A 54,743-nucleotide genomic window follows, 5' to 3' on the forward strand; every position below is an offset into this window, starting at 1 on the left:
AAGGCGAAGTTTTGAGCTTTATATCATCCTGGTAGTTGACGAGCAGCCCAACATCAAGATCCAGCGGACGAGATCAGTAGAGTGTCCAAGTCGTCCATCTCGTGCTCGCCGCTGATCTTGAGCGTTAGCCAACCTGGGAGATTCTCGTGGACGTCGTAGAAGGCAGAAAGCGCCAGGCTTCAGCAGCGATCAAGGCGGCCTTTGGCACGGAAGCGGGTGAGGACAGTGTTGACCTATTCGTCTCCCATCATCTAACGGAACTCCCTGCGAGCTACTGGTCGGAACGTTGTGGCTCAGGCTCTCCCGAGCCAGAGGTTGTTCTAGGTCTGCTTGAACTTCACGACTCATGGGGTGAAGGTGAAGTCGAGTACTTTGACTTCACCCTTCCGGGTGACGTAACGGACTATCAGATCAGCGTTCACTTTGATGACACTGGGACAATTGACAGCATCTCAATGGAAAGCTAACGCGGCTTGGTTACCTAACAACTCGCTGGAGCGCTCGCGTGATGCATAACGTGCCAACTTTGAACGCCTATGTGCGCGGCGCTAAGCGAAGCCGTTGGACGGCTTAGGTTGTCAGTGAGGGCTGCTGCCAAAAGATTACTGGTCAGCGCTCAAAGTCAAGTAGGTGCACTCAACCTTTTAACTTTGCGATCATTTCAGCACGAGCAGAAACGTCTAGCTTCTGAAACATCCGCTTGAGTGCTTGCTTCACTGCGTCTTGGCTGATAATCAGCTTCAAGCCAATTTCTCGATTGCCGAAGCCTTGAGCAACTAATTCCGCATTGTCAATTTCTCGTGGAGTTAGACAACCATTGAAAGATGGTGTGATCGCAAAGCGCAGAGTTGCCATACGAACGGATAAGTGTTGACATAGAGAACTCAGCTGAATCAGGTCAGTATCGTTAAAGCTAGGAAGCTCTTTTCCACGCAGAAAATAGATTCCGCCGATTATCCGACCAGAACCTATTAAGGGTGCAACCATTGCATGTTCAAGGCCATAAACGCAAAACACGTATTGGTAAAGCTTGCTCTGGTGCCAATCCTTTAGCGACTGAACTGATAGGTGATGAACCGGAGTTTGTTCCCGTACCATGCGTTGGCTGATCGGATCTGCACTTTGCCCAACTTCTCGATAGCGATCGCGAAACGAATCTGGCAAGCCCCAAAGGTCTGACTCAACCACTCGAAAACGGCTATCTAGCAAATCTAGCCCCCAGGCAGTCGCTCCGACCAGTTCACCTGCTTTATCGATGAAGCAAGCACGCAACTGCGCTTCATTTGAAACGCTAGTCAGCTTTTTTATCAGAGGATCAAATCGCATAAACTTGTACCCAGTTGGGGACTTGGCGAGATCGTGATGCAATTCTATTTTACAGAAGTGATCCGCAATCCAGATTTCTTATGTCTATCCCCGTTTCATCCTTGTTTGTTGGACTCAATGGATTGACTGCGTTTGCTTTGTCTTGCATTGTTGTGATGGAGCGCGCCAAAACTCGGATTTGGCATGGAGAAGCTAAGTCGGAGGTGCGCTGCCAGCCCAGCTATCTTGACCATCCCAATGCATGGGCAGCTTTTGTTGAAAGCTACACTCAGAAATCTTTGATCACAAAAATATCTGAAGATGGTATTCTGCAGCGCAAAGTGCGTGCCCATGGCAATTTTACGGAATATGTACCCTTGGGAATATTGTTGATCGCCATGTTGGAACTGATGCACTCACCGGCTTGGATGCTCTGGTTGCTTGGAAGTGCGCTAACGATAGGACGGGTCGCTCACGCATGGGGCTTGATCACCACTTATGGTCCCTCACCAGGTCGTGCAGTTGGATTCTTCCTGACTTGGCTGGTTTACATTGTTGGCGCGATTACCTGCATTTACTACGGTGTCGTTGGAGTTCTCTCGTGATTGCCAGCCCCCAAAACGTCATGGCAGCGGACGGACGAAAGCCGCTTGTAGGGTTGCCAAGTCTGTTTGCTGCTGCTGCATTCTGCCGTTCTGTCGCATTGATGCCACTTCGCGAGCCGATGGCTGAACCACGATGACAACCATCACTTCTACCACATTCATCCTTACAGTTCGTGACTTTGATGTTGCACGTGAGTTCTATATTGAAAAGCTCGGATTCGTCGAGGATATGGCTGTGGATGGCTGGTAATACCTCAGGCGCGGGGCTTATGAGGTTCGTCTCGGTCATTGCCCAGATGTTGTTCCGATTGCGGCGTGCGGAGAACATTCATCGTTCGCATATCTCCATGTCTTGGATGCGGAGGCGCTGTATGCCGAGTACGCCTCGGCAGGCGTACCTATTTGGCACGAGCTTGAGGACAAACCTTGGGGCCTTCGGGAGTTCGGGATTTCTACTCCAGACGGCCACAAGATCCTTCTCGGGCAGGACTTGGAGCCGTGATCTACGAATGCAACCTATCTGTTCGCTCAGGCTTTAGCTGTTCAGAATGCCCGTCTTGGCTAAGCTATGGCATTCAGTCTGGGGTTCATGGCGAGCGAGTTGCGTGAGGGTGAGCGGGGCTTGTCAGCTCGAACAGAGCTATCCTGTTGAAAGCATGGGACGACTTTCATGGCGAATCCGGGTGAGCGCGTCACGAACGTAACCTCAACGGAAGACAATCTGATCGTCGACCTCGCAGACGGAAGATCAATCTCGGTGCCTCTGGCTTGGTATCCCCGTCTTCTCCATGCATCACAAGATGATCGAGATCATTGGGAAGTGGCTGGAGCTGGTTTTGGGATTCACTGGCCAGCAATCGATGAGGATTTAAGTGTGGAAGGACTTCTTCGTGGAGCACCAGCGCCTCGCGTGAGAGTGGTGAGCAGCTAACAAGCCCCTGGAGTGGACAGGCCACCACAGGCTTTAGCGTTGCCACCGCAAACTCCTTGCCTGCCACTCAGGGGCGGCGTTAGGCAAGCCAATCAGATCAGCTCAACGGAAGTGATGAGGTAATCCACAGTTGTCTTTATCCACAGACCCAAGAGTCGAACCGAAAGCCAAGCACTGAGCGGCAGAGGGGAGGCAAGGAGCAAGAGCTGCATCCTGGGGCTGATAGACCGCTCGTGCCTCAGCTGCGATCTCTATGTGGGCCAGGTCGAGGATGCGATCGGTGCCGGTCTGCTGCTCCATCAGACAAGACTGGATCAGGCGGATGGTGGTAGCCCGTTGGCGTTGACCAAATGGCCCGTTCCAGCGCGCAGGTGGTCCCATTCCTGCCGCACCTTGGTCTCCGCCGACCGCTGCGCCTGCCTGCAGGGTCCGTGCGCCAGCCACCTACGTGCGGCCAGGTGTTCGACGGGCGTCGCTACCTGGAGCAGGGAACCGACGCTGCGGGATGGGGCCCCACTGGATCCGCGACGGTGATGGCCTGGATGCCTGCTGCGGATGCTGTCCGGCGGATCTCAGCGTTCAGTCACAAGGCTCAATCGAGGCGGCAGACAGCCCATACGCTCAGGAGGTTCCAGTGGAACCGCACTGGGACATCCCTACATCTACCAGCTCGATGAAGACTCGCCTCCAACGCGCCGGTGCCCTGCTGGGTCCTGGCCTCCTGCTGCTCACGGCGTCCGCTCCGTTCCATCAGCTCGCGTCCGCCGAGACGCTGGTGCGAGCCGCGGGTCGCTGCAAGCTGGAGAGAGCGGGCAATGAGCTCTTCAACGGTCACTGCAGCTTCAAGCACAAGGCGGCCGGCGGCACCGATGCCTTTGTGGTGAAGCTCGATGACGGCACCGACTTCAACTTCTCTGGCCCCAACCCTGAGGCTCTGCAACTGCAGACCTACGCCGGGATCGTGAACGTGCGCCACAACGCCAAGCCCGACCACGATGTGTTCCTGTGGAACGCAGACGGGGGAGATCATCGCCTCTCGGTGAAGCTCGACAACGTGCAGAACCCTGACGTGGATTTCGAGGACAGGCCCCAGAAGGCCACCAGCGCAACTCTGGTCGGTGTCGCGCTGGGAGGGCTGATCGGCGCTCTGATTGCCGGATCGAACAAGGGCGGCAGCAGCTAACCCGCCCGCGTGGGAGCCCCGGTGAGCGCACTGCAGCCGCTGGTGGGGGTGAAGGGCGCCAGTGCTGAGAGCGAGATGACCAGCAAGGGGTACACCTACCGCGGTGGCGACCAGATCGGCGACAGTGCCTTCACCTACTGGGAGCAGCCCCGCACCAACAACTGCGTGGCTGTGCGTACCACCAACGGACGGTATCAGTCGATCACCTATACCGAACCCAGCAAGTGCAGGTGATCGCCTGAACGCTCAGGCCATTGATTGCTCTGGCCGCCGGCCCTCCGGACGGCGGCCTTGGCCTTGACCTGTGACATCCAGAATGACATAGACCGCCTTCAATTCAGCCACGGAATCAATGGGAGACTCTGGAAAGGCCAGTACGACCGCGAGGTGATTCCCCTGCCAGTGCAGTGCTAGGCGCGCTTATCCGATTCGCTGTCTTCAGCCTGCTGAGCATGACACGTCGAGCCGCAAGCCAACCGTATGGATCGGAGTCCACTTATACCTGGGCTATCTGGCAATCCTCTTTGCCACATGGATCATCAATGGGGTCGACTACAATCGGATTGGCGAGAATGCGCTAACTACGAAGCTGTGGTATGCGTTTCCAACTCTTTTCGGATCCGCATTCCTTGTGGTTGCCATCACTGCCCTGGGATGGTGGCGCATGGTTCTGTTCGATAAAACGAAATCCGGCCCTCAGTGGGTTTGGATCCTTCCTGTTGCGATGGCGGGGGTCATTGCGCTCAACTTCCTGGGTGTGGTACCGAAACAGCCCACCTCTGAGCTTCTTGGTTGGTCACTACTCGGAGACGTGGGAGTTGGATTCGGCGAGGAAATGATCACTCGGGGAAGCCTGATCGTGGGCCTTCGAAGTCGCGTTAGTGAGGGCAAGGTATGGCTGATCAGTTCCCTCTTGTTTTCCGCACTTCATCTTCCTAACGTCCTCTTCGGATTTCCGCTATGGGCCATGCCTGTGCAAGTGCTGTTGACATTCGTCATGGGCAGTGGCTTCTACGCCATTCGCCGCATGTCCGGCACTCTGATTCTATCGATGATTCTGCATGGGCTTTGGGACAGTGCCTTGTTCCTTAACGTCGCTGTCGGCGGAGTACCCTCCTCTATTCAATACTCCGTGTACCCCATCGCGATCATCTGCGTCATCGCAGTCCTTCGTTGGGGGCGGAATGCGCAAGCCCAGTAAATCAGGCCATCGGCGATCAGCAACATTCCGGAGTAAAAGCGAAGTAGGTTATTTAATTCTCCCCCCGAAGCGTCCGATGCGTTCTCCACTCGCCTCACTGGGCGCTGGCCTCCTGGCCATCAGCCTCCCCGATGGGGGCGCCCTGGCCCAGGTGGCGATCGAGAGTCAACGGGTCACGTTTCGAGCCGGCGCCGATTCCGCCTTGCTCAAGGGCCAGCTCAAGGGCGACCAGACCGTCGACTACAAACTGCGGGCCGGCGCCGGTCAGACCCTGACGGTGGAGCTCAAGGGGTCCAATCCGCAGAACTACGTCAACGTGATGGCGGCCGGGACCGACACCGCCTTGTTTATCGGCAGCAGCTCCGGCAACCGCTTCCGTGGCCTCCTGCCCAGCGATGGCGACGTGAGGGTGAGGGTGTACCTGATGCGGCCGGCGGCGCGCCGCGACGAAACGAGCACCTACAGCCTGAAGGTGGGGATCGGCGGTGCCCCCCTCGCCCCTGTGCCCGCTTCCCGCGATGCCCTGATCCCCGGCACTCCCTATCACGCTTCGGCGGAGGTTCCTTGTGTGTCCGGGAGCAGCGGCAAGGCCACCAGATGTAAGGCCTTCGTGATCCGCAGGGCCAACAACAGTGCCACGGTGGTGGTGACGAACCCCGAGCGGCAGAAGCGTCAGTTCCTGTTCGTGAAGGGAAAGGCGGTTGCTTCGGATCAACCTGAGCGGCTCTCGGTGCAGCGTCGCGGGGATAGCTCGGTGCTCAGTCTTGGCGAGAACTTTGAACGCTATGAGATTGTCGATGCCCTGGTGGTGGGGGGCTGAGCCCTCTGCCGGCTCGATCCCATCGGTGACCGGGGCGACGGGTCGAGCCATTCCCCGCATCTTCATCAGGGGGCAGCTGGTCTGGCTGCCTTGGTGGCCCTGAAGAGCCTGCTCCAACCCGGTACCTGCGTGACGCTATCGACACGCCGCAACGGAGCCGATCACCCTTGAGGGAATGCTGCCGGCACCAAACAGATCCGGCGCTGAACTGTTGAATCTGGGCATAGGAATGAAGCATGCCGCTCATGACGACGTGAGCAATCTCGAAGCCAGGTGATGGTGAGCGTTGGTTTGAGGTGTTAACTCCCACTAAACTGGAGAGGGTCAATAGAGGAAGAGACGTTGGCACGTGAAGGAGTTGCCCGAGTGGGGAGCCGAACGCTGGCTTATCTTGAAACGGGTGACGATGGCGGACCACTTGTCATCCATAATCACGGAGGGCCATCCAGCCGCTTGGAGGCCTTGCTCTTCGATTCCTGTGCAAGTGCCCATGGGCTGAGGTTTGTCTGTGTTGACCGGCCTGGTATCGGTGGGTCCGATCTTCAGCCGGGCCGCACCTTCGCGTCATGGGCAAACGACCTCCAGACGTTGGCTGATTCCTTGGGTGCACAGCAGTTCGCGGTGACCGGCTGGTCTGAAGGGGGTCCGTGGGCTCTTGCCGCCGCAGCCTATCTAGACCCTGGTCGCCTTGCCCATGTCACATGCATTGCTGGTGCCAGCTACGGAACGTTTGGAGATAACTGGGCCGTCAAGTACCAAAGTAGCGTGGATGCGCTTGGTGGGCGCCTCGCGTTGCACTTCCAGCCTGGCTTCAGGCTCATGTATGAACTGCTTGGATTGAGTGCTACCCACTTTGAAGCCAACTATCTGCAGGCTCTGAGGAAGTCGATGGGTGTCTCTGATCAGGAGGTCCTGGCAGATGAGCAGGTCTGTCAATCCTTTCTGGAGGCATCACGGGAATGCTTTCGGCAGGGCGTTGAGGGGCTTGTCGCTGACGCCACGATGCTCTACGAGGCTTGGCCGTTTGACATGACCAAAGTGACGCGTCCGGTCCACTTCTGGCAGGGAACTGATGACAAACTGGTGCCTGAACCCATCAATCGGATGGTGGCGGACAAGACCCCTGGTGCCATCTGGCGTTCCATCAGCGGAGGAGGCCACTTCATTGCTATCAGCCATGCGAACGAGATTCTTGCTCAGGTGGCCAGCGATCTTGCCAAGGCGCCAACCTGACACCACACAGCCGATGGCCCATCTCGATGGGCCTTGGCATTGATCGGGCCTTGATGACGCCTCGCGTACCCACGATCCCTGCAGCGCCCCGATCCATTCAGAAGGGCACGCCTCTCAAGCACCTGCTGGGCCAGGAGGCCATTGAGTGCCTGGCGACCAACCTGCAGATTGTTGATGCAGACTTTCCGGTTCGCCGATTCTGCGAATCCGCCCTGGCAGGCATTGAGCCGTTGGCCATCATGCAGCGTGGAGTGCATATCGCCAGGGCGCTTCGTGACGTCCTGCCTGGGAACTACGAGGAGGCTGTTCAGGTCCTCATGGCGTCGTTGACGCCGGAGAAGTCAGCAGCAGAAGAGATGGGGCTGGCAGGCTTCTTCTATCTTCCACACAGCTTCTTTATTTCTGAGTACGGGCAGGATGTCCAACACAGCAGTGGCAACGACCCTTTTGACACGTCGATGCTGGCTTTGCATGCCCTCACCATGCGGTTCACCTCGGAATTCGCCATCCGCACGTTTCTGATCCAGCAGCAGACGCGCACTCTGGAGAAGGTTGATCAGTGGATCACCGACCCTAATCCGCATGTAAGGCGCCTCTGCAGCGAGGGGACGCGGCCAAGGCTCCCTTGGGGGAAACGCATTCCTTCGTTTGTGGCCGATCCGAGGCCAACGCTTCCCATCCTTGAATCTCTGAAGAACGATTCATCGCTGTACGTCCGCCGCAGCGTTGCCAACCACCTGGGGGACATCGCCAAAGACCATCCGGAACTCGTCTTTACCACCTGTGAGCGTTGGTTGCGGGATGGTGCCTCCGCTGACCTGCAGTGGCTGATTCGGCATGCGGTTCGTTATCCCGCCAAGCAGGGAGATGCACGTGCGCTGAAGATACGTGCAGCAGCCAAGGGCGGCGCGTTGTAAGGCGCTCCACCATGGCCTGAGCCATCATCCCAGCCATGCCATCCGAGCGATGACGTTCTTCTCCTTCCTTGTTCCTCTGGTGGTTCACTACGTGCTGGTCGCGTTGCCCCTGGGCCTGGGGCTGCTGGCCTTGGCACGGACACGCCCCGGCCGTAGGCGCCTGGCTTGGGTCATGGTGGCTGGCCTGTTGGCGGTGTTGGGTGGCGCTCTGGTGCTGCTCCAGGGCAAGGCGGTTCTGATGGGTGCGCCAGACGACGGCACCTGGTTCGTGGTGGTGACGGGACTGCTGCCGATCGCCTTAGGGGGCATCAGCCTGCTGCGCTGGTCGCGGCTCTGAGCCTCCGAAGCAGCCAGGCTGGTGACATCAGGGCCAGGTGATGCCGCAGACGCTCCTTTCCACCCTCTCCCGCAGTGAACGGCTGTCGATCGCCGGCACCTACACCCTGACGCTGCTGGAGAACCTCTGCATGCTCGCCTATCCGGCCATCACCGGCTGGGCGGTGGACGGGCTGCTGAAAGGCAGCTACCGGGGCCTTTCGGCGCTGATCGCCGTGTGGCTCGTGCACCTGGTCACGGCCTTCGTGCGGCAGCGCTTCGATACCCGGGTCTTCATGGGCCTCTACGCCCGCCTCGCCGTGCTCACCGTCGCTGAGCAGAAGCACCTCGGTCACGGCACGAGCATCGTGTCGGCGCGGGTCGAGATGATGCGCGACATGGTCGGCTTCTTCGAGGCTGATGTGCCGGCGATGTTCTCCCAGGTGGTGACCGTGGTGGGCTCGCTGGTGATGCTGTTCACCTACGACCTCCAGGCGGGATTCATCGCCATGGCGGTGCTGCTGCCGATGGGGCTCGTCAACGCCTGGTACTGGCGGCGCGCCCTGCGCTTGCATCGCGGCCTCAACGACCAGATCGAACGCGAGATCGCCGACATCGAGGCGGCGCGCCCGCTGCGTCTGCGTCGCCACTTCGGCCGGGTGCGTCGCTGGCATGTGCAGCTCTCCGACAGCGAGTCGTGGACCTGGACCGTGACGGAGCTCGCCACGATTGTGGCGCTGGTGGTGCTGCTGATCGACTTCACCCGATCGCCGGTGTTCAGCGCCGGCGCCATCTATGCCGTGCTCGCCTATGTGTTCGATTACCTCGAGGGCCTCGACAGCGCTCCGTTGATCGTGAACAACATCGCCCGGCTCCAGGACATACGGGCGCGACTGGCACGCTGAGCATCAATGGATCCCGGCATGGGCTGAAGTGATGAGGATGGGATCGCACCCCCTTTCGAGCGCTGCTGACATGACGTGGAGCGTGTCTGTTCAGCAAGCTGTTCGGTTGCCCGCGATCATCGGTGTCGATGTTGCGTCATTCCATCTTTGCGGCTCAGGCTGCGGGTATGTGTGATGGTTGCGTGGTATTCATGCCATGCCGGCACCGGCTTTTGCAAGAATCAGTCATGAGTATCGTGGAGCAGGTTGCATGGCGAAAACTCTCAAAGCGTTGGGCTGGTTCTTTCTTGCGATCGATACGGTTGGATTGGCCTTCATGGTGCAATGGGCGCTAATGGCAAGTTCTCGAGATGGCGAGATAGCCTATGCCGTTGTCTTTCTGCTCTTCGCATTGGCGTTGGTTGGCGTGGGGGGTACGGCGTTGGCGTGCAGTGCAAAACGTGGGTCAGTGCTGGGGCTGTGGTGTTCGACACTGTTTTTGGGAATTCCTCCCGTCATCGTTGCTGCTATACGCATCAGCAATTCCATCTAGTGCCTCATGGATAAGAGAGGCGTTTTTCATTCGGATCCGCTAAAAGCGTGTGACCTCTCGTGCTTGAACTGATCGGTTGATTCTCCTTGCACCTACCCCTGGTCACTCACCCTCCAGTCTTGAGGGGATCCAATCCTTTCGGTAAACGTTTCAACGGCCTGCGTTCTTCCTGCGGCTTAAGCTCAGCGGACCATCTCGACATTGGCCGCAATGACAGTCCTCGCTCGCTTCATTTACGAAGTGAAGCCGGGCCGCACCGGCGACTTTCTCGAGAAGCTGGCGCAGGCCGGTTCGCCCCGGTTCACCAGTCCTGTGATGCCACGGGCGTTCAAGCTGTTCCGCTGCTCCGTGCCAGGGCCTGACACGGAGCGCCTGATCCTTCACATCGAATACGACGACATGGCCGCCTACGGCGCCCGAACGGCCTACGAAGCCAGCAACCCGGAATGGCGGGCGCTGTTCGAGGCCACGCCCGATTCCCCCGAGCGCCTGCTTTCGGTGGAGCTGCTCACAGAGTTCCTGCCGCTCTGAGAGCAGGCCCCGAGCCTGCCAGCGCTCAGACCCCCGCCAGCACCTTCTCCTCCTCCTCCACACTCACCACGCGGCCGGCGTCACTGAAGCCGTCGATCTGGTCGAAGTTGAGGTAGCGGTAGAGCTGGTCGGAGAGGGGATCGATCTTGGCCGCCGCGACCTCCAGGTATTCGGCTGGCGTGGGAATGCGGCCCAGCAGCGCGCACACGGCCGCCAGTTCGGCGCTGCCCAGATACACCTGGGCGCCGTTGCCGAGGCGGTTGTTGAAGTTGCGCGTGCTGGTGGAGAACACCGTGGTGTTGTCCTCCACCCGCGCCTGGTTGCCCATGCACAGCGAGCAGCCCGGCAGCTCCATGCGGGCGCCGGCGGTTTCGAACTTGGCGGTGTAACCCTCGGCGCGCAGCACCTCATCGTCCATGCGGGTGGGGGGGCACACCCACAGGCGGGCGGCGCTGGTGCCGGCCCCATCCAGCACCGTGGCGGCGGCGCGGTAGTGGCCGATGTTGGTCATGCAGGAGCCGATGAACACCTCATCGATCCGATCGCCCGCCACCTCGCTCAGCAGCTTGACGTTGTCGGGATCGTTCGGGCAGGCCAGCACCGGTTCGGTGAGTTCATCGAGGTTGATCTCGATCACTTCGGTGTATTCGGCGTCGGCATCGGCGCTCAGCAGCTGCGGATCCGCCAGCCACGCCTCCATCGCCTGGATGCGGCGGGCCATGGTGCGGGCATCGCTGTAGCCCCTGGCGATCATGTTCTTGAGCAGCGCCACATTGCTGCGCAGGTATTCCGCCACCGTCTCTTCCGAGAGCTTGATCGTGCAGCCGGCACAGGAGCGTTCGGCGGAGGCGTCCGTCAACTCAAACGCCTGCTCGAGCTTGAGATCCGGCAGCCCTTCGATTTCAAGGATGCGGCCGGAGAACACGTTCTTCTTGCCCGCTTTCGCCACCGTGAGCAGACCCTTCTGGATCGCCACCCACGGGATCACGTTCACCACATCGCGCAGGGTCACGCCCGGCTGCAGCGAACCGCTGAAGCGCACCAGCACCGATTCGGGCATGTCGAGCGGCATGGCGCCGATCGCGGCGGCGAAGGCCACCAGGCCCGAACCGGCCGGGAAGGAGATGCCCAGCGGGAAGCGGGTGTGGCTGTCACCGCCGGTGCCCACCGTGTCTGGAAGCAGCATGCGGTTGAGCCAGCTGTGGATGATGCCGTCGCCGGGGCGCAGCGCCACGCCGCCGCGGGAGCTGATGAAATCGGGCAGTTCGGCGTGGGTCTTGAGATCCACCGGCTTCGGGTAGGCGGCGGTGTGGCAGAAGCTCTGCAGCACCAGGTCGGAGGAGAAGCCCAGGCAGGCCAGTTCCTTCATTTCGTCGCGGGTCATCGGCCCGGTGGTGTCCTGCGAGCCCACGGTGGTCATCAGCGGTTCGCAGCTGGTGCCGGGCCGCACCCCGGCCAGGCCGCAGGCTTTGCCCACCATCTTCTGGGCCAGGGTGAAGCCCTTGCCGGTGTCGGTGGGGGCCACCGGACGGATGAACAGGTCGGAGGCTGGCAGGCCCAGGCGGGCGCGCACTTTGTCGGTCAGGGAGCGGCCGATCAGCAGCGGGATGCGGCCGCCGGCGCGCACCTCATCGGTGATCGTGCTGGGCTTGAGCTCGAAGCGGGCCACGATCTCGCCGGCGCCGGCTTCACCCGCCGCGCGCTCGATCGTGCCGTCGTAGGGGCGGATCGTGATCACATCGCCGGTGTTCAGCGCCGCCACATCGCATTCGATCGGCAGGGCGCCGGAATCCTCGGCCGTGTTGAAGAAGATCGGCGCGATCTTGCCGCCCAGGATCACCCCGCCGGAGCGCTTGTTGGGCACATGGGGAATGTCGGTGCCGGTGTGCCACAGCACCGAGTTGATCGCCGATTTGCGCGAGCTGCCGGTGCCCACCACATCGCCCACATAGGCCACCGGATGGCCTTTCGCCTTGAGAGCAGTGATCTGCTCGAGGCCGCCGGGTTGGCGCGTCTCCAGCATCGCCTGGGCGTGCAGGGGAATGTCGGGGCGGGTGGTGGCGTGGGTGGCCGGCGAGAGGTCGTCGGTGTTGGTTTCCCCCTCCACCTTGAACACCGTCACGGTGATCGCCTCCGCCAGCGGCGCCTTCTTGGTGAACCAGGCGGCCTCGGCCCAGCTCTCCACCACCTGCTTGGCCCACGGGTTGGTCTCCGCCAGCTCCAGCACGTCGTTGAAGGCGTCGTAGACGAGCAGGGTGCCGCTCAGCCCCGTGGCGGCCTCGGCGGCGATCGCCGCATCGGCGTGGCTCAGCAGCGTGATCAGCGCCCCCACGTTGTAGCCGCCGATCATCGTGGCCAGCAGCCGGGTGGCCGCGATCGGATCCACCAGCGGACTGGTGGCCAGCCCCTGGGCCACGGCACTCAGCCAGCCCGCCTTGACGTAGGCCGCCTCATCCACCCCCGGTGGGATCCGTTCGCTCAGCAGATCCAGCAGGAACGCCTCCTCGCCGGCGGGCGGCTGCTCCAGCAACTCGGTGAGGGCCTGGGCCTGGGGGGCCGAGAGCGGCAGCGGCGGCACGCCGAGGGCCTCACGCTCCGCAGCGGCAGTGCGGTAGGTGGCCAGCAGATCGGCGGCGGCGATGGGGGACGAAGCCATAGGAGAAGGGGTCATCCCTTGAACGTACGGGAGGCTTCCATTCTTTGCGGCCGCCGGACCGCCAACGGTGGCATCGGCTGCAGAACGGTGGCGGTAAGGGGGCGTGACAGCCGGCTTCTAGGGTGGGTCTTCGAGCGCCCCTCCGCCTGCCGCCATGATCCCCACCTCCGACCTCCATGTGGTGGAGACCCGGCCGCTGGTGGCGCCGGCGGTGCTGCACCGGGAGCTGCCCCTCGGCGAAGCGGCGGCGGCGGTGGTGGCCGGCGCCCGCGAGCGCATCAAGGCAATCCTGCACGGCCGTGATTCGCGCCTGCTGGTGATCGTGGGGCCCTGCTCCGTCCACGACGTGACAGCCGCCCAGGAGTACGCCGCTGCCATCGCCCGGGTGCGGGCCGAGCACCTCGATCAGCTGGAGATCGTGATGCGGGTGTACTTCGAGAAGCCGCGCACCACCGTGGGCTGGAAGGGGCTGATCAACGATCCCCACCTCGACAGCAGCTACGACATCAACACAGGCCTGCGCCTGGCGCGCGGTCTGTTGCTCCATCTCGCCGAGCTCGGCCTTCCCGCTGCCACCGAGCTGCTCGATCCGGTGGTGCCCCAGTACATCGCCGATCTGATCAGCTGGACGGCGATCGGCGCCCGCACCACCGAAAGCCAGACGCACCGCGAGATGGCTTCGGGCCTGTCGATGCCGATCGGCTTCAAGAACGGCACCGACGGCAGCGTCATGACGGCGATCAACGCCATGGAGGCGGCCGCCCGTCCGCACCATTTCCTCGGCATCAGCCGCCAGGGCCATGCGGCGATCGTGTCCACCACCGGCAACCCCGATGGCCACCTGGTGCTGCGCGGCGGCAAGGGCGGCACCAACTACCACCCGGAAGCGGTGGCAGCGGCGGCGGCCTCGCTGGCCAAGGCCGGCTTGCCGGCGCGGCTGATGGTGGACTGCAGCCACGGCAACTCCAACAAGGACTACCGCCTGCAGGGCCAGGTGCTGACTCAGGTGGGTGAGCAGCTGCGCCAGGCCGCCTGCCCGGTGATGGGCGTGATGATCGAAAGCCACCTGGTGGCGGGCAATCAGAAGATCCCGGCGGATCTCTCCCAGCTCACCTATGGCCAGAGCATCACCGATGCCTGCATCGACCTGGACACCACCCGCGAGGTGCTCGCCGGCCTGGCCGAAGCGGTGAAGGAGGCTCAGCGCCAGGCGCCCACCGGCGAGGTGCTGGCAGCGGTCTGACCACCTGATTGTGTAGCTGGCACTCTCTAATCGTGAGTGCCAGATTGATGCTCTGCAACGAACTGTTCAGCTGGAACAGTCGCTGGAGTGAATCTCCCTAATTTGCCTTCACCACGTTGCAGGGAAGGCGGTATGTCTTATCTATTGCAATTCTGCGGATTGTCAGAGCCGCTGCAGATGTTCTATCTGGAGCAGACATCTTCTGCCGCCGGCCACAGCGGCCCCGTCTTCGCCGGCTTCCGCCCCTTTCAGCTCGACGACTTGCTCGGTTGGGCCCTGGCCTCCTCGCAGCAGCGGGGCTGGGACCCTGAAGGCATTCAGCGCACCGTGCTGAACGTGTGGATGGAGCGCGCCGAGGTGATCCGTCAGTGGCAGCTGCGGCTGCGGGAGGAGCCCAGCGACCGGCTGATCGTGGCGGGCCTGGGCACCCGCGACGACTGGCGCCACCGCTGCGAGCGCATGCTTCAGGCCTGAGCGCCGAGCAACCTCCAGAGCAGGCCCACCGCCACCGGCACGGCCAGGTTGTCGATGCCCAGCAAGGCGAACTGCTCCAGCAGCATCGCCGCCGCCGCGATCGCCACCAGCGCCGGCAGCGACGGGCCCAGCCCGCCGCCCGCCTGCAGGGCCAGCCGCAGGGCCGCCAGCACCGCCAGGCTCACCAGCCCCATCGCGCTAGTGCCCAGCAGTGATTTGCGCTGGCCGGCGATCGTCCAGCTCGGCGACGCGATCGACGCCCCCAGCAGGCCCGCCAACCCATCGCCGCAGGCCATCACCAGCACCCCGGCCGCCACCGCATCACTACGCTGCGGCCAGAACAGGGCCAGCAAGGTGGTGATGGCGGCGCCGTAGGCCACGGTGCCGTAGCTGGCGCGGCCCACGTCCTCCACCGCCGGCAGCAGGCGGAAGCGGTGGTTCAGCGCCGCCGCCACGGTGACCGCCGCCGCCGCCGGCAGGGCGATCCAGCGCTGGATTCCCAGCCCCCAGGCGATCAGCACCACAGGTCCGGTGCCGATGTGCAGCACCTTGCGGCTCCACTCCGCCCGCTGCGGCCAGCGCGCCCGGGTCTGCAACGCCAGCAGCACCACCAGCGCCAGCCACAACAGAATGGCGGCAACCCCGAGGGCCTGCCGCCATTCCTCGTCCAGCCCCTCCCACCAGAGCGGCAGCGCCAAGGGCCTCAGGCGGCCTGCTGGAAGTTGCTCATCAGCCGCAGCTTCATGATCGCCTTGGCCTCCAGCTGGCGCACCCGTTCGCGCGACACATTGATCGCGCGGCCGATCTCGGCGAGCGTGAGCGGCTCGGAGCCCTCCAGGCCGAAACGCAGCTTGAGGATCTTCTGCTCCCGCTCATTGAGCTGGGAGAGCCAGGCGCCCAGGTGCTCCTTCTGCAGGCTGCGGTCCATGTGGTCCATGGGCTCGTGGCTGGCCGGATCGGCGATCAGCTCACCCAGGGTGCTGCGGTCTTCCTCGCCGCGGGCGTGGGCGTCGAGGGAGGCACAGGGAGCGCTCTGGGCGATCAGCTCCTCCAGCTCACGGGGCTCCATGCCCATGGCATGGGCCAGCTCCAGCCGGTTGGGCTGGCGGCCGAAGCGGTGCGACAGCTCGCGGGTGATGCGCCGCATCTTCGAGAGCTTCTCGGAGATGTGGATCGGCAGCCGGATCGTGCGGGCGCTGTTGTCGATCGCCCGGGTCATGCCCTGGCGGATCCACCAATAGGCATAGGTGGAGAACTTGTAGCCCATGGCCGGATCGAACTTATCGACGGCGCGCTCCAGCCCGATCGCCCCTTCCTGCACCAGATCGAGCAGCTCGAGGCCCTGGTTCTGGTACTTCTTGGCGACGCTCACCACCAGCCGCAGGTTGGCGGCCATCATGCGGTCGCGGGCACGGGTGCCCATGCGGATCTGGTGCCGCTGCCGCACGGTGAGACTCTCGGGAGGCAATTCGAGCAGGCGTTTCATCCCCTGCACGTGATGCGCCAGTTCAATCTCTTCAGCCGCCGTAAGAAGTGGTACACGGCCGATGTTGCTGAGATACCAGCCGATCGAATCGACGCTCAAGCGCCCACTGGACCGCTGTTGACCCACCCGCGGCGGTGGCTTGATGCCGCCGCCCGCAGCCGAAGCTGCAGATGTGGATCGCGGAGGTGTCCCCATCACCCCGGCCTCCTGCTAGTTGTGGCCGGAACATAGCAGAGGCATACCGATAAAAGGGTAATGAATCGGTTACTTTCGCCACAAATAAGTCGTCACATCTTTGTTTCTCAATTATTCGCGTGCGGCGTGGCTGTTGTGGTGGCCTGCGTTTCGCCACGTTGAGTGTCGGCCGCCCGCCAGGGGCAGCGGCCACCGCTGTGCGCAGACCCTGATCCGGGCTCAGGCGTTGGCCGCGGGTTGCAGCGAAGTGCGCCAGCCGTTGATCAGATCCAGCTGGGCGCAATGCTCCTCCCCTTCCGCCTGCCGTTGGATGAAGGTGCCGTCCGGTTGCATGTCCCAGGCGGCGACATTGTCATTGAGATACGTATCGAGCAGCCGATCCAGCACCAGGAGCTGCACCGGATCCTTGATCGGCGCCACCGCTTCCACCCGCCGATCCAGGTTGCGGGGCATCCAGTCGGCGCTGCCGAAATACATTTCCGGCTCGCCGCCATTGCCGAAGCGGAAGAGGCGGGAGTGCTCAAGAAATCGCCCGATCACGCTCACCACCTTGATGTTGTCGCTCACGCCGGGCACGCCCGGACGCAGGCTGCACATGCCCCGGATCACCAGCTCAACAGTGACCCCGGCCTGGGAGGCCGCATAGAGCAGGGCGATGATCGGCGGATCCACCAGCGAATTCATTTTTGCCCGGATCGAGCCGCCGAGGCCGGCGCGGGCATGGTCGATCTCGCGCTGAATCAGCCCCTCCATGCCCTTGCGTAGCGTGACCGGCGCCACCAGCAGGCGGCGGAAGCTCTGCTGCTTGGAGAAGCCGGTGAGGTAATTGAACAACTCCACCAGATCCTTGCCCAGGTCCTCGTTCGCCGAGAGCAGGCCGATGTCGGTGTAGAGGCTGGACGTTTTGGAGTTGTAGTTACCGGTGCCGATGTGCACGTAGCTGCGCAACCGCTCCTTCTCTTTGCGCACCACCAGCATGATCTTGGTGTGGGTCTTGAGGCCGAGCACCCCGTACACCACATGCACGCCGGAGCGCTCCAGCTGACGGGCCCACTGGATGTTGTTGTCCTCGTCGAAGCGAGCCTTCAGCTCCACCAGCGCCATCACCTGCTTGCCGTTCTCGGCCGCCCGGATCAGCGCCGAAATGATCGGCGAATTCTTGGAGGTGCGGTAGAGGGTCATCTTGATCGCCATGACCGAGGGGTCATCGGCGGCCTGGTTGATGAATTCCTCCACCGAGGTGGCGAACAGGTCGTAGGGGTGGTGCAGCAGCACGTCGTTGCGGCGCAGCACCGCGAAGATGCTCTGGAAGTCTTCGGCCTTGAGCGAGCCATCCTCCAGGCGGCTCTTCTGGGTGCGTGCCAGGGCCACGTTGGTGCGGCCGATGTGCGGTTTGTCCTTGAGCTGGGGCAGGGGAATGGCCAGCAGGCTCATCAGGTCGTCGAGGCCCAGGGGGCCATTGATCCGGTAGAGGTCTTCCGGTTCCACATCGGTGGCTTCCACCAGCTGCTCCACCACTTCCTCGGGCATCTCATCGGCCACCTCCAGGCGCACCACCTCGCCACCCCGCCGCCGCTTGCGCAGGCCTTCCTGCAGCGCCTCCATCAGATCGTCCGCCTCCAGATCCCGCAGTTCCAGGTCGGCGTCGCGGGTGATGCGGAAGAAGTAGTGCCCCTCGATCGTCATGCCGGGGAACAGCAGTTGCAGGTTGAAGGCCACCACCTGCTCGAGCGGCACGGCGCAATACACCACGTCCTTGGCGTTGCGGCCGCTGAGCTCGGTGGGAATCTCCACGAAGCGCGGCAGGTTCTTCTGCGGCACCTTCACCCGGGCGAACTGCTGCTGGCCGGTGTCCGGATCGCGGATCAACGCCGCCACGTTCAGGCTGAGGTTGCTCATGAACGGAAACGGGTGCGCCGGATCCACAGCCAGCGGGGTGAGCACCGGAAAGATCGCCGTCTTGAAGTAGTCGTCGGCCCACTGTTTCTGGGCCTTGTTGAGCCGCTGGTAGTCGAGCAGGTGCACGCCGTGCTCCGCCAGGCTGCGCTTCATGTGGCCGCGATAGTGCGCCTGCTGCTGTTCCAGCAGCGGCCGCAGCCGCTCATGAATCGCCTGCAGCTGCTGCTTCGGGGTGAGACCGTCGTCGCTGAGGGTGTCCACACCCGCCTCCAGCTGCGACTTCAGCGAGGCCACCCTCACCATGAAGAATTCATCGAGGTTGTTGCTGAAAATGGCGCTGAATTTCGCCTGTTCGAGCAACGGCGTGCGGGGGTCGAGCGCCTGGGCCAGCACCCGGCTGTTGAAGGCGATCCAGCTCAGCTCCCGGTTGATGTAGAGCTCCGGGGCCACCACTGGTTCACGCATCACCCACTGCCCTCAGGATCTTTGCCGGCACCAACGTAGCCAGCAACCTGGATCACTTCTGTACAGCGGTTGCTTGCCTTTGCGCCCCGGCCTGGGGTAGCCCGAAGGCAATCAGCACCGCCACACCCGCCAGCAGCACGATGCTCAACCAGAACGGGCTCTTTTCGCCGATCAGTTCATAGGCCACCCCCGCCAGCGGCGGGCCGATGAAGCTGCCCAGGCTCTGCAAACCCTGCAGGCTGCCGAGGGCAGCGCCCTGGCCGCCGCTGTCGAGCCGCCGCGACACCAGGCTGCGCAGGCTGGGGGTGACCAGACCGGTGCCCGCCGCCAGCACCGCCACCGCGATGAACACCAGCGGCTGGGCGGTGGCGGGAGTGGCCAACGGCACCAGCAGCGTGCCGGCGATCACCATGCCCAGCCCCGCCATCGTGAGCCGCCATTCGCCGAACCGCTTCACCAGCGGCCCGATCAGGCCCCCCTGCACCAGCGTGGCCACCACGCCCACCACCAGGAAGGCCGCGGCCGACAGGCCCGGCCCCCAGCCGAACATCTCCTTGAAATAGAGCACCAGCACGGCGGTGAAGCCGTTGAAGGCCAGGAAGAACAGGAAGAAGGCCAGGCACAGGCGCCGCACCTGCGGGTTGCTGAACACCTTGCTCAGCTGGCTGAGCGGGTTGAGCTCGCGCTTGCGCGGCAGCGCCTGGCGCGCTTCCGGCGGATGGGTTTCTGGCAGGGCGGTGAGCACCAGTACCAGGTTCACCGCCGCCACGGCCACGGCCACCAGCAACGGCAGGGTGAGGCTGATCTCCGCCAGCAGCCCCCCCAGGGCAGGGCCGAGCATGAAGCCCACGCCGAAGGCCACGCCGATCAGGCCGAAGGCCTTGGCCCGCTTCTCCGGTGGGCTGATATCGGCCAGCACGGCACCGGCGGTGGCGGCCGTGCCGCCGCTCACGCCATCGATCAGCCGCGCCACGAACAGCAGCGGCAGCGGCCAGGCACTGCCCGCCGGCCAGGGCACCGCCAGGGTGAGCGCAAAACCGCCCAGGCCGAGCACCGAGCCGGCCACACAGCCGGCGATCACGGGCCGCCGCCCGAAGCGGTCGCTGAGGGCGCCGATCAGCGGCGTGAACAGGAACTGGGCCAGGGCGTAACTGCCCGCCAGCAGCCCCAGCGTGCGGCCATCGCTGGTGAAGCTGGCCAGCAGAAAGGGCAGCAGCGGAAACACGATGCTCTCGCCCAGCCTGTCGTTCAGCAGGGTGAGAAAGACGCAGAAGCGGGTGGAAGGGCGCGGCCAACCCATGGCATCAACGCGCGGCAGTGCCCATACCTTCCCATGGGAGCCCTTAGCCGCGGCGCCAGCTGTGGAAGCGTTGCAGCAGCGCCAGGGTGCGCTGGGGGGCGTGGGCCCGTTTCCAGGCTCCGGCGGCGTACTTGCTGGCTTCCGAGAAGGTGGGGTAGGCGTGGATGGTGGAGAGGATGCGGCCGAGCCCGAGCCGCCAGCGCATCGCCAGCACGAATTCCGCCAGCAGTTCGCCGGCCTGCTCCGCCACGATCGTCACCCCCAGGATCCTGTCGCTGCCGGGCGGGGTGAGCACCTTCACGAAGCCGGTTTCGGCGCTTTCCACGATCGCCCGATCCAGCTCCTGCAGCGGAAAGCGGGTGATCTCCACCGCCACTCCCTGCCGGGCGGCCTCTGCTTCATTCAGTCCCACCCCGGCCACTTCCGGATCGGTGAAGGTGGTACGCGGAATCACCCGCCCATCGACCTGAAAGCGGCGGAACGGGGCGAACAGGGCGTTGACACTGGCGTACCAGGCCTGGTGGGCGGCGGTGTGGGTGAACTGCCAGGGGCCGGCCACATCGCCGGCGGCGTAGATGTTCGGGAAGAGGGTCTGCAGCGCGCCGTTGGTGTCGATCGTGCGGCCGGTGGGAATGCCCAGCTCCTCCAGGCCATAGCCGCTCAGCCGCGCCTGCCGGCCGATGGCGCAGAGCACCTCATCGCACAGCCGTTCGCTGTGCACGGGCGCCTCGGCAGGGCCGGTGCTGATCAGCACCACCTTCTCTCCGCCGTCAGCCTGCCCGCCGTCAGCGTCTTGTGGCCGCCGCTCGAAGCCACGCACTGTGCAGCCGGTGATCACCTCCACGCCATCGGCTTCCAGGGCCTGGAGCACCAGCGCGGCGGCGTCGGGGTCTTCGCGGCTGAGCAGCTGCGGGCCCCGCTGCAGCAGGGTGACCCGGGCGCCCAGGCGGGCCAGAGCCTGGGCCAGTTCACAACCCACCGGTCCGCCCCCCATCACCACGAGGCGCGGCGACGTCAGTGGACAGTGGCGCAGGGCCTGCCAGAGGGTTTCGCTGGTGAGCAGGCCCACCCCATCGGCGCCCGGCAGATCCGGCAGCACCGGGCTGGCGCCGGTGGCCAGCACGATCGCCGGCGCCGTGAGCCGCTGCTCCTCGCTGCCGTCACCCCTGCGGATCGCCACGGTCCAGGGGTCGATCAGGCGGCCATGGCCGCGCAGCACCTCCACCCCCAGCCCTTCGTAGCGCTCGGCGCTGTCGTGGGGGGCTACCGCCGCCACCTTGGCGAACACCCGCTCCAGCACCAGCGGCAGCGACACGCTGGGGTTGTGGGGGGTGAGGCCGTAACGATCCGCCCGGCGCATGCGCGCCGCCTGGCGGGCCGTGGCGATCAGGGCCTTGCTGGGCACGCAGCCGGTGTTGAGGCAGTCGCCGCCCATGCGATCGGCTTCGATCAGGGTCACCTTCGCCTTCACGGCGGCGGCGATGTAAGCCGTGACCAACCCCGCCACGCCGGCGCCGATCACGATCAGGTTGCGATCGAAACGGGCCGGCCGCCTCCAGGGGCGGTAGAGCCTCCAGCGCTTCCAGCCCGCCAGCCCCAGCCGCGCCAGCCAGGGGAAGGCCCCCAGCAGCACCAGCGACAGCAGCAGCGGCGGCGTGAGGATCCCCTCGAGGCCGCGCAGCTGCGCCAGCTGGGTGCCGGCATTCACGTAGACGAGGGTGCCGGGCAGCATGCCGATCTGGCTGGCGAGATAAAAGGAGCGGACGGGCAGCGGCGTGAGCCCCATCACCAGGTTCACCAGAACGAAGGGAACCACGGGCACCAGCCGCAGGCTGAGCAGGTAGAGCACCCCGTCGCGGCGCAGGCCCGCCTCGATCGGCGCCAGCCGCGCGCCGAAACGCTGCTGCACCGGCTGGCGCAGCAGGGTGCGGGCCAGCAGGAAGGCGATGGTGGCGCCGGCGCTGGAGGCGAACGACACCAGCAGGGTGCCGAGCCCCAGCCCGAACACCGCCCCTCCGGCCAGGGTCAGCACGGCGGCGCCCGGCAGGGAGAGCCCGGTGATCAGCACATAGGCGAGGGCGTAGGCGGCGGCGGCGCTGAGCGGGGCCTGCTGGCGCCAGGCCAGCAGGCCGGTGCGGGCGTCACGCAGGCCTTCGACGCTGAGCACCTGGGGCAGGTCCAGCAGGAAGAACAGCGCCACCAGCACAGCCAGCGCCAGCAGCAGCAGCCAGCGCCAGGCGCCGCCCGCAGCGGCGGTGCGCGTCAAGCCGCCAGCGCCCCGCCGCAGCTGGAGCCGCTGCCGGCGGTGCAGCCGAAGCAGTGGTCGGCCACCTGGATCGGGTCGCCGCTGGGGTCACGCCGCAGCAGGTCACGCAGGTGGGGGCGACCGGCGGGATCCGCCGCGGCGGCCGGATCGCCCGCGAGCCTCAGGCCCAGCTGCTGGTTGAAATCACAGTCGTAGAGATGGCCCTGCCAGTCAACGCTGATCAACCGGCGGCACATCACCTGCTCCAGGTTGGCGTCGCGGTGGCTGCGGCGCAGCAGCTCCAGGTAGCCCTCCAGCTGCCCCTGGGCGCTCAGCACCGCCGCGAACCGTTGCACCGGCATGTTCGCCAGGGCATAGAGGCGGTTGAACACCACGCCGTGGTCGGCCGCCAGCACGCGCCGGTAGTCGGCCTCCAGCGGCTCCTGCTCCGGCGGCAGCACCGGCCCCTGGGGGTTGAACACCAGGTTCAGCTCCAGGCCCGTGCCCGGCTGGCCGTAGCCGAGGGCATTGAGCTGGCGCAGGCCGTCGATGCTGCGCCGGAACACGCCGGAGCCCCGCTGGCGCTCCACGTTGTCCTGCAGATAGCAAGGCAGTGATGCCACCACCGTGACCCCCTCTGCGGCCAGAAAGGCGGCCAGATCCTCCTGGCCCGGCTCCTGCAGGATCGTCAGGTTGCAGCGGTCGATCACCTCCACCCCCAGGGCGCGGGCGCGGCGCACCAGGTCCCGGAACTGGGGGTGCAGCTCCGGTGCGCCGCCGGTGAGATCGAGGCAACGCACGGCGCGTGCCGCCAGCACCGGCGGGATCAGCGCCAGGGTGTCCGCCGTCATGCTTTCGGTGCGGCTGGGCCCGGCGTTCACATGGCAGTGCACGCAGGCCTGGTTGCAGCGGTAGGTGAGGTTCACCTGCAGGGTGTCGAGCCCCTGGCGGTGCAGCGCCGGGAAGGCGGTGGCGGCCATGGCGGGCCGGATCGGGCTGGGGGACGGGGCGGACATCGCGCGGCTGGGGTCAGATCGTGTCGCCGAGCACCTGACGGCCTGCGGGCCTGGCGCCGTGGCCACCGAGCGGCTCGACGCTGACCGACACGCTGCTGGCCTGGCTGGTGGGGGAGGTGGGAATCGGCATCGCCACATGGCCCCTGGCGTCGGGCACGAAGGGCACACAGCCCACCAGGCGGCCGTTCACCTTGGCCCAGAGCCGGTAGGTGTGATCAGGCGGCGGCGGCGGCAACCCGTCCACCAGCAGCATGTTGTGGCTGGGGTTGCCGGTGACGATCACCGTGCCGCTGGCGGCGCCCGCGCCTGCGCCCGCCATGGCCCGCAGCGGCATCTGCCGGCTGACCGCGCTGAGCGGCGCACCGCTGGTGGCCAGTTGCTGCTGCAGCTGGGCCAGTTGGGTCTGGGTGCGGTGCAGCTGCACGCCCACCGCCAGCAGACCGAGGCCGAGCGCGGCGGCGATCAGGCCTGGCAGACGTGGCGTGGCCGGGCGCGCCAGCAGCCGCTGCCGCAGGGCAGCCGGCGGCGTGCTGGTGGCGGGCAAGGCCAGGGGCAGCAGCTCCAGGGTGGTGCTGAATTCATCGAGCCGCTGGCGCAGGGCAGGTTGCTGGCGCAGGAGTTTGGCCAGCTGGCCGCGCTCCGCTTCGTCGAGGTCGCCGAGCGCGTGGCCGGCCAGCAGAGCCTCCACGTCGAGTGGTTCGCCTGCAGCGTCGTGGTGGCTGAGCGGGTGGTCGCTGCTCATGGCTGGGGGTGGAAATCGATCAGCAGCGTCCGCAGGCGGATCAGCCCCTGCCGGGCGCGGGTTTTCACGGTGCCGAGCGGCAACTGCAGCCGTTCGGCGATCGCCGACTGGCTCAGGCCCTCGTAATAGGCCATCTCCAGCACCTGGCGCTGGTTGGCGGGGATCGTCTCCAGGGCGGAGCGCACCCGCCCGGCCAGGTCGTCGGCCTCGGCGCAGTCCTGCGGGTTGCGCATGGCGGCCGGGAACAGCTGGGACGACCAGCGTTGCACCAGCTGCCAGCGGTTCTGGCGCTGCTGGATGCGGTTGAACGCCATCGAACGGGTCATCAGCAGCAGGTAGGCCAGCACCGGACCGCGCTTCGGGTCATAGCGGCCCTGCTGCCAGTAGCGCACGAACACGTCGTGGCAGAGGTCCTCGGCTTCCTGCGGGGAGCGGCACAGGCGCAGCGCCAGCCGGTAGACCGGCGCGCCGCAGCTGTCGTAAAGGGCGGCCAGATCCTGGTGCTGCCCGCTGCCGGCAGGCAGGGGCGGCGTGGCGGCGGCCTCCGCTTCGGAGCGGCTCACGGGCACGGTGAGGGTGGATCGGAACGGCATGGTGGGAATACCGCTGACCTCCCGGATCGGATGGGGCGGGGCCAGCGGCGTTGGTCAGCGGCGGCCGGCAAACCGCCGCTGCCGGTCACCGGTATCCCCTCCGCACCCTTTGGCCTCGAACGTTCCGTGATCACGTTTTCCCTTTCCAGCGTCAGCCGCGCTGCCGCGGCGCTGGTGCTCAGCGGCACCACCATGCTGGCGGCGCAGGCCATGGAGCCCCAGCAGCAACGGGGCACCTTCATCAAGGCCGAAGCACCGGTGAGCGGCGGCTTCGTGATCAAGAACGAGGGTGGCAAGCGGCTGCTGATGCTCAGCAGGGACTTCAAGACCAACGACATGGCCCCCGACCTCAAGGTGGCCTTCAGCCCTTCGGCCACCCCCCTGGCCGGCAGCAAGCCGCCTGCCTACCCGCTCAAGCCCGGCAGCTACACGGTGCTGGCGCCGCTCAAGGCCAGCAAGGGCGGCCAGACCTACGTGATCCCCGCCTCGATCGATCTGAGCAAGCAGAAGTCGGTGCTGATCTGGTGCCGCCAGTTCAACGCCACCATGGCCTGGGCACCGATCCAGCCCGCGAAATAGGCGCCCGGAGGCGCCATGATCGGCGCCATGGATGCGGCCCCGACCCAGCTCAGCCACCTCAACGCCAGCGGTGAGGTGCACATGGTGGAGGTGGGCGACCGTCCCGCCAGCGATCGCCGCGCCGTGGCCGAGGGCTTCATCGCCATGGATCCGGCGGTGCTGGCGCTGGTGCTCGAAGGCCGCGCCGCCAAGGGGGATGTGCTGGCGGTGGCGCGGGTGGCGGCGATCCAGGGCGCCAAGCGCACCTGGGAGCTGATTCCCCTCTGCCACCCGATCGCGCTCACGGGCCTGGAGGTGCGCATCGAGCCCAGCGCTGATGGCCGCGGCCTGCGTCTGGAAGCCGCCGCCCGCACCACCGGCCCCACCGGCGTGGAGATGGAGGCGCTCACTGCCGTGCAGGTGGGCCTGCTCACCCTCTACGACATGGTCAAATCCGCCGATCCGGCCATGACCATCGGCCCGGTGCGGCTGCTGAGCAAGACGGGAGGACGCCACGGCAGCTGGTCCCATCCCGGCGCCGTGCCCTCCTGAGCCGTCACCCCCGATGAGCAACAGTGCGGCCCCGCTTGAGCCCTACCCCCGCGAAGGCCTGCCGTTGGAGGAGGCCCGCCGCCAGGTGCTGGCCGCACTCACGCCCCTGGCCGGCAGCGAGACGCTGCCGCTGGCGCAGGCCCTGGGCCGCGTGAGTGCGGCGCCGGTGCTGGCGGCTGAAGCGGTGCCGGGCTTCCGCGCCTCGATCATGGATGGCTACGCCCTGGCCGCGGCCAGTGTCCCGCAGGTGGGACACTCCTGGCGCCTGGTGGGACGCTCGGCGCCGGGCGCCCCCTACGCCGCGCCGCTGCTGGAGGGGGAAGCGATCCGCATCCTCACGGGTGCGCCGCTGCCGGAGGAGGCCAGCCGGGTGCTGCCCCAGGAGCTGGTGGAGGCCGATGGCGAGCGCCTGAGCCTGGTGCGAGAGGCGGGCCCCAACCCCTGGATCCGCGCCGCCACCGAAGAGGCCGCACCCGGCCAGGAACTGCTCGCCGCCGGGGTGCGGCTGGGCCCCGCCGACCTGGGCCGGCTGGCCAGCTGCGGTGTGGCGACCCTGGCGCTGCGGCGCCGGCCCCGGCTGGGGCTGCTGATCAGCGGCGATGAGCTGGTGCCGGCCGGCAGCCCGCGCGGGCCAGGTCAGATCTGGGAGAGCAACGGCACCCTGCTGGCGGCGCTGCTGGCGCGCCTGGGGGTGGAGGTGGCCGAGCAGCGGGTGGTGGCCGATGCGCCTGAGCGCCTGCGCGCCGTCCTGCTGGAGCTGGCCGCCAGCTGCGATGTGGTGGTGAGCACCGGGGGCGTGTCGGCGGGCGACAGCGACTGGATCCGGCCGCTGCTGGAGGAGCTGGGGCAGGTGAGCTTCTGGAAGCTGTTCCTCAAACCCGGCCGCCCGTTCGCCTTCGGGCATCTGCAGCGGCCCGGCGCAGACGGCACCGTGCCGTTGTTCGGGCTGCCCGGCAATCCGGTGGCCGCGGCGATCACCGCCCTGCAGCTGCTGGTGCCGGCGTTGCAGGTGCTGGAGGGGGCGCCGGTGCAGCCGTTGCCGCGCCTGAAGGTGCGGCTGGCCGCGGAGCTCAAGCGTGGAGCCGGCCGCCCCGAGCTGGCCCGCGCCCGGCTGCAGGTGGGCCCGGAGGGAGAGCTGCTGGCGTTGGTGGAGGGCAGCCAGGCCTCCTCCCGCATCGGTTCGCTCCAGGGCGCCGACCTGCTGCTGGAGATCCCGGCCGAGCTGGGCACGCTGGCGGCCGGCAGCGAGCTGTGGGCCCAGCTGCTGCGCCTGCCGATCTTCTGAGCGCCTAGCTCAGTAGGCCGTGTTGCCCGCCACCCAGGTGCCCACGCCGCCGCTCCACTCCCGCTTCCAGAAGGGGGCCTCGTGCTTGAGCGCTTCGAGCAGCTCCTGGCCGCCGCGCTGGGCCGGGCCGCGGCGGTCGGCGCTCACTGCCACCAGCACGATCGTGTCCCCCGGCAGCACCCGCCCCACGCGGTGATCCACCCGCACCGCCCGCAGGCCATGGCGCTGGGCGCAGTCGGCGGCGAGGCGGGTGATCTGCGCTTCCGTCATGCCGGGATAGTGCTCCAGTTCCAGGGCCTCCAGCGGCGCCCCTGCCGCCGTGATGCCCCGCACCCGGCCGATGAAATGGGCTTCGGCGGCGGCGGGCTCGGCGCCGCCGGCCGCCAGGCTCCGCTGCCAGGCGGCGAGCGTGACGAGCGGGTCGAAGGGTTTCGGGTGCAGCTGCAGCTGCAGGGCGCCGGTGTCGGGGAGCGGATCAGCCACCGGCTTCAGCCCCCACTGATCGGTGGCAGGAAGGCCACCTCGGCGCCGGGCGCGAGCGGCTGGTGAACCCCGGCGAACACCTGGTTCACGGCCACCCGCACCTGGGACGGCAGCGTCTCCCCCAGCCCCAGCTGCGGCCACAGGCTCGCCGGGGTGGGGGCCGGGGCGCCGGCGGGCAGCTCCACACGGCGCTCCGCCCAGCCGGCCTGCTCCCTGAGCGCGGCGAACAGGCGCACGGTGATCACAGTGGCGTTAACGCTGGCGGTCACGGGCGTGTGGCCACCAGCACGCGGTGGCGATGGTCGGAGGCGACGCGGCGCAACCCCACGAAACCGGCCTCGGTGAGTGACGCCGGCAGGTCGAGGCGGAAGTAGTCCTCCAGGTAGGGCTCAGTGCTCTTGAGCAGGGTTGCCAGCGGCGGCGGCATGGCGCGGATGGCATGGACGCGCCCGCCGGCATCACGCACCCGCGCCACCGCCAGCATCTGGGGGGAGAGATCGAGCCCGCTCACCCGCACGTCGCCATGCCCGTGCCGCTCCAGCCAGTCGGCGAGCGCGTCGTGCAGCGGCGCCTGGAGGCTCGGCGCCATCGCGGCATCGATGGCCTCGCCCATGCGTGCCTGGGCGGCTTCGGGCGTGAGCTGCTTTTCCTGCTTCCACACCCGCAGGGCCACGGAATCGGTGGCCTGCTCGGTTTCGCAGGCGGCCAGCCAGCAGAGGTTGCCCTCCTGGTAGGTGGGGATCTGCGTGGCCGGGTTGGTGCAGGCCTCCAGCAGCGGCTCCGCCTGGCGGCGCAACTCCTCCCGGCGCTGCCGCCAGGGGATGCCCCGGGTTTCGGCGGTGCGGATCATCATGCGCCGCGCCTGCAGAAACAGCAGCTGCCGCAGCGGTTCCACCGCCAGCACCGCCGCAATCAGCCGCCCCAGCGCCGTGCGGTCATCGACCCAGTTGGGGGGAGTGCTGGCGGAGAGGCTCATGCCGGTAGGTCCAGGGACACGGCAGGGCGCAGATCGGCGAGCAAGCGTCCGCAGGCAGTTCGCCACCACGATGGCAGCGGAGGGAGTCCACCGCCTGCGGTCCTCCCATCTCGCTGCTCACCCACGTCCCTCAGCCCGTTGGTCCATAGGCAGCCCTATCTAGATTCAGCCCTGCGATGAATCCTGGTCAGCCTCGATGAGCGGATCCTTTGTTGTCTGCGGAGACGGCTTGCGCCTGCGGATGTTGTCCCTCGTGGGTCTCACCCTGCTGTTGGGCGGCGCGGGCCCGGCGATGGCCGGCAGCACCCCCAGCTCTGCCAAGGATGGGGGCGTGCAGGCCGTGTTCGCTACGCAGCAGGAGGCCGAGGCAGCAGCGCCTCGCTTCGGTTGCAAGGGGGCCCACCGCATGGGCAACGTCTGGATGGCCTGCGCCAGCCACCCTCCCGCCGGCGGCAGCCAGAAAGGCGGTCAACAGAGTGGCGGCCAGCACGGCGGTCACTCGCATTGATGGGCGACTCCGCGTGCGGCGCCAAGCCGAAGCTGGTGGCCATCGGCATCGCCCCCCTGGGGATCATTTCGATCGGCATCGTGCCGATGGGGGTGGTGAGCATCGGTGTGGTGCCGATGGGGGTGATCAGCCTCGGGGCCGTGGGCATGGGGGTGATCAACCTCTGCGTGGTGGGGATGGGGGTGGTCGTGGCCGGCGTCAATGTGATGGGCGTGTGGTGGACGGGCCTTGAGGGCATGGGGCCATTCCGGCAGGGGCCGATCCCGGCGCGCGTGCACCATCACCACGGCGCCGCGCCGCCGCCCGCGGCCCTGATGGCCTACCCCAGCAAGGAAACGGCGCTGCAGAAGGCGAAGGAACTTGGCTGCGAAGGCGTCCATGCCATGGGCGAGATGTGGATGCCCTGCAGCGAACATCCCGGCGGCCACGGCGCGCACTAGCGGCCTCAGCCTTTGGCGCCTGCCCGCAGAAAGGCTTCGGTCTGGGCTTCGTTCCAGCTGATGCCGCCGAGCCAGCGGCCGATGGAGGCGGCGATCGCCGCGGCGGTGAGCAGCCAGGGCAGCACGGCGGCATTGCCCTGCAGCGTGAACACGAACAGGCCGCAGAACAGCGGGGTGCGGCAGGCGCCGCTGAACGCCGCGGCGGCGGCGACCGCGGCCAGCGCCGCCTGCTGCTCCGCCGGCAACTGCTGCAGCCAGGGGCCCACCAGCACCGCCCCCAGGCTCATGGAGTCGTGCATCAGGCCGCCCGGTGCACCGATCGCGATGCTCAGCAGGGGCCCCAGCAGCCGCGGCAGCGGCGCCCACCAGGGGCTGTCGGCCGTGCCGGCCAGGGCCGGGCCGAGCGCCAGCGAGCCGTCATTGAGGCTGATGCCGCCGCTGGCCACCGCCAGCAACGTGAACAGCGCCGCGATCGCCACCGCCAGCGGCAGCCCCCTGGAGCGCAGCCAGGGGCCGAGCCACTGGGCCAGCGGCACCAGCAGGCGCACCAGCACCACCCCCACCAGCGCCGCCAGCACAGTGATCAGCAGGGCCAGCGGCAGCAGCTCGGCCGCCATGGCCACCGCCACCCCTTCCGCCAGGCGGGCGGGCTGGCCCAGACCGGTGGTGAACAGGGTGCCGATGCCGGCGAGCACCAGGGTGGGCATCACCAGGTTGAAGCCCGACACCGCGCTGAGCTCTTCGAGCGCGTAGGCGGCACCCAGCAGCGGGGAGCGGAAGGCGGCCCCGAGACCGGCACCACCGCCGATCGCCGCGGTGAGCGCCAGCGGTAGCTGCTGCAGTGGCACCAGCCGGCGCCGCAGCGCCAGCAGCAGGGCTGCACCGAGGGCGGCGGAGGGCGATTCGGTGCCCACGCTCAGCCCGGCCAGGTGGGTGAGGGCCAACAGGGGCAGGCGGGCCAGCTGGTGGCGCAGCGACAGGGGGGCCAGGGCGCGCTCGCGCTCGGCGTCGCTGCTGGCTGTCTGCAGCGCCATCACACCGGTGAGCCCACCACCCCGGCCAGCTGCCAGCGGCCCCCAGGCCAGCAGCACAAACAGCAGCGTGGCCCCAGCCGGTGCGAGCACCAGCAGGGGATCCAGCGCCACGTCGCCGCCGAGTGGCCAGAGCCGCTGCAGCCGGAAGCCCAGCTCCGACAGCCATTGGTAGGGCAGTTCCGCCAGGCCGATCAGCACACCGGCCAGCAACAGGCAGAGCGGGAAGGCGAAGCGGTTCATGCCGGGGTGAGGCGGGTGTAGGAGCGGACCAGCAGCCCCAGCACCAGCGCCAGGGCGAGCAGCGTGAGCGCCAGCGGCAGCTGGGAGCTGGCGGGCAGCACGGTGGCGATCAGCACCAGCAGCCCCGTGCCCTCCTGCTGCAGGAAGCCGGTGAGCGCGGAGGCCTGCCCGGCCTGGGCGGGAAAGGATTGCATCGGCATCGCCAGCCCGATCGGCACCAGCACACTGGCGCCGAAGGTGATCACCAGCATCGGCAGGAAAAGGGAGAGAGTGTCGAACCAGCCGCCCAGCCCCAGCCCCACCATCAGCAGCCCACCGAGCAGCATTGCCCCCAGCCCGAAGCGCAGCAGCCACGGCTGCCCCCTGGCCACCACGAACCGCACCACCATCAGCGCACCGGCGATGTAGGCCACGGTGAGCCCCAGCGAGAGGGAGCCGAAGCCCGCTGCGTCGAAACCGAAGCGCGTCTCGTAGATGAAGGGACTGGCGGCGTCGTACAGGGCGATCATGCCGGTGGCGACGGTGGCGATCAGCGACGGCAGCAGGAAACGGGCATCCACGGCGAGCCGCAGGTAGCCGCGGCCGATCGCGGCCACGGATGGACGGGTGGCGGCCGCCGCCAGCTCCCGGCTGAGCGACTCAGGCAGGGCGCGGGCCAGGTAGAGGGCGGTGGCGAGCCCCAGCGCCGCCACCAGCAGGAAATCCACCCGCCAGCTGGTGGCGCGCCCGATCAGACCGCCCACGAAGGGGGCGAAGCCGAGCGCCAGCGCGAAGCTGATGCTGGCGAACGACATCGCCCGCGCCAGCTCCCGGTTGCTCAGCACATCCCGCAGCGCCGCCCGTGACACCGAGGTGCCGCAGCCGGCCCCGATCCCCTGCACCACCCGCAGCAGCCGGAACGGCTCGAAGCCCGGCACCACGGCCAGCAGCAGGCTGGCGGTGATGAACATCCAGAGCCCGGCCAGGGCGATCGGCCGGCGACCGTGCCGATCGGAGAGCGGCCCCCAGATCAGTTGGGAGGCGCCGTAGCCGAGTGCGTAGGCGGTGACGGTGGTTTGCGTGGCGGCGGCATCGACGCCGAAGTCACTGGCCAGCTGCGGCAGGGAGGGCAGATCGATGAACAGGCCGGTCTGGCCGAGCGCCGCACCCAGACACACGTACAGAATCACGGCCAGGTTGCTCATCCGCCCTCACCCGCTGAGGGTTGCGCTGCATGGCCCACGAGGATCCCGCCGTCACTGTCGATGTGCTGCAGCGGGTGAAGCCTGGCCGCACGGAAGCTTTCGAGGCGGCCCTGAGCGAGCTGGTGGCCGCCGCCCGCTGCTGTGAGGGCCATCTGGGCGTGAATGTGTACCGCCCGGTGGATGAGCACGATTCCACTTACCGGATCGTGTTCAAGTTCGCGCGTCTCAGCCAGCTGCGCCGCTGGGAGGTGTCGCCGCAGCGCCAGGCCCTGCTGGCGCGCGTGGCGGAGCACACGCAGGAGCCACCGCAGATCTCCGTGCTGAGCGGGCTGGAAACCTGGTTCACCCTGCCCCGGCAGCCGGGGGTGCCGCCGCCGCCCCGTTACAAGATGGTGGTGATCACCACCCTCACGATTTTCCTGCTGATCAACCTGATCAGCCTGGTGCTTTCGCCCCTGGTGCGAGAGCTGAACCCCCTGCTGCGCACCCTGCTGGTCACCGCCTCGACGGTGACCCTGATGACCTACGTGGTGATGCCAAGGGTGACGCGGCTGTTCCGCCGCTGGCTCTACCCGCGCGCCTGAGCTCACACCTGCCGCCGCAGCTGTTCATAGGCCTGGCAGAACGGTTCGCCCAGTGCCTGCCGCAGCACCCGGTCGGCGGCGAAGGCCTCCAGCGCCTCCTCCACGCTGCCCGGCAGAGGCCGCGCCCGGCCGATCGGCGGATCGGTGTAGGCGTTGGCATCCTCGCGGGGGCCGGGATCGAGGTTGCGCTCGATGCCATCGAGGCCGGCGGCCAGCACCGCCGCCGGCAGCAGGTAGGGGTTGGCGGCGCCATCGGCGAGGCGCAGCTCGAGCCGCTGGTCGTCGGGGATGCGCACCATGTAGGTGCGGTTGTTGCCGCCGTAGCTGATCCAGCCCGGTGACCAGGTGGAGCCGGAGCTGGTGTGCAGACCGCCGAGCCGCTGGTAGCTCTCGGCCACCGGGTTGGTGAGTGCGCAAAGCGCTGGCGCATGCTCCAGCAACCCGCCCAGAAACTTGTAGGCCAGCGCCGACAGGCCCAGCGGCCCGCGTGGATCGTGGAACAGGTTGTGGCCGTCGGCGTTCCAGAGCGAATGGTGCAGGTGGGCGCCGTTGCCGGTGAGGGAGGCGAATGGCTTGGGCGAAAAGCTCACGCGCGCGCCGTGCTGCTCGGCCATCGCCTGCGCCATCACCCGGAAGAAGGCATGGCGGTCGGCGGTGACCAGGGCGTCGGCGTAGGTCCAGTTGAGCTCGAACTGACCGTTGGCATCCTCGTGATCGGCCTGGTAGGGCCCCCAGCCCAGGTCGCCCATGCCATCGAGCAGGCCGCCGATCAGCGGGTACTGCCGCATCAGCGCCAGCTGGTCGTAGCAGGGCTTGCTCTGGCTGTCGTCGCCATCGGCGATCGCGGCGCCGCCGGGCTGCAGCAGGAAGAATTCCGCCTCCACACCGGTGCGGAAGTGGTAGCCCAGCCGCACGGCCCGCTCCAGCTGGCACTTCAGCACCCAGCGCGGCGACTGCTCCAGCGGCAGGCCGCCCACCTGCAGGTCGGTGGCCACCCAGGCCACATCCCGCTGCCACGGCAGCACCATCAGGCTGGAGGTGTCCGGCAGGCCCAGCACGTCGGGGTCGGCGGGGGTCATGGCCAGCCAGGCGGCGAAGCCGGCGAAACCGGCACCGGCGGCCGCCACCTCCTGCACCGCCGCCACCGGCACGAGCTTGGCCCGTTGCACCCCGAACAGATCGGTGAACGAGAAGAGCACGTGGCGGATGCCGCGATCGGTCGCGAAGCGGGCCAGGTCGGTCATCGAAGCGGTGGGGGTGAAAGGGATGGGGGTCAGGGCCGGCGTCAGTCGTCGCAGAGCCGCTCCAGGGCACTGCGGATGAAGGCCTGTTCGGCTGGCGCGTCGCGGGGGTTGCCGGCGCGATGGCCCAGCACCGAATCGATCACCGCGAAGTGGGCGCCGGCAATCAGACGGGCTTCGGCGGCGCAGTCGTCGGGGGGGAAATAGAGGTCGTGGCTGCCGGCGAGCACGGTGGTGCGGGCGCGGATGGCGCTCAACGGTGCCGGCAGGGCGTTGGCCAGCCAGGCATCGAGCATGGCGATCAGGTCGTGGGGATCATGGCGCCGGTAGGCCGGCAGCCAGCTGCGCTCCACCGCCTCCTCCACGCTGGCGATGCCCTGCACCAAGTGGCGCCCCTCCTTGAAATAGGCCTGGCTGGCGGCCCAGCTGGCGTAGATCAGCGCGAAGGTGTGCAGACCCTGCTCGGGCCTGGCGCGGAAGCGGTGGCCGTCCCAGGCCGGATCGGCGGTGAGGGCCTGGCGCAGGCTCAGCAGGAACAGGCGGTTATGCGGGGTGGTGTGGGCCGTGCCGCAGAGGCAGAACAGCCGTTCCACCGCCGCCGGGGCCAGGGCGCCCCAGTGGTACGCCTGCTGCGCCCCCATCGACCAGCCGTACACGAGCGCCAGCCGCTCCACCCCGAACAGCCCCTGGATCAGCTGCTGCTGGGCGCGCAGGTTGTCGCTGTGGTGGATCACCCAGCCGTCTTCCGCCAGCCCCATGGCGCTGTTGCTGGGGCTGCTGGAGCGGCCGTTGCCGAACTGGCTCACCAGCACCACGCACCAGCGTTCCGGGTCGAGGATCGGGCCCACCACCCATTCGATGTCCTCCGGCCAGGCCCCGTAGGAACTGGGGTAGAGCACCAGGTTGGAGCGCTGTGGGTTGAGCGTGCCGTACACCCGGTACGACAGCCAGGCATCCGGCAGCGTCTGGCCGCAGTGGAAGCGGAACGGCCCCAGCGGGAAGTGGCGGTCGCCGCTGGACGCCGGGGCGCTCAAACCGGCTGCGGCTGGAGGGTGGGGGCGGCGGGCAGCTCCAGCAGCGACGGATCGGCCAGGAAGCGGCGATGCACCGCCAGGTAGCCCGGATCCAGATGACGCAGCTGGGGCGCCAGCCACTGGTGGGCCGCCGGCAGGGCATGGAACGGCACCGAGGCGAACAGGTGGTGCTCGGCGTGGAACGGCATGTTCCACATCAGCCAGCGCAGCGGCGCCAGGGTGCTGGTGGTGCGGGTGTTGCTCAGGCCGTTGGTGCCGGTGTCGCAGCCGCCGTGCTCAGCCAGCAGCACGAAACGCAGCAGCGGTTGCCCCAGTGCCAGCGGCAGGAGCCAGTGCCAGAGCAGAAAGCCGTTGCCCCCCGGCACCGACAGCAGCAGCAGCACGCCGTAGACAGCCGCCTGCTTCAGCAGGGAACGGCGCACCGCTGGCGCCGCATCGGCGGGGATGTAGGGGTTGGCGCTGAACTCACCGCGCAGGCCGCGCAGATGGCCGCGCAGCTTGGCGTTCCACCAGGGCAGGCCGCTGAGTTCAAGCAGGTAGGCCCAGCGGCTGGTCGGCGGTTGGTCTTCCAGCTCGGGATCAAGACCCGGCTGGTGGGTGTAGCGGTGGTGCCACTGGTGGTAGCGGCGGTAGAAGTCGGCGTTGTAGAAGCTCAGCACCCCCGCCCACCAGGCCACGGCGTCGTTGACGGCGCGGCTGGCGAAGGCGGTGCGGTGGCCGCATTCGTGCATGGCGCAGAAGGCGAAGGCCAGGCCCCAGCCGCACAGCAGCAGGGCCGGCAGGCGCAGCAGCAGGCTGAGCCGCTCGTCGCCCCACACCCAGCCCGTCGCCAGGATCAGCGCCGCATGGGAGAGGGTCTGCAGCCAGCCGGCCCGATCGGAGCGGCCATTGAGCTCGCGCAGCTCAGCGGCGGGGATCAGGGCGCTGGCGTCGGTTGATGGGGTCGCCCCTGGATGGTCGTCCACGGAAGGGGTCGCCGCTGGATGGTCCACAGCCGTCATGAGCCGAGCAGTGCCGTGCATTCCAGCGGCTCCGTCCGGCTGCCGCGAGGCTGCAGCTGCTGCTGGATCCGTTGGGCGAGGTGATCGGCGTCGCCGCCGATGCCGCAGAAGCGGCCCGAGCCCCAGGTGTGCAGCCACGGCAGGCCGATGAAATAGAGCCCCTCGGCCTGGGTGATGCCCCGGTGGTGCACCGGTTCGCCGCTGCCATCGAACACCGGCACTTCCACCCAGCTGAAATCGGAGCGGTAACCCGTGCACCAGATCACGGCGGCCAGCGGCTCCTTGTAGAGGTCGATCAAGCTGAGCTCGCGGCTCGGGGCAGGACGCCAGCAGGGCTGGTACGGCGGCTCCAGCGGCGCGTCGAGGCCGTTGGCGGCGATGTAGGCGTCGATGCTGGCGCGGATGCGGGTGTACACGGCATCGGCCGCATCCAGGTTGGCGGCCAGGTTGTCGGCAAAGCTCAGGCCCGCTGCGGTGATCCGCTCCAGCCGGCCATGCAGCACCATGCCTTCGCTGGCCCGCTGGCGCAGGTCGATTTCGCGGCCGCCGTCCCGGCCCGTGAGGTAGTGGTTCGTCTTGTGGCGGATGGCGCGGGGATCGGCATGGGCGTCGATCGGGGTGTCGTAGACCCCCATCCGCTCCAGCCACTCCACCACGTCGCGGCCGCGGTAACGGCGAGGCGAACGGGGCGCCGAACCCACGCTGAGGTGCACGCGACGCCCGGCCAGGAAGAGATCTTCGGCGATCTGGCAGCCCGACTGACCGCTGCCCACCACCAGCACCGGGCCCTCCGGCAGCTGATCGGGATGGCGGTAGTCGCGGGCATCGAGCTGGAGCACCTTGCCGGGCAGCCGCTCGGCCATCGGGTGGCGGCGCGGGTGGTGGTAGGCGCCGGTGGCGATCACCACCTGCTCGGTGTCGACCACGCCGGCGCTGGTGAGCAGGCGGTAGCCATTGCTGCTGGGCACCAGCCGTTCCACGCTCACCCCCTCCCGCACGGTGATGGCTGAACGTTCGGCGAAGCGGCGCACGTAGTCGACGATCGCCTCACGGCCCATGAAGCCGTCGGGATCATCGCCGTCGTAGGGGAAGCCGGGCAGGCGGCACTGCCAGTTGGGGGTGACCAGGCAGAAGGAATCCCAGCGCTGCTGCTCCCAGGCGTGGGCCACCCGGTGGCGCTCCAGCACGAGCGCCTCAATGCCCCGTTGCTGCAGGCAGCTCGCCACCGACAGCCCCGCCTGGCCGCCGCCGATCACCACAACCGGCGCCGTGACGGGGGCGGCAGCGCCGTCGGTTGCCGCGCTCTGCGCAGGTGTGCCACCGGGAGATGCAGCGATGGTCTCAGCGGCAGAAGCGGCGGGTGAGGTGGAGGCTGACCCCACGGGCAGGCGGCGAAGGGGAGGAAGAGAAGGGGAGGAAGACAGTGGCGCGGCCAGGCCATCACCCTCCTCATCGTGAGTTGCCGTGAGGGGCGGCCCGGTAGCAATCAAGACCAAATCGCAGGCCAGCACGGGCTCTGCCGTTTGGTGCCTGCTGCTACGTAAGTTCACACAGGCCTGGTGCATGGTCGTGACGCTGTTTCTTTCGCAGGTCGCCGGTTCATGCCTGAGGTCACCCGCCCCGCCAATCAACCTGGCGATTTCCTCGTGGATTACGAGGAGAAGGTGTTCCCCGATGTGAAGGCGGAACCGGGCGAAAAGGCGCTCATCACCTTTCACACCGTGGCGTTCGAAGGCTCGATCGGCCTGGTGAACCTGCTGCAGGCCAGCCGCCTGATCAACAAGGGCTTCGAGACTTCGATCCTGCTCTACGGGCCCGGTGTCACCCTCGGAGTGCAGCGCGGCTTCCCCAAGCTCGGTGATGCCGCCTTCGACGGCCACCTCAACTTCAACGCCCGCCTGCAGAAGTTCATGGACCAGGGCGGCAAGGTGTATGCCTGCCGCTTCGCCCTTCAGGCCCTCTACGGCCATGGCGAGGGGGCACTGATGGCGGGCATCACCCCGGTGAATCCGCTCGATGTGCTCGACATCGTGCTGATGCACCGCAAGGAAGGCGCCTTCATCCTCGACACCTGGACGCTCTGACGATGAACGGCCCGATCGTCGTGGCCGCCGCCCAGATCCGTCCGGTGCTGCACAGCCTGGAGGGGTCTGTGGAGCGGGTGCTGGCAGCGATCACGGAGGCGGCCGGCCAGGGGGTGCAGCTGATCGTGTTTCCCGAAACCTTTCTTCCCTATTACCCCTACTTCTCCTTCGTGGAGCCGCCGGCGCTGATGGGGCGCTCCCATCTGCGCCTCTATGAGCAGGCGGTGACGGTGCCGGGTCCGGCGCTGCGCCGCATCGCGGCCGCGGCGCGCGAGCATGCCATGCACGTGCTGCTGGGCATCAACGAACGGGAGGGCGGCAGCCTCTACAACGCCCAGCTGCTGATCGACGCCAACGGCGCGCTGCTGCTGAAGCGGCGCAAGCTCACCCCCACGTATCACGAGCGCATGGTGTGGGGCCAGGGCGATGGCGCCGGCCTCACGGTGGTGCCCACGGCGCTGGGGCGCATCGGTGCCCTGGCCTGCTGGGAGCACTACAACCCGCTGGCCCGCTTCAGCCTGATGGCCCAGGGGGAGGAGATCCACTGCGCCCAGTTCCCCGGTTCGCTGGTGGGCCCGATCTTCAGTGAGCAGACGGCCGTCACCCTGCGGCACCACGCGCTGGAGGCGGGCTGTTTCGTGGTGAGTTCCACCGCCTGGCTCGATCCCGCCGACCTCGATCAGATCACGCCGGATCCGGCGCTGCAGAAGGCCTGCCAGGGGGGCTGCCACACCGCCGTGATCAGCCCGGAAGGTCGCTACCTGGCGGGTCCGCTGCCGGAGGGGGAAGGGCTGGCGATCGCCGAGCTCGACCCGGCCCTGATCACCAAGCGCAAACGGATGATGGACAGCGTGGGCCACTACAGCCGCCCCGACCTGCTCGGCCTGCGTCTCGATCGCACGCCGGCGCGCCAGGTGCAGGAGCGGGACGGGGGCAACGCAACGGCTGCCGGTGGTGGCGCTGGTCCTGCCATGCCTGCTGACCTGCCCGTACTGCTGGAGCCCTTGCTGGAGCCCCAGCGGGAAGCCTTGCGGTCACCCCTGACGGCCGTGCCGCCCCCGGCTGCGGGGATCTCCGCCCCTCCGCCACTGCTCAGTTCCTTGCCGGAGGCCGTGCCCCATGGCTGACTCCAGGGATGCCGCCGCGCTGGCGCGGCTCGTCACCGACCTGCAGGTGCAGGGCCTGGTGGAGCCCGGTGTGCCCGGCAACAAGGGCCGCCGCGGCGGTGCCGGCCCCTCCGACCACCGCGCCCTCACCCTGGATGGCACCACGGTGATGGTGCCCGTGTACAGCAGCGCCGCCCAGCGCTCCCCCTTCCGCCTGGCGGCCGGTGGCGCCGGTCTGGAGCTGCAGCGGGAGTCCGCCACGCCGCTGGCGGTGGTGGAGGCTCCGCCGGAGCCGCGCTTTTACGGCCTGCACACCGCCGATGGCACGCCGTACCGCTCGATCGCGCTGCTGCACAGCCGCGATGTGCTCGCCACCACGCTGCTGCAGACCTGCATCCGCTTCCGCGACCGCAGCCAGTCGTGCCAGTTCTGCGCCATCGAGCAATCGCTCGACGACGGCCGCACCCTGGTTCGCAAGACCCCGGCCCAGGTGGCGGAGGTGGCGGAGGCGGCGGTGCGGCTCGATGGGGTGCGCCAGCTGGTGATGACCACCGGCACCCCCAACAGCGACGACCGCGGCGCCCGCCTGCTGGCCGAGACGGCGGCGGCCGTGAAGGCGCGGGTGAACCTGCCGATCCAGGCCCAGTGCGAGCCGCCGGAGGATCCGATCTGGTTCCAGCGGATGAAGGACGCCGGCGTCGACAGCCTCGGCATGCACCTGGAGGTGGTGGAGCCCGAGGTGCGGCGCCGCATCCTGCCGGGCAAGGCGGAGCTGAGCCTGGAGCGCTACTTCGAGGCGTTCGAGCAGGCCGTGGCGGTGTTCGGCCGCGGCGAGGTGTCCACCTATCTGCTGGCGGGGCTGGGCGACAGCGCCGCCGCGATCGTGGCCTGCAGCGAGCGCCTGATCGCCGCTGGTGTGTATCCGTTCGTGGTGCCGTTCGTGCCGATCAGCGGCACTCCGCTGGAGCACCATCCCGCGCCCAGCGCCGCCTTCATGGTGGAGATCTACACGGCCGTGGCCCAGCAGCTGGCGGCATCGGATCTGCGCGCTGCCGCGATGTCGGCGGGCTGCGCCAAGTGCGGCGCCTGCTCGGCCCTGTCGCTGTTCGAGCAGGCGGCCGCCACGAGCGACGCCCCATCGGCCCCACCACAGGCGGGCTGCGGCCCCTCCAGCTCCTGATGTTCTTCATTGACCCCTCCAGCCACGACATCGGCCGCAGCCCCACATCGGCGCCGGCCGCCTTCACCCCGTCGGTGCGCTGGGGTCTGGGCATCGACGCCGAGGATTTCCGCCTCTCGCCCTCGGCCTGCTCCGAGCGCTTCTCCTTCCATCTGCTGCGGCCCGGCACGCCGCTGCTGGCCGGCTACTGGGATCTGCGTCGCCGCATCTTCTGCCAGGAGCAGCATCTGTTCGAAGCCTCCGACCGCGACGCCCGCGACGCGGACGCCACCCCGATCGCGGCAATCGCCCATGGGGCCAACCGGGCGGGCGCCAGCCCGGGCAGCGGCGGGCCGGTGGTGGGGGTGGTGCGGATCCTGGAGCAGGAGCCAAGGCTCTGGTACGGCGGCCGGCTCGGCGTGGACGCCGCCTTCCGCCGCCACAACCAGATCGGCAAGGGCCTGATCTGGAAGGCCGTGACCACCGCGAACGGCTGGGGCTGCGACCGCTTCCTGGCGACTGTGCAGGAGCAGAACGTGCGCTTCTTCCAGCGCCTGCACTGGCACTCGGTGGACACCCTGGAGCTCAAGGGGCTGCCCCATCACCTGATGGAGGCCGACCTCCGTTACTACACCCCGTCGCGGGAACGCCGGCCGGTGGCATGAGCGGCATCGACCTGGCGCCGCTGGCGGCACGGCTGCGTGCCCTGGCCGGCCTGCACGGCAAGACCGCCATTCAGCGCCCCGCCGCCCATTTCCCCCACCAGCCCTTCGCCGCCCTCGGCCCGGCCGCCCTGCTCGGCGATGACGCCGCCCTGCTGCCGGCCTGCAGCGGCCGTCTGCTGCTGGCCAGCGAAGGGATGGATCCGGGCCTGCTGGCCAAGGATCCCTGGTTCGCCGGCTGGTGCGGCGTGCTGGTGAACCTCAGCGACATCGCCGCGATGGGTGGCCGGCCGCTGGCACTGGTGAACAGCCTCTGGTGCCGCGGGGCGGAGCGGGCCGAGCCGGTGCTGGCGGGTCTGCAGGCGGCGGCGGCGCGCTTCGCGGTGCCGGTGGTGGGCGGCCACACCAACCTCAACAGCCCCTACGACGCGCTGGCGGTGGCGGTGCTGGGCAGCGCCGCTGGCGCGGTGCTCTCGGCCCGTTTCGCCCGCCCCGGCGACCACTGCGTTCTGCTGGTGAATGGCGCCGGCCACATGCGCCTTCCGGATCGTTTCTGGGATGCGGCCACGCAGGCGGCGCCGGAGCTGCTGCGCCGCCAGCTGGCCCTGCCGGCAAAGCTGGCGGAAGACGGGGTGGTGCATGCCGCCAAGGACATCAGCATGGGCGGCCTGGTGGGCACGGCGGTGATGTTCTGCGAGAGCGCCGGCTGCGGCCTGACGCTCGAGCTTGAGGCGATCACGCCGCCTGAGGGCGTGGCGCTGGAAGACTGGCTGGCCTGCTTCCCCAGCTTCGGCTTCCTGCTGGCGGTGGCGCCCGGGCAGGAGCCGGCCCTGCGGGCGGCCGTCGCGGCGGAGGGCCATGGGCCGGCCCTGATCTGCCAGCCGATCGGCCGCTTCACGGCGGAGCCGGGCGTGCGCCTGCGGGCCGGTGGCGGCGAGGAAACCGTGTGGAGCGGCGCAGAGGCACTCACCGGCTTCGGCCCGGTGCCGTCGGGGTAGGGGGTGCAGCGCTCAGCCTCGCTGGCCTGGTTCTGCTTCGGCGTTCACGTTCACCCTCACGTTCACGCCCACGTTCACGCTCACGTCCACCTCCCGCCTTCCTGCCATGCCCGAAGTAATGCTGCAGCTCGAATGGCCCGACGGCCGCCAGACCACGCTCTATTCGCCCTCGACGGTGATCCTGCAGCACCTCCAACCCGGTGAGCGGCTGCCGGTGGCGGAGTTGCAGCAGCGCGCCGAGCGCGCGCTGGGTGAGGCGTCCGAGCGGGTGCGGGCCCGCTATGGCTTCGCCTGCACGCGCACCGATGAGGAGCGCAGCAAGTTGCGCCACACCGCCACCGCCTACGCCGCCGACCAGTTCGTAACGATCAGCGCCGCATGAACGCCTCCTTCTTCGCCAAGTTTCGCGGTGACCGGGCGCCGCTTCCTCCCCGGCCCGCCCGCCGGGCCATTGCCCTGGCCTGGCTGGGCGGCTTCCTGGCGATCGCCGCTGTTGCCCTGCTGCAGCTGGGCCTCAGTGCCCCCTTCGTGCTCGGCTCCTTCGGCGCCACCTGCGTGCTGGCCTTCGGCTACCCCGACGTTCCCTTCTCCCAGCCGCGCAACATCGTGCTGGGCCACACGCTCAGCACCGCCGTGGGCCTGCTGTTCCTCAGCCTGTTCGGCCCCCAGTGGTGGGCCATGGCCGCCGCCCTCGCCACCGCGATCGCCCTGATGATGGCCACCGGCACCGTGCACCCCCCGGCCGGTTCCAACCCGGTGATCGTGTTCCTGCTGCAGCCCGGCTGGGGCTTCCTGCTCTTCCCCACCGCCCTGGGCGCCGTGATCGTGACGGCAGTGGCGCTGTTTTATAACAACGCCGTGAGAACTGGCAGGTATCCGAAGTATTGGTGAATGCGCTTTTCGGTTGGGGTGGAGTGAGTGAATGAACGCAGGGTCCAGCAATCAGCCGCATCGCTCACGAAAACTCTGCCTCCAATCTCCTCGCTGAAACTTGTTCGTGGAGTGTATCTACCGCGAAGAGTGTGATGGCTGATCGTGATGGCGCGATCAATAAGTTAAGCGGTTTCGATTAGGTCCTTGACGTCGGCTTCGGCAACTCCGAGGATCTCCCCTACCTTCCGAATGTACATCCTTTCTGCGGGGTGGACAACTTCGTCACGCCTTGATAAAGCAACCATGTCAACCAAGACGCCTATCGAATCACTTGGATTGGCCGCCAAAACGCTGTAATCAACTTCAATTTGCTGACAACTTTCGAGAGACTTCAGGATTTCGTTCTTGTCCACTGATTGAAGCTCATAATTAGACATCATCTCTTTGATGAATCCTGATTCTTGGTCGTGAGTCATTCCGTCAATTGATGCAAGGCAGGCGAGAACTCTGAGCCTCTGCACAACAGCGGATGCTCCGCTTGGCTCTTCTGTTGCTGTTGAGTCTTCTGGCGACTTGAGGGGTTCATCATGATCAATTTCTTCTTCATCCAATGATATATCTTGACTGAGAATCTGGTCGGCCTTCCGGCCGACTTTCTTGGTCATATAGTGAACCCAAGCGGCCATTGCGGCCGCGCCGAGAATTGGAACCCATTTGCTGAGCGCAGACTTCAGAGCCTGCTGGGTGACTCTTCCCGCCAATAGGGCGACAGTTCTCTGGAAGACGCGAAGTGAAACACGCTTGACGATTAACTTGCTTCCCTGCATCACAAACAAAGAGCCGGCACCTATTCCGAACGCATCAAGTAGAACGCCGGCAAGAAGCTCCTTGGTTAAAACTTCAGTTTTTCCATAGGCAATTCCGATGTCATAGATTAGAGTTAGCTGGTTTCGAAAAATCAATGTAAGCTCAGGAACAATCCCTACAAGGCCCCATGGCCCTGGTACAAGATTGAATCCTCCTGAAATCACAGCATTCTTCGTGGAGCAGGAATCGACAATTGCTGCTACTGATTCCCGGGTAGGGACGCGCTCTGGGTGTTGTGCATAATATCCTTTGCGATTGGATATAACTAGTTCAAAGAGTCCCATCAGCCCGTCAGAAAGCTTTTGTTGAAATGCTTCAGCAGCAGAAGTGGTGTCAGCTGCTGAGGAGCGAGTTTGATCGGCCATGGTTGCTCAAGTACTGTTTTCATTTAATCATAATTCAGTCAGAAGGTACAGCTACAGCTACAGCTCTTGATTCGGCACAGTTCCTCGGCCTTGTGGCCGATGGCTGTTTATGAGGTAGGCAGCGTCGCACCCCTACGAGCGCATCAACACGAATATGACCTACACCTCGTTGAGGTCGCCGACCTGTACACGCTGCTCCAGATCCCCGAGCACGTCCTCAATCTGGGCCAGGGCCGAACGCAGATCATCGGCGATTTCCTGGGCCAGCAGGTGCGGCTCCGGCAGATTGGCGGAATCTTCTAGGCTCTCATCGCGGAGCCAGAAGAGATCAAGGCTTACCTTGTCGCGGGCGAGGATCTCTTCGTAGCTGAAGGAGCGCCAGCGCCCCTCGGGGTTGGCTTCGCTCCAGGTTGCTGCGCGGTTGTGGCGATCTTCAGGCCGGTAGCAAGCCACGAACTCATCGAGATCGGCGCGGACCATCCGCTTGGTCTTGAGGGTGAAGTGCTTGTTGGTGCGCAGGTCGTACACCCACAACGTCTTCGTCCAGGGAGTTTCCGCGCCGGGCCGGCGATCAAAGAACAGCACGTTGGCCTTCACGCCCTGGGCATAGAAGATGCCGGTGGGCAGGCGGAGCAGGGTGTGGACATCGCACTCCTTGAGCAGATTGCGGCGCACGATCTCGCCGGCACCCCCCTCGAAGAGCACGTTGTCGGGCACCACAACGGCGGCACGGCCATGGATCTTGAGCAGCGACTTGATGTGCTGCACGAAGTTGAGCTGCTTGTTGGAGGTGGTCGTCCAGAAATCGGGGCGGTTGTAGGTGAGTGACTGGCGATCGGTTTCGCCGACATCGTTGACGATCGTGATCGACGACTTCTTGCCGAAGGGAGGATTGGTGATCACCACATCGACACGGACGCTGGGCTCATCGCGAAGGGCGTCGTCGGTTTGGATCGGTACCTCGTGCTGGTGTTCGCCGTCGGGGCCGATGCCGTGCAGGTAGAGGTTCATGCCGCAGAGGCGGGCCACATTGGGCACCAGTTCGGTGCCGCGCAGCGCCTCGAAGCGCAGGTGGCGTTTCTGGTCGCGGTCGAGCGCGTAGTGATGCTGGACGTATTCGTAGGCGGAGAGCAGGAAGCCGCCGGTGCCACAGGCGGGGTCGGCGATCACCTCGCTGGGCTGGGGCCGCACGCACTCGACGATGCCGTCGATCAGGGGGCGTGGGGTGAAGTACTGGCCAGCGCCACTTTTGGTGTCCTGGGCGTTGCGCTCCAGCAGGCCTTCGTAGGCATCGCCCTTCACATCGGCCGACATCGCCAACCAGTTCTCCTTGCCGATCAGCTCCACCACCAGCTGACGCAGCCTGGCCGGATCCTGAATCTTGTTCTGGGCCTTCTCGAAGATCAGCCTGAGCATCCCGCCCTCCCTGCCCAGGGCATTGAGGGTGCGGCGGTAGAGCTGCTCCAGTTCCACGCCTTCCATCTGCGGCGCGGCCAGGTCGGCCCAACGGTGTCCCTCGGGGATCGGCTGCTCCTCGCCGGTGAGCTGGGCGCGCTCATCGGCCATCTTGAGGAACAGCAGGAAGGTGAGCTGCTCCAGGTAGTCCTGGTAGGAGAGCCCGTCGTCGCGCAGCACGTGGCAGTAAGACCAAAGCTTCTGGACGATGCGGTTGGCGGCGTCGCTCATGCGCGGGGTTCCTCGGGGTTCGGCCTGTTGCGTAAGGCCTGACGCGTGCGCAGGCTCCTGCCGAGGACGGTGAGGCGGTAGCGCTGCTTGCTGCTGTTCGGCTTGTCGGGACTCGTCATCTCAAGCAGGCCAGCCTGGATCGCAGGCACGAGGAAGCTGGTCCGAAGGTATTTCCTGTTGGTGATGCCCAGCCGCTCTTGCAGCTCTTCGCGGAGTGACTCTCCATCCGCGACCGCCAGCAACCGCTCGACTTGGGGGGTGACTTGGGGGGTGACTTGGGGGGTGCCCTGCGGGAGCCACCCCTCCGCCCGCGGATGAAGCGGCAGGCGGATCAGGAAGTAGGTGCGATCCTCATCGCTCTCGAACTCCGGCGGCGGCGAACCGTTGTCCTTCATGGCCCGCAGAATCTTGGGAACGCCGGTTGAGCGTCCTTCCGTGAGGTCGAGTTCCTTGAGGAATTCGCCGATGCGGCGGTTGCGATAGCGGCGGCTGTCGGCCTTGCCGACCCGCAGATCCTCCATCCGCACGGACCGATCGGGACCGGGAAAGCTGAGCACAACCAGATCCTCAGGACTGATGCGCACCTCGATCGGTTCCCGCTCCTCGTAGGAGCGGTGATAGACGGCATTGACAATGGCCTCCTCGATCGCGACCCGCGGAACATTCCAGAGGCGCTCGGCCTCCGAGCGATCGGAATGCTTGATCACCGTCTCCCTGACGTAGTTGTTGGCGATGTAGCTGATGGCATCCCGTGCGATGCGCCCGAGTGGCCCCTGGAACACCTTCTCCTCGAAGCGATCGCCACTGGCCCCATCAGGGAAGAACACAACGTCGATCTGGGTCGCGGGAAAGAAGCGGTGCGGCGCGTCATTGAAGAAGAGGAGGCCCACATTCTTGGGGAACGGCAACTCGGACGGGCCACCGACCACATTCATCTGCCGACCCAGCGCTTCGCTGGAGAGCGAAGGCAACTCGCCGGCCAGCTCGCTTCCTACTTCATCGAGGAATTCACCGATCAGGCGACGGGAAAGGTCATCGAGAGAGGCGGCGTGGTTGCAGCGATCATCGAACGGCACGGTCGCCGCCAGGCCGAGCAATTCACGCTCGTCGGCTCCCCGGGCGCGCACGGTGCTGGAACCACGGCGGATGTAGTAAGCCCACTCCTTGGCCTCTCTAGCCAGGCTCACCCGGGCCTTGTACGGGCGGGTCTCTCCACCCGGCGCCCAGATAACGACAACGGCCTTCCCCTGCACGGTGTATGGGGCAGCGATTGGATGAAAGGGTGGCTGAATCGCCTGGTTGCCCAGATTCAGCAGCTCTTTCTGCAGCGCGTCGATGCCAGTCGGATCGATGCCCTTGAGCGGCAGCATGGGGCGGCCATCCTGCTCCTCGACACCGATCACGAGGTAGCCACCGCCGAGGTTGTGGAAGTCGTTGGCGAAAGCACAGATCGTGTGCAGCACGCTTTGGGGATTCCAAGCCGCCTTGTACTCAACGCGCTCGTTCTCGATGGTGCGTTGATGGAGGAGCGCGTCGAGGTTGATGGGCAGCGGTGTCCTCACCTTCGACTCCCACCTTCTCCGGGAGCCTGGCGGCGGCTGCGAGCGGCGCGCGTAGGCTGGGCAGCGCGCTCAGCGCGGATGCGCTCCAGCATTACCTCAGCAGGCTCATCTTTGGGGTCCTGGTCGACGAGGCGGCCTTCGAAAGCCCACTTGAGGATGGATTGGCGGAGGCGTGAAATCCTTGAAAGATCGGCGTTCACGGCAAGGGCTGTCGCCCGGCACGTAGTCAATAACCGATCAACCTCCTCCGCAATTCGCAACTGTTCAGTATGAGGGGGTAATGGGAACTCGATTTCCGCAAACCGCCCGGCTCCGAGATGGGCAATGTTGGTGGTGATCTGAGCGACTTTCATGTACCTGCGCAAGTGAAGCTGAGCCAAGAAGACCAACAGGGCGAACCGTGGCTCCACACTTGATGAAGCCTGAAATCTTATGAGGGAGTTGGTGAAGCATGCGCCAGGAACTTCGTTCCGGTACATCGCTGGCCGCCCAACCAGGTGTGGGCTCTGTCCTTCGTTAAGGAGAATGTCGCCGTGCTTCAAGTGATAGATCTCGAACTCCTTCTCTGAGAAGTTCATGGTCATAACATCTGCGGCATCAATTCGATCTTCAAACACATTTGCTACGCGAAGGTAGGGTCGCATGTTCGGCCCTTCGTGGTGGACAGGTGCTCTCTGTCGCCCAAGTTGAACATGCCCTGCGATGTCGATACGAGTCCAACACCACCCTTCCGGCAACTCCTGCAGCTCACCCGTATCAGGCCCTGCTGGCTCCACATACCTCGCTTTCCACTTGTCGTTCCATGGCGGTTTCCCTTTGGCTTTCATCTTCGCCAGCTCGGCTTCCTCCCAGCGCTGGCGACGTTCGACGAGGATGCGCTCCAGGAGCGCCGAGGCGGGCTCGTACTCCCGGCCCTCCGCGCGGGCCAGTTCGGCCTCGGTGGGCACCAGTCGCCCTTCGACGGCGTCCTTGAGCACCGAGGCGCGGTAACGCTTCAGGTTGCGTTGCACCCGCACCAAGGTCGCCATGGCGTCATCGAGCCGGGTGAGGTAGCTCTCGATGGCTTCGACGACTTGAAAACGCTCTCGAGCTGGAGCTAGGGGAATCTGAATGCCAAGCAAGCTTGCCTGTCCAATATTGCGCATCGAGAGTTGATTCCCGGTTGACCGAGCCTCAATCTGAGCGCGTCCATCGCGACTCCGCAGATACCAAAGAATCCAAGGCTTCAACTCGTCTGCAACTAAGACGCGCAGTATCTTGTCACTGAGCATCAGCTGTTTAGTCACTGAGCCCACGATCACACAAGCACCAACCAGTTCAATCGTGTTGGCGCGACTGATCAGCAAGTCACCAGGATGGATTTGATAGTTCGGATTGAATTGCTTTTCGCTCGGGCATGTCTTGCTTTCCTGCTCGTTGAACGCCCCCCAGCTGACAGCACTGACCTTGACAACTCCAGGTTCCTCATCATTCGGTGGCTTCTCAACGCACCGAAAGCTCTTGCCAGCTTCAAGTGCGGTAACGATGTGTAAAAGAGTGGTGGTGGTCCAGTGACTTGGCAAGTGTGCGCTGCTCACGCCGCCAACACCTCATTCAGCTCACCAATCACCTCGCGAAGCCCGGATCCAAACACCTGCACCGCTTTGCCGCGCCCGCCGGCTTCAGCAAAGGGTGTGTAGTCGAGATCATCGAGGTGGATTTCCAGGCTGGTGGCGATGTGGTCGCGCATCATCTCTAGCCAGCTGAGTTGCTCGTCGCTGAAGGGTCGGCCGCGATTGCCCTGCTGCGCCAGCCACTGGTTGAAGCGTTCGCGCACCTGCTCCACGTACGGCACCAGCTCCCCATCCGTGCGCGTAGCGAAGCGGATCAACGACACGATGTCGGTGAGCAACCGCTGGCTGGAGGCGCCCCGCACCTTGTCGCGCTCCAGCAGCTCATAGGCGCGCCAGAGCCGCTCGGGCGTCCAGGAGCGGGGCGGTGCCTTGATCGCCTCGGCCAGGGCCTTGATGTCGTTGAACGACAGGCGCTTGCCGTAGGGCTGGGCGTAGAAGAACTGCAGGGCATCGATCTCGTCCTTGTTGGCCGTGATGAACTGCTCGAAGTCGGTCACGAGCGCGCGGGCCTTTTCGCGCGCTTCCGTGCTGGCTCCCGCCTCCAGCACCACATCCTCCGACACCTCATCGATCACCTGCTCCAGCTCCCGCTTGAGGTCTACAAGCAAGTTGCGCAGCGCTGGCTTCGTGGCCAGGGGTTCAACGGCGTGTTTCAGCAAAGCCTCCGCAGCCTGGCTCAGCTGCTGCTCCGTCGGCTCGGAGCCCTCGGCAACCTCAAACAGGCGGCGAGCTTCGGCGATCTGGTGGTCAGGGTCGAGCCCCTCCACGATCGCAGCGCAGAGGCGCCCAAGGGGGATTCCGCCGGAGGCTTCCAGCACCCGGGCCTGGTCTTCCTGGCCGCACTGCCGATCGAGCCGGGCCAGGCGGCTGGCCAGCGAGGAGAGCACCTCCTGATTGGTGCCGCCCATGGCCACGTGCTGGAGCAGTGCCTGGAGGCTCACCGTGCGCTTGCGTTCCAGTGGTTGGCTGTCGGCAAGTTCTTTCTCAGTAACGCCCACGCAGTCGACGATCACGAAGTGGGTTTTGGCTTTGGCCTCTTCACCACTCACGGCGCGCAGGTCGTTGGGGTTGATGATGCGCACCCCGCGCCCTTTCATCTGCTCGAACAGCAACCGGCTTTTCACCGCCCGCAGGAACATCACAATCTCAATCGGCTTGATGTCCGTGCCCGTGGCCACCATGTCCACCGTCACGGCGATGCGTGGCTCGTACTGGTTGCGAAAGGCCTGGATCAGGTCATCGGGCTTCGCATCCGTCACCCGGTAGGTGATCTTTTGGCAGAAGGCATTGCCCCGGCCGAATTCGTCGCGGATGATCTCGACGATGTCTTCGGCGTGGCTGTCGTCCTTGGCGAAGATCAAGGTTTTTGGCACCTCTTTACGTCCTGGAAAGATGTCCACAGGCAATCGGTCGCGGAAGGTGCGGATGATCGTGCGGATCTGGTCTTTCGCCACCACGCGGCGGTCGAGATCGTTCGGGTTTTAGGTGAGATCTTCCTCGGCGGATTGCCAGCGCAGCGCCCGCGTTCTGCGGTTGCGGAAGCCGAGCATTGTGCCATGCCCGGCTTCCACCTTGGAGCCACCTTCTGTGATGCGGGTGCGGATCTTGTAGATCTCAAAGTCCACGTTCACGCCATCGGCCACGGCGCGTTCGTGGTTGTACTCCATCACTAAGTTCTTGTTGAAGAAGCCGAAGGTCTGCTTCGAGGGGGTGGCGGTGAGCCCGATCAGGAAGGCATCGAAGTACTCCACCACCTGCCGCCACAGGGTGTAGATCGAGCGATGCACCTCATCGATCACCACCACGTCGAAGAACTCCAGCGGCAAGGCCGGGTTGTACACCACCGGCAGCGGCTCCAGGATGGCGTCGGCGCCGCTCTCGAACTGGGAGCCTTCCTCCAGGGTGGGATCGAGCTCAGGTTCGCCCTTGAGCATCGAATACACCCGCTGGATCGTGGCGATCACCACCTTGCTCGAGTCCATGATCGTGTTCGAGCTGAGGCGCTGCACGTTGTAGAGCTCGGTGAACTTGCGGTTCACCTCCGGCGCCCAGTAGCCCTGGAACTCCTTCTCGGCCTGCTTGGCGAGGTTGTCGCGATCCACCAGGAAGAGCACCCGACGCGCTCCGCCGTACTTGATCAAGCGGTAGATGGCGGTGATGGCGGCAATTGTTTTGCCGGAGCCGGTGGCCATCTGGATCAGGGCGCGCGGGCGGTTGCGCTGGAGCGAGTGCTCCAGGTTGGTGACGGCTTCGATCTGGTTGGCGTAAAGGGTGCCCGGCTCAACCGGCGGCATGGTGGTGAGGCGGCCCCGGAACGACGATGGTTTCGTGTCTTCAGCGGCGGTGTACAGGCCGCACCCTTCCGCATATAGGCGCTTCACCCAGGCATCGAGTGTTTCGGCCTGGATCCATTCAGCCAGGGTTTCCGGCCGATGGATGTGGGGCAGGTTGGCGGAGACGGTGCGGGATTTCGGGTCGGGGTCGAGACCGTTGATGAAGCGGGTCTCCACGCCCGTGCTCATGTACACGAACGGCAGCGGCGTGACGGGGCGACTCAGCTCTGCCCGCAGGCCCGCGGCGTACTTGCTGGATTGGAGTTCCACGCCGCTGAGGGTGTGGCCTGCCGGTTTGGCTTCGATGGCGCCCACGGCCTTGCCGTTCACAAACAGCAGATAGTCCGCAGTCCCATGGCCACTGGCCATGCTGACCTCGCGCAACGCCACACCCAGCCCGGCGCCCAGATTGATGGCGTCGTGGTTCTGGATGACCCAGCCCGCCTCAACGAGAGCAGCGTCGATGTCCAGCCGGGCCTTCTGCTCGGGTGTCAGGTTCATGGGGGCTCTCCCTGGGCCAGAACGTAGGTGCGCTGAGGATTGTCTGCAGTGGTGCCGCTTTCGAGCGTCAGACCCACGCCCTGTTTTGGGTGATTGGGGAGGGACTGCTCAATGGCGTCAACAACTGTTGGCCCCACGGGAGTGGTGGGAATGGGGAGGCGGCCGATCACACTGCTGGGCAGCTTGGACACACCACGCGTCAAGTCTTCGACTCTGAGGCTCAGGGGTCGTGGCCCTGCTGTGACCATGTCTAGTTTGTTGCCGAAGATCGATAAGCGGTTGGGTGTGCACCGCAGGGAAAAGCCGGTGTGACTCACCGTATGGATCGGCTGCTCACGCACGGCCTCGAGGGGGCAGGTTCCAGCGAGCGCAGCAGCGAACGGCGCCGATTTCGGCGCCATGCCAGGAGTGCTTCTGCCCGAAGTTGATCTGTTCCTTCATGCCTTGCATCGGGATGGAAGGCACCGCGAACCGATCGAGGTTGTGGCTTTCTTGTGAGCGGGCCAAACGACTGGATTGTGTCCAGGCCTCTCGGATGCGTGCAGGAGAATGCTTTCTCTTTGAGCGCAAGAGAGCGGCTATGATGAAACGGCCAATTGAAGGGTTGCAATATCACCATCAATGATTTCCAGATCATTGTGAATATCCGTCAGATTATATCGAGTTTCTCCGACAATATCTTCTGTGGCCTCGTCTATCTTCGCTGTTACGTCATCGAGTTTTGAGGCGATGTCGTCGAGGCCATAGATGCCGTTAACGTTTTCGAACCTCCTTGCAATGTCGTCGAGGCCGTAGATGCCGTTGATGTTGTCTAGCTTGTCAGATATTTCGTCCAGCTTGAGTGTGGCTTCGCTCATGCAGGCGAGCAGCTCGCGAAGCAGAGACGCAACTTCTTCCATGATTTGCTTCTAGCGAGCGGGCTTGAGAGGAAAGGCATTGGTATCCATCGCGACCGGGCTGTCCTGAGGAGCTGTGTCCTCTGGCGCCTCGGAAAAGGCTGCTGTGCCTGAATTGATCGAGGCCTTCATCTCCATGCATTGTCTGTAAAACAGTAGCATTGGCATAGGAATTTATGTCAATCATTTCCAGTAAGATTCCGCTGCAGTGCCAGCGGCCTCTGGTGCTCCTCTGAGTCTTGGGACGCATAGGATCTATTCCGCTTTACACCCCCATCCGCAAGGCTGTGCAGATGTTGAGATTCGGTGGATAGGGGCGTGGTGGCGATCGGGCAAGGCGGTTGACGAGCCCGCGCGCGATTTCCAGGATCTGCGGAGGCCTTCCTTTTGCTCAGCTAGAGGTAGAGAGCCTTGTGTTCTCATCGGCACAACATCTTGAGGGGCAGTGAGGACAGCCTTGCAACCAACAACCTGAATTCAAGCCTCAAGCCTCGTGGCTCGCCTCCGGCCATAGCGCCTGGATCTCCTCGGCCTGATGGTGGGCGGCGAATCGCTCCCACACAATCCCGTTGACATCCGTCTCCATGGAGAACGCGGTGGCGGTTGGGTCTTCCCAGCCCAGATGGCGCAGCGATCCTGGCGGAAAGGCGGGATCATGCCGCACAGAGAGATTCAGCGACTCTGTTCGCCACAGCGCATATTCCCCTTGAACGATTGCGCATGGCGGAACGCCCAAGCGTTTGGAATAGTCCTCAATGGAGGATTCGATGTTGTCTGTTGAGAGCGCCATGTGAAGCCTTCTCATCTCGTTTCTTCGGAAGGATCGCCATCCCCATGCTGCAGGATGCACTTACCTGGAGCCAGTCTTCGCTTGCAGGCTTGCCAAGCGATGGCGGTGGCGTGGGCCAGGCTTCAGCGCCCAGCCACCCCTGCTTCACGCCTGATGCACCACCTGCTGCGGGTAGGGCATCTCGATGCCTTCCTTGGCGAAGCGCTCCCACACGGCCACGCTCACTTCGCTTTTGATGCTGCCGTTGTTCATCGGATCTTCGATCCAGTAGCGCAGGCCGTAGTTGATGCCGGAATCGCCGTAGCTGAGCAGCAGCGCTTTGGGCGGTGGCTGGCTGAGCACGCGGGGTGATTGGCGGGCCACGTCCTCCAGCATGGGGATCACCTGGGCGGGGTCGTGGCGGTAGGCGGCTGACACATCCACCTGGCTGCGGCGCAGGCGGTCGGTGCCCGTATAGGTGACGGTGGTGGTGGTGAAGAAGTCCTGGTTGGGGATCACCAGCTCGGCATTGTCGCGGTCGCGCCAGAGCACGGCGGCGCGCAGACCGAGGCTGCGCACCTCACAGGGATCGCCATCGATGAACAGGATCTCGCCGGGCCGCACCGATCCTTCGAACAGCAACCACAGGCCACTGATGAAGTTGGAGAACACCTCCTTGATGCCGAAGCCGATGCCCACCGACAGCCCGCCGGCGATGGCGGCGATCGCATTGGTGTTGAGGCCCACGCGGTGCATCAGCCACAGCACGCCGACACCGATGAGCAGATAACGCAGCACCAGCGTGGTGGCTTCGCGGGTGCCGTCGCTGAAGTGCAGCAGCCCCTGCAGCAGGCGCGCCAGCCAGCTCACCGGATAGGCCGACACCGCCACCAGGAAATAGGGAATCGTCAGCAGCAGAAACAGATTGCCGGTGGTGAGCGTGTCACCGAACACCGGCAGCAAGGGGATGTCGGCCACATCCTCGAGCGAATCGAGCTGGTTCACCAGCGATCCCGCCACCAGCAGCACGTACAGCGGCCGGATCAGCTGATTGAACAGGCGATCCACCCCGCGCACGGGGAAGCGCAGCAGCAGGGCTTCGTGCACAAAGGCCAGAAACAGCCAGATCGCATACATGCGCATGAAGTAGAGCGCCAGGCCGGCCGGCTGCCCCAGCCACTCCAGCAGCGCCGCATTGAGCCGCAGCGCCACCAGCAACCCCACGGTTCCCACCAGCGCCAGCCGGCGGCCCCCCCGGCGCAGCCGTGGCCGCACCACCAGCTGAAACAACACCAGCAGCGCACCGGCGCTCAGGCATTGCACCAACACCACCGGCCGGCTCAGGTAGCCCACCCAG

General features: G+C 65.9%; 56 protein-coding genes and 1 pseudogene (2 of these 57 cut by a window edge). 29 read left to right on the forward strand and 28 right to left on the reverse strand.

Annotated features, from left to right (window positions below; translation table 11 throughout):
* Positions 1-35 carry the 3' portion of an FMN-dependent NADH-azoreductase gene (locus ACWJI3_RS05110; protein ID WP_480203077.1) on the forward strand. The gene continues 586 nt to the left of window position 1, outside the view, so 35 of the gene's 621 nt are visible here — the last part of the coding sequence; its start codon lies beyond the left edge, outside the window; it ends in the stop codon at positions 33-35.
* A gap of 601 nt (positions 36-636) precedes the next feature.
* Here ACWJI3_RS05110 and ACWJI3_RS05115 read toward each other — a convergent pair.
* Positions 637-1,326, reverse strand: a complete 690-nt coding sequence (locus tag ACWJI3_RS05115; protein WP_480203078.1) for a helix-turn-helix domain-containing protein — start codon at positions 1,324-1,326, stop codon at positions 637-639.
* An 80-nt stretch (positions 1,327-1,406) separates the two neighbouring features.
* On the opposite strand from ACWJI3_RS05115, the gene ACWJI3_RS05120 reads away from it, so the two are divergent.
* The 13 genes and pseudogenes from ACWJI3_RS05120 to ACWJI3_RS05180 all read left to right on the forward strand — a co-directional run bounded on the left by ACWJI3_RS05120 (position 1,407) and on the right by ACWJI3_RS05180 (position 10,478).
* Positions 1,407-1,910 (forward strand): MAPEG family protein, encoded by a 504-nt coding sequence (locus ACWJI3_RS05120; protein ID WP_480203079.1) that lies wholly within the window; start codon positions 1,407-1,409, stop codon positions 1,908-1,910.
* Positions 1,911-2,187: 277 nt separating this feature from the next.
* A pseudogene (locus ACWJI3_RS05125) lies at positions 2,188-2,412 on the forward strand (VOC family protein); the annotation flags it as partial.
* A gap of 168 nt (positions 2,413-2,580) precedes the next feature.
* Complete coding sequence (locus ACWJI3_RS05130) at positions 2,581-2,841, forward strand: DUF2442 domain-containing protein (protein ID WP_480203080.1); 261 nt, start codon at positions 2,581-2,583, stop codon at positions 2,839-2,841.
* A 673-nt stretch (positions 2,842-3,514) separates the two neighbouring features.
* Positions 3,515-4,024 (forward strand): hypothetical protein, encoded by a 510-nt coding sequence (locus ACWJI3_RS05135; RefSeq protein WP_480203081.1) that lies wholly within the window; start codon positions 3,515-3,517, stop codon positions 4,022-4,024.
* A gap of 21 nt (positions 4,025-4,045) precedes the next feature.
* Positions 4,046-4,258 carry a hypothetical protein gene (locus tag ACWJI3_RS05140; RefSeq protein WP_480203082.1) on the forward strand — a complete coding sequence of 71 codons (213 nt, stop codon included), beginning with the start codon at positions 4,046-4,048 and terminating at the stop codon, positions 4,256-4,258.
* Positions 4,259-4,688: 430 nt separating this feature from the next.
* Entirely contained in the window at positions 4,689-5,225 is a 537-nt protein-coding gene (locus tag ACWJI3_RS05145; protein ID WP_480203083.1) for a CPBP family intramembrane glutamic endopeptidase, read from the forward strand.
* Positions 5,226-5,301: 76 nt separating this feature from the next.
* Positions 5,302-6,045, forward strand: a complete 744-nt coding sequence (locus ACWJI3_RS05150) for a hypothetical protein (RefSeq protein WP_480203084.1) — start codon at positions 5,302-5,304, stop codon at positions 6,043-6,045.
* A gap of 366 nt (positions 6,046-6,411) precedes the next feature.
* Entirely contained in the window at positions 6,412-7,278 is an 867-nt protein-coding gene (locus ACWJI3_RS05155; protein ID WP_480203085.1) for an alpha/beta fold hydrolase, read from the forward strand.
* 26 nt (positions 7,279-7,304) lie between these two features.
* Positions 7,305-8,195, forward strand: a complete 891-nt coding sequence (locus ACWJI3_RS05160) for a DNA alkylation repair protein (protein ID WP_480203086.1) — start codon at positions 7,305-7,307, stop codon at positions 8,193-8,195.
* Between the two features lie 49 nt (positions 8,196-8,244).
* A complete protein-coding gene (locus ACWJI3_RS05165; RefSeq protein ID WP_480203087.1) occupies positions 8,245-8,532 on the forward strand; it encodes a hypothetical protein in 288 nt (95 codons plus the stop codon).
* Positions 8,533-8,572: 40 nt separating this feature from the next.
* A complete protein-coding gene (locus ACWJI3_RS05170; RefSeq protein WP_094511230.1) occupies positions 8,573-9,415 on the forward strand; it encodes an ABC transporter six-transmembrane domain-containing protein in 843 nt (280 codons plus the stop codon).
* Between the two features lie 250 nt (positions 9,416-9,665).
* Complete coding sequence (locus tag ACWJI3_RS05175) at positions 9,666-9,947, forward strand: hypothetical protein (protein WP_480203088.1); 282 nt, start codon at positions 9,666-9,668, stop codon at positions 9,945-9,947.
* 210 nt (positions 9,948-10,157) lie between these two features.
* Positions 10,158-10,478, forward strand: a complete 321-nt coding sequence (locus ACWJI3_RS05180; protein WP_255141494.1) for an NIPSNAP family protein — start codon at positions 10,158-10,160, stop codon at positions 10,476-10,478.
* Positions 10,479-10,503: 25 nt separating this feature from the next.
* Here the strand turns inward: ACWJI3_RS05180 and acnB are convergent, their stop codons facing one another.
* On the reverse strand, positions 10,504-13,134 hold the full coding sequence (acnB, locus tag ACWJI3_RS05185) for a bifunctional aconitate hydratase 2/2-methylisocitrate dehydratase (protein WP_480203089.1): 2,631 nt from the start codon (positions 13,132-13,134) through the stop codon (positions 10,504-10,506).
* A 154-nt stretch (positions 13,135-13,288) separates the two neighbouring features.
* Here acnB and ACWJI3_RS05190 point away from each other — a divergent pair, with 154 nt between their 5' ends.
* Both ACWJI3_RS05190 and ACWJI3_RS05195 read left to right on the forward strand, forming a co-directional pair.
* Positions 13,289-14,377: a 3-deoxy-7-phosphoheptulonate synthase gene (locus ACWJI3_RS05190; protein WP_480203090.1), complete on the forward strand. Its 1,089-nt coding sequence runs from the start codon at positions 13,289-13,291 to the stop codon at positions 14,375-14,377.
* A gap of 132 nt (positions 14,378-14,509) precedes the next feature.
* Positions 14,510-14,851 carry a hypothetical protein gene (locus tag ACWJI3_RS05195; RefSeq protein WP_094511235.1) on the forward strand — a complete coding sequence of 114 codons (342 nt, stop codon included), beginning with the start codon at positions 14,510-14,512 and terminating at the stop codon, positions 14,849-14,851.
* Here ACWJI3_RS05195 and ACWJI3_RS05200 read toward each other — a convergent pair.
* The 8 genes from ACWJI3_RS05200 to ACWJI3_RS05235 all read right to left on the reverse strand — a co-directional run bounded on the left by ACWJI3_RS05200 (position 14,842) and on the right by ACWJI3_RS05235 (position 24,792).
* Positions 14,842-15,543: a diacylglycerol/polyprenol kinase family protein gene (locus ACWJI3_RS05200; RefSeq protein ID WP_480203364.1), complete on the reverse strand. Its 702-nt coding sequence runs from the start codon at positions 15,541-15,543 to the stop codon at positions 14,842-14,844. The genes ACWJI3_RS05195 and ACWJI3_RS05200 overlap by 10 nt on opposite strands.
* A gap of 11 nt (positions 15,544-15,554) precedes the next feature.
* On the reverse strand, positions 15,555-16,532 hold the full coding sequence (locus tag ACWJI3_RS05205) for an RpoD/SigA family RNA polymerase sigma factor (RefSeq protein ID WP_094511236.1): 978 nt from the start codon (positions 16,530-16,532) through the stop codon (positions 15,555-15,557).
* A gap of 219 nt (positions 16,533-16,751) precedes the next feature.
* The gene (ppk1, locus tag ACWJI3_RS05210; RefSeq protein WP_480203091.1) at positions 16,752-18,896 is read right to left on the reverse strand and encodes a polyphosphate kinase 1; all 2,145 of its coding nucleotides are present in this window, start codon (positions 18,894-18,896) and stop codon (positions 16,752-16,754) included.
* 52 nt (positions 18,897-18,948) lie between these two features.
* Positions 18,949-20,196 (reverse strand): MFS transporter, encoded by a 1,248-nt coding sequence (locus ACWJI3_RS05215; RefSeq protein ID WP_255141491.1) that lies wholly within the window; start codon positions 20,194-20,196, stop codon positions 18,949-18,951.
* Positions 20,197-20,239: 43 nt separating this feature from the next.
* Positions 20,240-22,462 (reverse strand): FAD-dependent oxidoreductase, encoded by a 2,223-nt coding sequence (locus ACWJI3_RS05220; RefSeq protein WP_480203092.1) that lies wholly within the window; start codon positions 22,460-22,462, stop codon positions 20,240-20,242.
* Positions 22,459-23,457, reverse strand: a complete 999-nt coding sequence (gene arsS, locus ACWJI3_RS05225) for an arsenosugar biosynthesis radical SAM (seleno)protein ArsS (RefSeq protein ID WP_255100419.1) — start codon at positions 23,455-23,457, stop codon at positions 22,459-22,461. Before arsS ends, ACWJI3_RS05220 begins: the two co-directional genes overlap by 4 nt.
* Positions 23,458-23,470: 13 nt before the next feature.
* Positions 23,471-24,199 carry an anti-sigma factor domain-containing protein gene (locus ACWJI3_RS05230; RefSeq protein WP_255100418.1) on the reverse strand — a complete coding sequence of 243 codons (729 nt, stop codon included), beginning with the start codon at positions 24,197-24,199 and terminating at the stop codon, positions 23,471-23,473.
* Positions 24,196-24,792: a sigma-70 family RNA polymerase sigma factor gene (locus ACWJI3_RS05235; protein WP_480203093.1), complete on the reverse strand. Its 597-nt coding sequence runs from the start codon at positions 24,790-24,792 to the stop codon at positions 24,196-24,198. Before ACWJI3_RS05235 ends, ACWJI3_RS05230 begins: the two co-directional genes overlap by 4 nt.
* A 30-nt stretch (positions 24,793-24,822) precedes the next feature.
* Between ACWJI3_RS05235 and ACWJI3_RS05240 the strand changes: the two genes are divergently transcribed.
* Genes ACWJI3_RS05240 through ACWJI3_RS05250 form a run of 3 tightly spaced genes read left to right on the forward strand, consistent with a single transcriptional unit; the run spans position 24,823 to position 27,187 of the window.
* Entirely contained in the window at positions 24,823-25,371 is a 549-nt protein-coding gene (locus tag ACWJI3_RS05240) for a DM13 domain-containing protein (protein ID WP_233132870.1), read from the forward strand.
* Between the two features lie 15 nt (positions 25,372-25,386).
* Entirely contained in the window at positions 25,387-25,902 is a 516-nt protein-coding gene (gene moaC, locus ACWJI3_RS05245; RefSeq protein WP_094511242.1) for a cyclic pyranopterin monophosphate synthase MoaC, read from the forward strand.
* 13 nt (positions 25,903-25,915) lie between these two features.
* Entirely contained in the window at positions 25,916-27,187 is a 1,272-nt protein-coding gene (locus ACWJI3_RS05250; RefSeq protein WP_480203094.1) for a molybdopterin molybdotransferase MoeA, read from the forward strand.
* A 9-nt stretch (positions 27,188-27,196) separates the two neighbouring features.
* On the opposite strand, the gene ACWJI3_RS05255 is transcribed toward ACWJI3_RS05250, so the two are convergent.
* From ACWJI3_RS05255 to ACWJI3_RS05265, 3 genes are read right to left on the reverse strand one after another with little or no spacing between them, the layout of a single operon-like run.
* Positions 27,197-27,670, reverse strand: a complete 474-nt coding sequence (locus ACWJI3_RS05255) for a molybdopterin synthase catalytic subunit (RefSeq protein WP_480203095.1) — start codon at positions 27,668-27,670, stop codon at positions 27,197-27,199.
* Between the two features lie 5 nt (positions 27,671-27,675).
* A complete protein-coding gene (locus tag ACWJI3_RS05260; protein WP_255100412.1) occupies positions 27,676-27,939 on the reverse strand; it encodes a MoaD/ThiS family protein in 264 nt (87 codons plus the stop codon).
* Complete coding sequence (locus tag ACWJI3_RS05265) at positions 27,936-28,646, reverse strand: class I SAM-dependent methyltransferase (RefSeq protein WP_480203096.1); 711 nt, start codon at positions 28,644-28,646, stop codon at positions 27,936-27,938. The genes ACWJI3_RS05260 and ACWJI3_RS05265 overlap by 4 nt, the downstream gene beginning before the upstream one ends.
* A 196-nt stretch (positions 28,647-28,842) precedes the next feature.
* On the opposite strand from ACWJI3_RS05265, the gene ACWJI3_RS05270 reads away from it, so the two are divergent.
* Together ACWJI3_RS05270 and ACWJI3_RS05275 are read left to right on the forward strand one after the other, a co-directional pair.
* A complete protein-coding gene (locus ACWJI3_RS05270) occupies positions 28,843-29,154 on the forward strand; it encodes a DUF3721 domain-containing protein (RefSeq protein ID WP_233132873.1) in 312 nt (103 codons plus the stop codon).
* Entirely contained in the window at positions 29,154-29,594 is a 441-nt protein-coding gene (locus ACWJI3_RS05275; RefSeq protein WP_480203097.1) for a hypothetical protein, read from the forward strand. Before ACWJI3_RS05270 ends, ACWJI3_RS05275 begins: the two co-directional genes overlap by 1 nt.
* 5 nt (positions 29,595-29,599) lie before the next feature.
* Here ACWJI3_RS05275 and ACWJI3_RS05280 read toward each other — a convergent pair whose 3' ends face one another.
* On the reverse strand, positions 29,600-30,868 hold the full coding sequence (locus tag ACWJI3_RS05280) for a chloride channel protein (RefSeq protein ID WP_480203098.1): 1,269 nt from the start codon (positions 30,866-30,868) through the stop codon (positions 29,600-29,602).
* Positions 30,865-32,052, reverse strand: coding sequence for an MFS transporter (locus ACWJI3_RS05285; protein WP_480203099.1), 1,188 nt, complete (start codon positions 32,050-32,052; stop codon positions 30,865-30,867). Before ACWJI3_RS05285 ends, ACWJI3_RS05280 begins: the two co-directional genes overlap by 4 nt.
* A 29-nt stretch (positions 32,053-32,081) precedes the next feature.
* Between ACWJI3_RS05285 and ACWJI3_RS05290 the strand changes: the two genes are divergently transcribed.
* Positions 32,082-32,636: an antibiotic biosynthesis monooxygenase gene (locus ACWJI3_RS05290; RefSeq protein WP_094511573.1), complete on the forward strand. Its 555-nt coding sequence runs from the start codon at positions 32,082-32,084 to the stop codon at positions 32,634-32,636.
* 2 nt (positions 32,637-32,638) lie between these two features.
* Here the strand turns inward: ACWJI3_RS05290 and glnT are convergent, their stop codons facing one another.
* Genes glnT through ACWJI3_RS05310 form a run of 4 tightly spaced genes read right to left on the reverse strand, consistent with a single transcriptional unit; the run spans position 32,639 to position 37,171 of the window.
* Positions 32,639-33,880 carry a type III glutamate--ammonia ligase gene (gene glnT / locus ACWJI3_RS05295; RefSeq protein WP_480203100.1) on the reverse strand — a complete coding sequence of 414 codons (1,242 nt, stop codon included), beginning with the start codon at positions 33,878-33,880 and terminating at the stop codon, positions 32,639-32,641.
* Positions 33,881-33,921: 41 nt separating this feature from the next.
* Positions 33,922-34,911, reverse strand: coding sequence for an alpha/beta fold hydrolase (locus ACWJI3_RS05300; protein WP_480203101.1), 990 nt, complete (start codon positions 34,909-34,911; stop codon positions 33,922-33,924).
* Complete coding sequence (locus ACWJI3_RS05305) at positions 34,908-35,933, reverse strand: fatty acid desaturase (RefSeq protein ID WP_480203102.1); 1,026 nt, start codon at positions 35,931-35,933, stop codon at positions 34,908-34,910. The genes ACWJI3_RS05300 and ACWJI3_RS05305 overlap by 4 nt, the downstream gene beginning before the upstream one ends.
* Complete coding sequence (locus tag ACWJI3_RS05310) at positions 35,909-37,171, reverse strand: MSMEG_0569 family flavin-dependent oxidoreductase (protein ID WP_480203365.1); 1,263 nt, start codon at positions 37,169-37,171, stop codon at positions 35,909-35,911. Before ACWJI3_RS05310 ends, ACWJI3_RS05305 begins: the two co-directional genes overlap by 25 nt.
* 342 nt (positions 37,172-37,513) lie before the next feature.
* Here ACWJI3_RS05310 and ACWJI3_RS05315 point away from each other — a divergent pair, with 342 nt between their 5' ends.
* The 7 genes from ACWJI3_RS05315 (at position 37,514) to ACWJI3_RS05345 (ending at position 42,812) form a co-directional block, all read left to right on the forward strand.
* Positions 37,514-37,996, forward strand: a complete 483-nt coding sequence (locus ACWJI3_RS05315) for an MSMEG_0572/Sll0783 family nitrogen starvation response protein (protein ID WP_094511252.1) — start codon at positions 37,514-37,516, stop codon at positions 37,994-37,996.
* 2 nt (positions 37,997-37,998) lie between these two features.
* Entirely contained in the window at positions 37,999-39,123 is a 1,125-nt protein-coding gene (locus ACWJI3_RS05320; RefSeq protein ID WP_480203103.1) for a Nit6803 family nitrilase, read from the forward strand.
* Positions 39,116-40,282: an MSMEG_0568 family radical SAM protein gene (locus ACWJI3_RS05325; protein ID WP_094511262.1), complete on the forward strand. Its 1,167-nt coding sequence runs from the start codon at positions 39,116-39,118 to the stop codon at positions 40,280-40,282. Before ACWJI3_RS05320 ends, ACWJI3_RS05325 begins: the two co-directional genes overlap by 8 nt.
* Entirely contained in the window at positions 40,282-40,926 is a 645-nt protein-coding gene (locus ACWJI3_RS05330) for an MSMEG_0567/Sll0786 family nitrogen starvation N-acetyltransferase (protein ID WP_480203104.1), read from the forward strand. The genes ACWJI3_RS05325 and ACWJI3_RS05330 overlap by 1 nt, the downstream gene beginning before the upstream one ends.
* A complete protein-coding gene (locus ACWJI3_RS05335; protein ID WP_480203105.1) occupies positions 40,923-41,921 on the forward strand; it encodes a sll0787 family AIR synthase-like protein in 999 nt (332 codons plus the stop codon). The genes ACWJI3_RS05330 and ACWJI3_RS05335 overlap by 4 nt, the downstream gene beginning before the upstream one ends.
* 106 nt (positions 41,922-42,027) lie before the next feature.
* Positions 42,028-42,303: an MSMEG_0570 family nitrogen starvation response protein gene (locus ACWJI3_RS05340; RefSeq protein ID WP_480203106.1), complete on the forward strand. Its 276-nt coding sequence runs from the start codon at positions 42,028-42,030 to the stop codon at positions 42,301-42,303.
* Entirely contained in the window at positions 42,300-42,812 is a 513-nt protein-coding gene (locus tag ACWJI3_RS05345; protein WP_480203107.1) for an HPP family protein, read from the forward strand. Before ACWJI3_RS05340 ends, ACWJI3_RS05345 begins: the two co-directional genes overlap by 4 nt.
* 164 nt (positions 42,813-42,976) lie before the next feature.
* On the opposite strand, the gene ACWJI3_RS05350 is transcribed toward ACWJI3_RS05345, so the two are convergent.
* The 9 genes from ACWJI3_RS05350 to ACWJI3_RS05390 all read right to left on the reverse strand — a co-directional run.
* Positions 42,977-44,026 carry a tellurite resistance TerB family protein gene (locus ACWJI3_RS05350; protein WP_480203108.1) on the reverse strand — a complete coding sequence of 350 codons (1,050 nt, stop codon included), beginning with the start codon at positions 44,024-44,026 and terminating at the stop codon, positions 42,977-42,979.
* Between the two features lie 159 nt (positions 44,027-44,185).
* Positions 44,186-45,712 (reverse strand): class I SAM-dependent DNA methyltransferase, encoded by a 1,527-nt coding sequence (locus ACWJI3_RS05355; protein WP_480203109.1) that lies wholly within the window; start codon positions 45,710-45,712, stop codon positions 44,186-44,188.
* On the reverse strand, positions 45,709-47,274 hold the full coding sequence (locus ACWJI3_RS05360) for a Fic family protein (RefSeq protein WP_480203110.1): 1,566 nt from the start codon (positions 47,272-47,274) through the stop codon (positions 45,709-45,711). The genes ACWJI3_RS05355 and ACWJI3_RS05360 overlap by 4 nt, the downstream gene beginning before the upstream one ends.
* Positions 47,271-48,851, reverse strand: coding sequence for a restriction endonuclease subunit S (locus ACWJI3_RS05365; protein WP_480203111.1), 1,581 nt, complete (start codon positions 48,849-48,851; stop codon positions 47,271-47,273). The genes ACWJI3_RS05360 and ACWJI3_RS05365 overlap by 4 nt, the downstream gene beginning before the upstream one ends.
* Positions 48,848-50,344, reverse strand: coding sequence for a type I restriction-modification enzyme R subunit C-terminal domain-containing protein (locus tag ACWJI3_RS05370; protein ID WP_480203112.1), 1,497 nt, complete (start codon positions 50,342-50,344; stop codon positions 48,848-48,850). Before ACWJI3_RS05370 ends, ACWJI3_RS05365 begins: the two co-directional genes overlap by 4 nt.
* A 24-nt stretch (positions 50,345-50,368) precedes the next feature.
* Complete coding sequence (locus ACWJI3_RS05375) at positions 50,369-51,721, reverse strand: DEAD/DEAH box helicase family protein (protein ID WP_480203113.1); 1,353 nt, start codon at positions 51,719-51,721, stop codon at positions 50,369-50,371.
* Positions 51,722-52,299: 578 nt separating this feature from the next.
* Positions 52,300-52,620 (reverse strand): hypothetical protein, encoded by a 321-nt coding sequence (locus ACWJI3_RS05380; RefSeq protein WP_480203114.1) that lies wholly within the window; start codon positions 52,618-52,620, stop codon positions 52,300-52,302.
* A 481-nt stretch (positions 52,621-53,101) separates the two neighbouring features.
* Positions 53,102-53,407, reverse strand: a complete 306-nt coding sequence (locus ACWJI3_RS05385) for a VOC family protein (protein ID WP_480203115.1) — start codon at positions 53,405-53,407, stop codon at positions 53,102-53,104.
* A gap of 144 nt (positions 53,408-53,551) precedes the next feature.
* Positions 53,552-54,743, reverse strand: partial view of a mechanosensitive ion channel family protein gene (locus tag ACWJI3_RS05390; protein WP_480203116.1) — the 3' portion only. Its footprint extends 29 nt past the window's final position; only the last 1,192 of its 1,221 coding nucleotides appear in the window; its start codon lies off the right edge, out of view — the gene reads right to left on this strand; the stop codon is at positions 53,552-53,554.

This window comes from Marcopretia estuarina LEGE 06307 (genome assembly GCF_056633115.1).

What these genes read in the sequence shown, in the direction of transcription:
- ACWJI3_RS05115 (WP_480203078.1), bottom strand. Translation starts at nt 1,326, where the DNA reads ATGCGATTTGATCCTCTGATAAAAAAGCTGACTAGCGTTTCAAATGAA.
- ACWJI3_RS05120 (WP_480203079.1), top strand. Translation starts at nt 1,407, where the DNA reads ATGTCTATCCCCGTTTCATCCTTGTTTGTTGGACTCAATGGATTGACT.
- ACWJI3_RS05130 (WP_480203080.1), top strand. Translation starts at nt 2,581, where the DNA reads ATGGCGAATCCGGGTGAGCGCGTCACGAACGTAACCTCAACGGAAGAC.
- ACWJI3_RS05135 (WP_480203081.1), top strand. Translation starts at nt 3,515, where the DNA reads ATGAAGACTCGCCTCCAACGCGCCGGTGCCCTGCTGGGTCCTGGCCTC.
- ACWJI3_RS05145 (WP_480203083.1), top strand. Translation starts at nt 4,689, where the DNA reads ATGGTTCTGTTCGATAAAACGAAATCCGGCCCTCAGTGGGTTTGGATC.
- ACWJI3_RS05150 (WP_480203084.1), top strand. Translation starts at nt 5,302, where the DNA reads ATGCGTTCTCCACTCGCCTCACTGGGCGCTGGCCTCCTGGCCATCAGC.
- ACWJI3_RS05160 (WP_480203086.1), top strand. Translation starts at nt 7,305, where the DNA reads ATGGGCCTTGGCATTGATCGGGCCTTGATGACGCCTCGCGTACCCACG.
- ACWJI3_RS05165 (WP_480203087.1), top strand. Translation starts at nt 8,245, where the DNA reads ATGACGTTCTTCTCCTTCCTTGTTCCTCTGGTGGTTCACTACGTGCTG.
- ACWJI3_RS05170 (WP_094511230.1), top strand. Translation starts at nt 8,573, where the DNA reads ATGCCGCAGACGCTCCTTTCCACCCTCTCCCGCAGTGAACGGCTGTCG.
- ACWJI3_RS05175 (WP_480203088.1), top strand. Translation starts at nt 9,666, where the DNA reads ATGGCGAAAACTCTCAAAGCGTTGGGCTGGTTCTTTCTTGCGATCGAT.
- ACWJI3_RS05180 (WP_255141494.1), top strand. Translation starts at nt 10,158, where the DNA reads ATGACAGTCCTCGCTCGCTTCATTTACGAAGTGAAGCCGGGCCGCACC.
- acnB (WP_480203089.1), bottom strand. Translation starts at nt 13,134, where the DNA reads ATGGCTTCGTCCCCCATCGCCGCCGCCGATCTGCTGGCCACCTACCGC.
- ACWJI3_RS05190 (WP_480203090.1), top strand. Translation starts at nt 13,289, where the DNA reads ATGATCCCCACCTCCGACCTCCATGTGGTGGAGACCCGGCCGCTGGTG.
- ACWJI3_RS05195 (WP_094511235.1), top strand. Translation starts at nt 14,510, where the DNA reads ATGTCTTATCTATTGCAATTCTGCGGATTGTCAGAGCCGCTGCAGATG.
- ACWJI3_RS05205 (WP_094511236.1), bottom strand. Translation starts at nt 16,532, where the DNA reads ATGGGGACACCTCCGCGATCCACATCTGCAGCTTCGGCTGCGGGCGGC.
- ppk1 (WP_480203091.1), bottom strand. Translation starts at nt 18,896, where the DNA reads ATGCGTGAACCAGTGGTGGCCCCGGAGCTCTACATCAACCGGGAGCTG.
- ACWJI3_RS05215 (WP_255141491.1), bottom strand. Translation starts at nt 20,196, where the DNA reads ATGGGTTGGCCGCGCCCTTCCACCCGCTTCTGCGTCTTTCTCACCCTG.
- arsS (WP_255100419.1), bottom strand. Translation starts at nt 23,457, where the DNA reads ATGTCCGCCCCGTCCCCCAGCCCGATCCGGCCCGCCATGGCCGCCACC.
- ACWJI3_RS05230 (WP_255100418.1), bottom strand. Translation starts at nt 24,199, where the DNA reads ATGAGCAGCGACCACCCGCTCAGCCACCACGACGCTGCAGGCGAACCA.
- ACWJI3_RS05235 (WP_480203093.1), bottom strand. Translation starts at nt 24,792, where the DNA reads ATGCCGTTCCGATCCACCCTCACCGTGCCCGTGAGCCGCTCCGAAGCG.
- ACWJI3_RS05240 (WP_233132870.1), top strand. Translation starts at nt 24,823, where the DNA reads ATGGGGCGGGGCCAGCGGCGTTGGTCAGCGGCGGCCGGCAAACCGCCG.
- moaC (WP_094511242.1), top strand. Translation starts at nt 25,387, where the DNA reads ATGATCGGCGCCATGGATGCGGCCCCGACCCAGCTCAGCCACCTCAAC.
- ACWJI3_RS05250 (WP_480203094.1), top strand. Translation starts at nt 25,916, where the DNA reads ATGAGCAACAGTGCGGCCCCGCTTGAGCCCTACCCCCGCGAAGGCCTG.
- ACWJI3_RS05265 (WP_480203096.1), bottom strand. Translation starts at nt 28,646, where the DNA reads ATGAGCCTCTCCGCCAGCACTCCCCCCAACTGGGTCGATGACCGCACG.
- ACWJI3_RS05270 (WP_233132873.1), top strand. Translation starts at nt 28,843, where the DNA reads ATGAGCGGATCCTTTGTTGTCTGCGGAGACGGCTTGCGCCTGCGGATG.
- ACWJI3_RS05275 (WP_480203097.1), top strand. Translation starts at nt 29,154, where the DNA reads ATGGGCGACTCCGCGTGCGGCGCCAAGCCGAAGCTGGTGGCCATCGGC.
- ACWJI3_RS05280 (WP_480203098.1), bottom strand. Translation starts at nt 30,868, where the DNA reads ATGAACCGCTTCGCCTTCCCGCTCTGCCTGTTGCTGGCCGGTGTGCTG.
- ACWJI3_RS05285 (WP_480203099.1), bottom strand. Translation starts at nt 32,052, where the DNA reads ATGAGCAACCTGGCCGTGATTCTGTACGTGTGTCTGGGTGCGGCGCTC.
- ACWJI3_RS05290 (WP_094511573.1), top strand. Translation starts at nt 32,082, where the DNA reads ATGGCCCACGAGGATCCCGCCGTCACTGTCGATGTGCTGCAGCGGGTG.
- glnT (WP_480203100.1), bottom strand. Translation starts at nt 33,880, where the DNA reads ATGACCGACCTGGCCCGCTTCGCGACCGATCGCGGCATCCGCCACGTG.
- ACWJI3_RS05305 (WP_480203102.1), bottom strand. Translation starts at nt 35,933, where the DNA reads ATGCACGGCACTGCTCGGCTCATGACGGCTGTGGACCATCCAGCGGCG.
- ACWJI3_RS05315 (WP_094511252.1), top strand. Translation starts at nt 37,514, where the DNA reads ATGCCTGAGGTCACCCGCCCCGCCAATCAACCTGGCGATTTCCTCGTG.
- ACWJI3_RS05320 (WP_480203103.1), top strand. Translation starts at nt 37,999, where the DNA reads ATGAACGGCCCGATCGTCGTGGCCGCCGCCCAGATCCGTCCGGTGCTG.
- ACWJI3_RS05325 (WP_094511262.1), top strand. Translation starts at nt 39,116, where the DNA reads ATGGCTGACTCCAGGGATGCCGCCGCGCTGGCGCGGCTCGTCACCGAC.
- ACWJI3_RS05330 (WP_480203104.1), top strand. Translation starts at nt 40,282, where the DNA reads ATGTTCTTCATTGACCCCTCCAGCCACGACATCGGCCGCAGCCCCACA.
- ACWJI3_RS05335 (WP_480203105.1), top strand. Translation starts at nt 40,923, where the DNA reads ATGAGCGGCATCGACCTGGCGCCGCTGGCGGCACGGCTGCGTGCCCTG.
- ACWJI3_RS05340 (WP_480203106.1), top strand. Translation starts at nt 42,028, where the DNA reads ATGCCCGAAGTAATGCTGCAGCTCGAATGGCCCGACGGCCGCCAGACC.
- ACWJI3_RS05345 (WP_480203107.1), top strand. Translation starts at nt 42,300, where the DNA reads ATGAACGCCTCCTTCTTCGCCAAGTTTCGCGGTGACCGGGCGCCGCTT.
- ACWJI3_RS05350 (WP_480203108.1), bottom strand. Translation starts at nt 44,026, where the DNA reads ATGGCCGATCAAACTCGCTCCTCAGCAGCTGACACCACTTCTGCTGCT.
- ACWJI3_RS05355 (WP_480203109.1), bottom strand. Translation starts at nt 45,712, where the DNA reads ATGAGCGACGCCGCCAACCGCATCGTCCAGAAGCTTTGGTCTTACTGC.
- ACWJI3_RS05375 (WP_480203113.1), bottom strand. Translation starts at nt 51,721, where the DNA reads ATGAACCTGACACCCGAGCAGAAGGCCCGGCTGGACATCGACGCTGCT.
- ACWJI3_RS05380 (WP_480203114.1), bottom strand. Translation starts at nt 52,620, where the DNA reads ATGGAAGAAGTTGCGTCTCTGCTTCGCGAGCTGCTCGCCTGCATGAGC.
- ACWJI3_RS05385 (WP_480203115.1), bottom strand. Translation starts at nt 53,407, where the DNA reads ATGGCGCTCTCAACAGACAACATCGAATCCTCCATTGAGGACTATTCC.